Origin of the sequence: Amycolatopsis minnesotensis (assembly GCF_039529815.1) — a bacterium.
Classification (GTDB): Bacteria; Actinomycetota; Actinomycetes; order Mycobacteriales; family Pseudonocardiaceae; genus Amycolatopsis; species Amycolatopsis minnesotensis.
Map to the genome: position 1 here is coordinate 55,047 of NZ_BAAANN010000011.1, position 57,671 is coordinate 112,717.

At 70.9% G+C, this 57,671-nt stretch carries 47 protein-coding genes and 1 pseudogene (2 of these 48 cut by a window edge); 25 read left to right on the forward strand and 23 right to left on the reverse strand.

Annotated features, from left to right (window positions below):
* From ABD256_RS15620 to ABD256_RS15670, 11 genes are all read left to right on the forward strand, one after another.
* Positions 1 to 340, forward strand: the 3' portion of a protein-coding gene (locus tag ABD256_RS15620) for a hypothetical protein (protein ID WP_344418290.1). It extends 215 nt beyond the left edge of the window; 340 of the gene's 555 nt are visible here — the last part of the coding sequence; the start codon falls outside the window, past its left edge; the stop codon is at positions 338 to 340.
* Positions 341 to 391: 51 nt separating this feature from the next.
* Positions 392 to 517, forward strand: coding sequence for a hypothetical protein (locus ABD256_RS15625; protein WP_344418292.1), 126 nt, complete (start codon positions 392 to 394; stop codon positions 515 to 517).
* Between the two features lie 178 nt (positions 518 to 695).
* Positions 696 to 1,172, forward strand: a complete 477-nt coding sequence (locus ABD256_RS15630; RefSeq protein ID WP_344418294.1) for a glycine-rich domain-containing protein — start codon at positions 696 to 698, stop codon at positions 1,170 to 1,172.
* A gap of 25 nt (positions 1,173 to 1,197) precedes the next feature.
* Entirely contained in the window at positions 1,198 to 2,052 is an 855-nt protein-coding gene (locus tag ABD256_RS15635) for a phosphotransferase family protein (RefSeq protein ID WP_344418295.1), read from the forward strand.
* Positions 2,028 to 2,174 carry a hypothetical protein gene (locus tag ABD256_RS15640; RefSeq protein WP_344418296.1) on the forward strand — a complete coding sequence of 49 codons (147 nt, stop codon included), beginning with the start codon at positions 2,028 to 2,030 and terminating at the stop codon, positions 2,172 to 2,174. Before ABD256_RS15635 ends, ABD256_RS15640 begins: the two co-directional genes overlap by 25 nt.
* Positions 2,175 to 2,270: 96 nt before the next feature.
* Positions 2,271 to 3,569 carry an aminotransferase class I/II-fold pyridoxal phosphate-dependent enzyme gene (locus tag ABD256_RS15645; protein ID WP_344418297.1) on the forward strand — a complete coding sequence of 433 codons (1,299 nt, stop codon included), beginning with the start codon at positions 2,271 to 2,273 and terminating at the stop codon, positions 3,567 to 3,569.
* Positions 3,570 to 3,620: 51 nt separating this feature from the next.
* Positions 3,621 to 4,511: a dihydrodipicolinate synthase family protein gene (locus ABD256_RS15650; RefSeq protein WP_344418298.1), complete on the forward strand. Its 891-nt coding sequence runs from the start codon at positions 3,621 to 3,623 to the stop codon at positions 4,509 to 4,511.
* A gap of 34 nt (positions 4,512 to 4,545) precedes the next feature.
* Positions 4,546 to 5,775 (forward strand): MFS transporter, encoded by a 1,230-nt coding sequence (locus tag ABD256_RS15655; protein ID WP_344418299.1) that lies wholly within the window; start codon positions 4,546 to 4,548, stop codon positions 5,773 to 5,775.
* Between the two features lie 67 nt (positions 5,776 to 5,842).
* On the forward strand, positions 5,843 to 6,640 hold the full coding sequence (locus ABD256_RS15660; protein WP_344418300.1) for an alpha/beta fold hydrolase: 798 nt from the start codon (positions 5,843 to 5,845) through the stop codon (positions 6,638 to 6,640).
* Between the two features lie 23 nt (positions 6,641 to 6,663).
* Positions 6,664 to 7,431, forward strand: a complete 768-nt coding sequence (locus ABD256_RS15665) for a MerR family transcriptional regulator (RefSeq protein WP_344418544.1) — start codon at positions 6,664 to 6,666, stop codon at positions 7,429 to 7,431.
* Positions 7,432 to 7,702: 271 nt separating this feature from the next.
* On the forward strand, positions 7,703 to 8,632 hold the full coding sequence (locus ABD256_RS15670; RefSeq protein WP_344418301.1) for a hypothetical protein: 930 nt from the start codon (positions 7,703 to 7,705) through the stop codon (positions 8,630 to 8,632).
* A gap of 19 nt (positions 8,633 to 8,651) precedes the next feature.
* On the opposite strand, the gene ABD256_RS15675 is transcribed toward ABD256_RS15670, so the two are convergent.
* Positions 8,652 to 9,914 carry a cytochrome P450 gene (locus ABD256_RS15675; protein WP_344418302.1) on the reverse strand — a complete coding sequence of 421 codons (1,263 nt, stop codon included), beginning with the start codon at positions 9,912 to 9,914 and terminating at the stop codon, positions 8,652 to 8,654.
* Between the two features lie 46 nt (positions 9,915 to 9,960).
* Between ABD256_RS15675 and ABD256_RS15680 the strand changes: the two genes are divergently transcribed.
* The 4 genes from ABD256_RS15680 to ABD256_RS15695 all read left to right on the forward strand — a co-directional run bounded on the left by ABD256_RS15680 (position 9,961) and on the right by ABD256_RS15695 (position 13,028).
* Positions 9,961 to 10,689 carry an alpha/beta fold hydrolase gene (locus tag ABD256_RS15680; RefSeq protein WP_344418304.1) on the forward strand — a complete coding sequence of 243 codons (729 nt, stop codon included), beginning with the start codon at positions 9,961 to 9,963 and terminating at the stop codon, positions 10,687 to 10,689.
* Between the two features lie 188 nt (positions 10,690 to 10,877).
* Complete coding sequence (gene cmtR / locus ABD256_RS15685) at positions 10,878 to 11,240, forward strand: Cd(II)/Pb(II)-sensing metalloregulatory transcriptional regulator CmtR (protein ID WP_344418306.1); 363 nt, start codon at positions 10,878 to 10,880, stop codon at positions 11,238 to 11,240.
* Positions 11,237 to 11,947: a cation efflux transmembrane domain-containing protein gene (locus ABD256_RS15690; RefSeq protein WP_344418308.1), complete on the forward strand. Its 711-nt coding sequence runs from the start codon at positions 11,237 to 11,239 to the stop codon at positions 11,945 to 11,947. Before cmtR ends, ABD256_RS15690 begins: the two co-directional genes overlap by 4 nt.
* A gap of 94 nt (positions 11,948 to 12,041) precedes the next feature.
* A complete protein-coding gene (locus tag ABD256_RS15695) occupies positions 12,042 to 13,028 on the forward strand; it encodes an RNA polymerase subunit sigma-70 (protein ID WP_344418310.1) in 987 nt (328 codons plus the stop codon).
* A gap of 54 nt (positions 13,029 to 13,082) precedes the next feature.
* Here the strand turns inward: ABD256_RS15695 and ABD256_RS15700 are convergent, their stop codons facing one another.
* The 3 genes from ABD256_RS15700 to ABD256_RS15710 form a co-directional block, all read right to left on the reverse strand.
* On the reverse strand, positions 13,083 to 13,649 hold the full coding sequence (locus ABD256_RS15700; RefSeq protein WP_344418312.1) for a dihydrofolate reductase family protein: 567 nt from the start codon (positions 13,647 to 13,649) through the stop codon (positions 13,083 to 13,085).
* A gap of 827 nt (positions 13,650 to 14,476) precedes the next feature.
* Positions 14,477 to 15,190 carry a 5-formyltetrahydrofolate cyclo-ligase gene (locus tag ABD256_RS15705; RefSeq protein WP_344418314.1) on the reverse strand — a complete coding sequence of 238 codons (714 nt, stop codon included), beginning with the start codon at positions 15,188 to 15,190 and terminating at the stop codon, positions 14,477 to 14,479.
* A gap of 9 nt (positions 15,191 to 15,199) precedes the next feature.
* Positions 15,200 to 16,333: an NsdA family TPR-like regulatory protein gene (locus ABD256_RS15710; RefSeq protein ID WP_344418316.1), complete on the reverse strand. Its 1,134-nt coding sequence runs from the start codon at positions 16,331 to 16,333 to the stop codon at positions 15,200 to 15,202.
* Between the two features lie 577 nt (positions 16,334 to 16,910).
* On the opposite strand from ABD256_RS15710, the gene ABD256_RS15715 reads away from it, so the two are divergent.
* The 3 genes and pseudogenes from ABD256_RS15715 (at position 16,911) to ABD256_RS15725 (ending at position 18,257) form a co-directional block, all read left to right on the forward strand.
* Complete coding sequence (locus tag ABD256_RS15715; protein ID WP_344418318.1) at positions 16,911 to 17,126, forward strand: hypothetical protein; 216 nt, start codon at positions 16,911 to 16,913, stop codon at positions 17,124 to 17,126.
* Between the two features lie 479 nt (positions 17,127 to 17,605).
* A pseudogene (locus ABD256_RS15720) lies at positions 17,606 to 17,773 on the forward strand (helix-turn-helix domain-containing protein); the annotation flags it as partial.
* Between the two features lie 346 nt (positions 17,774 to 18,119).
* Positions 18,120 to 18,257 (forward strand): hypothetical protein, encoded by a 138-nt coding sequence (locus ABD256_RS15725; protein ID WP_344418320.1) that lies wholly within the window; start codon positions 18,120 to 18,122, stop codon positions 18,255 to 18,257.
* 38 nt (positions 18,258 to 18,295) lie between these two features.
* Here ABD256_RS15725 and ABD256_RS15730 read toward each other — a convergent pair whose 3' ends face one another.
* The 9 genes from ABD256_RS15730 to ABD256_RS15770 all read right to left on the reverse strand — a co-directional run bounded on the left by ABD256_RS15730 (position 18,296) and on the right by ABD256_RS15770 (position 27,937).
* Complete coding sequence (locus tag ABD256_RS15730) at positions 18,296 to 20,041, reverse strand: CocE/NonD family hydrolase (protein WP_344418322.1); 1,746 nt, start codon at positions 20,039 to 20,041, stop codon at positions 18,296 to 18,298.
* Between the two features lie 56 nt (positions 20,042 to 20,097).
* On the reverse strand, positions 20,098 to 21,327 hold the full coding sequence (locus tag ABD256_RS15735; RefSeq protein ID WP_344418324.1) for an MFS transporter: 1,230 nt from the start codon (positions 21,325 to 21,327) through the stop codon (positions 20,098 to 20,100).
* 103 nt (positions 21,328 to 21,430) lie between these two features.
* On the reverse strand, positions 21,431 to 22,420 hold the full coding sequence (locus ABD256_RS15740) for a 5-oxoprolinase subunit C family protein (RefSeq protein ID WP_344418326.1): 990 nt from the start codon (positions 22,418 to 22,420) through the stop codon (positions 21,431 to 21,433).
* Positions 22,417 to 23,313, reverse strand: coding sequence for a 5-oxoprolinase subunit B family protein (locus ABD256_RS15745; protein WP_344418328.1), 897 nt, complete (start codon positions 23,311 to 23,313; stop codon positions 22,417 to 22,419). The genes ABD256_RS15740 and ABD256_RS15745 overlap by 4 nt, the downstream gene beginning before the upstream one ends.
* 76 nt (positions 23,314 to 23,389) lie before the next feature.
* Positions 23,390 to 24,151, reverse strand: coding sequence for a 5-oxoprolinase subunit PxpA (locus ABD256_RS15750; protein WP_344418330.1), 762 nt, complete (start codon positions 24,149 to 24,151; stop codon positions 23,390 to 23,392).
* A gap of 13 nt (positions 24,152 to 24,164) precedes the next feature.
* Entirely contained in the window at positions 24,165 to 25,493 is a 1,329-nt protein-coding gene (locus ABD256_RS15755) for an aspartate aminotransferase family protein (RefSeq protein WP_344418332.1), read from the reverse strand.
* Positions 25,490 to 26,512, reverse strand: coding sequence for a phosphotransferase (locus ABD256_RS15760; protein WP_344418334.1), 1,023 nt, complete (start codon positions 26,510 to 26,512; stop codon positions 25,490 to 25,492). The genes ABD256_RS15755 and ABD256_RS15760 overlap by 4 nt, the downstream gene beginning before the upstream one ends.
* The gene (locus ABD256_RS15765) at positions 26,509 to 27,267 is read right to left on the reverse strand and encodes an SDR family NAD(P)-dependent oxidoreductase (RefSeq protein WP_344418335.1); all 759 of its coding nucleotides are present in this window, start codon (positions 27,265 to 27,267) and stop codon (positions 26,509 to 26,511) included. The genes ABD256_RS15760 and ABD256_RS15765 overlap by 4 nt, the downstream gene beginning before the upstream one ends.
* A gap of 97 nt (positions 27,268 to 27,364) precedes the next feature.
* Positions 27,365 to 27,937: a TetR-like C-terminal domain-containing protein gene (locus tag ABD256_RS15770; protein ID WP_344418337.1), complete on the reverse strand. Its 573-nt coding sequence runs from the start codon at positions 27,935 to 27,937 to the stop codon at positions 27,365 to 27,367.
* A gap of 85 nt (positions 27,938 to 28,022) precedes the next feature.
* Between ABD256_RS15770 and ABD256_RS15775 the strand changes: the two genes are divergently transcribed.
* Positions 28,023 to 28,796, forward strand: a complete 774-nt coding sequence (locus ABD256_RS15775; RefSeq protein WP_344418339.1) for a TetR/AcrR family transcriptional regulator — start codon at positions 28,023 to 28,025, stop codon at positions 28,794 to 28,796.
* 90 nt (positions 28,797 to 28,886) lie between these two features.
* Positions 28,887 to 30,095, forward strand: coding sequence for a helix-turn-helix transcriptional regulator (locus ABD256_RS15780; protein WP_344418341.1), 1,209 nt, complete (start codon positions 28,887 to 28,889; stop codon positions 30,093 to 30,095).
* Here ABD256_RS15780 and ABD256_RS15785 read toward each other — a convergent pair.
* The 4 genes from ABD256_RS15785 to ABD256_RS15800 are packed head-to-tail and all read right to left on the reverse strand — an operon-like array spanning position 30,004 to position 34,383.
* Positions 30,004 to 31,542 (reverse strand): amidohydrolase family protein, encoded by a 1,539-nt coding sequence (locus ABD256_RS15785; protein WP_344418343.1) that lies wholly within the window; start codon positions 31,540 to 31,542, stop codon positions 30,004 to 30,006. The genes ABD256_RS15780 and ABD256_RS15785 overlap by 92 nt on opposite strands.
* The gene (locus ABD256_RS15790) at positions 31,515 to 31,739 is read right to left on the reverse strand and encodes a phosphopantetheine-binding protein (protein WP_344418346.1); all 225 of its coding nucleotides are present in this window, start codon (positions 31,737 to 31,739) and stop codon (positions 31,515 to 31,517) included. The genes ABD256_RS15785 and ABD256_RS15790 overlap by 28 nt, the downstream gene beginning before the upstream one ends.
* A complete protein-coding gene (locus ABD256_RS15795) occupies positions 31,736 to 33,349 on the reverse strand; it encodes a (2,3-dihydroxybenzoyl)adenylate synthase (RefSeq protein WP_344418348.1) in 1,614 nt (537 codons plus the stop codon). The genes ABD256_RS15790 and ABD256_RS15795 overlap by 4 nt, the downstream gene beginning before the upstream one ends.
* On the reverse strand, positions 33,349 to 34,383 hold the full coding sequence (locus ABD256_RS15800; RefSeq protein WP_344418350.1) for a ketoacyl-ACP synthase III family protein: 1,035 nt from the start codon (positions 34,381 to 34,383) through the stop codon (positions 33,349 to 33,351). The genes ABD256_RS15795 and ABD256_RS15800 overlap by 1 nt, the downstream gene beginning before the upstream one ends.
* A gap of 145 nt (positions 34,384 to 34,528) precedes the next feature.
* On the opposite strand from ABD256_RS15800, the gene ABD256_RS15805 reads away from it, so the two are divergent.
* Complete coding sequence (locus tag ABD256_RS15805) at positions 34,529 to 39,427, forward strand: type I polyketide synthase (RefSeq protein ID WP_344418352.1); 4,899 nt, start codon at positions 34,529 to 34,531, stop codon at positions 39,425 to 39,427.
* Between the two features lie 56 nt (positions 39,428 to 39,483).
* On the opposite strand, the gene asnB is transcribed toward ABD256_RS15805, so the two are convergent.
* Genes asnB through ABD256_RS15835 form a run of 6 tightly spaced genes read right to left on the reverse strand, consistent with a single transcriptional unit; the run spans position 39,484 to position 47,269 of the window.
* Positions 39,484 to 41,301, reverse strand: a complete 1,818-nt coding sequence (asnB, locus tag ABD256_RS15810) for an asparagine synthase (glutamine-hydrolyzing) (RefSeq protein ID WP_344418354.1) — start codon at positions 41,299 to 41,301, stop codon at positions 39,484 to 39,486.
* A 29-nt stretch (positions 41,302 to 41,330) separates the two neighbouring features.
* Positions 41,331 to 42,542: a cytochrome P450 family protein gene (locus tag ABD256_RS15815; RefSeq protein ID WP_344418356.1), complete on the reverse strand. Its 1,212-nt coding sequence runs from the start codon at positions 42,540 to 42,542 to the stop codon at positions 41,331 to 41,333.
* A complete protein-coding gene (locus ABD256_RS15820; protein WP_344418358.1) occupies positions 42,530 to 43,996 on the reverse strand; it encodes an ABC transporter ATP-binding protein in 1,467 nt (488 codons plus the stop codon). The genes ABD256_RS15815 and ABD256_RS15820 overlap by 13 nt, the downstream gene beginning before the upstream one ends.
* A complete protein-coding gene (locus ABD256_RS15825) occupies positions 43,993 to 44,781 on the reverse strand; it encodes an ABC transporter permease (protein WP_344418360.1) in 789 nt (262 codons plus the stop codon). The genes ABD256_RS15820 and ABD256_RS15825 overlap by 4 nt, the downstream gene beginning before the upstream one ends.
* Entirely contained in the window at positions 44,778 to 45,719 is a 942-nt protein-coding gene (locus ABD256_RS15830; protein ID WP_344418362.1) for an ABC transporter permease, read from the reverse strand. Before ABD256_RS15830 ends, ABD256_RS15825 begins: the two co-directional genes overlap by 4 nt.
* On the reverse strand, positions 45,716 to 47,269 hold the full coding sequence (locus ABD256_RS15835; RefSeq protein ID WP_344418364.1) for an ABC transporter substrate-binding protein: 1,554 nt from the start codon (positions 47,267 to 47,269) through the stop codon (positions 45,716 to 45,718). Before ABD256_RS15835 ends, ABD256_RS15830 begins: the two co-directional genes overlap by 4 nt.
* Positions 47,270 to 47,666: 397 nt before the next feature.
* Between ABD256_RS15835 and ABD256_RS15840 the strand changes: the two genes are divergently transcribed.
* The 4 genes in view from ABD256_RS15840 to ABD256_RS15855 are tightly spaced (each overlapping or abutting the next) and all read left to right on the forward strand, a layout consistent with a single transcriptional unit that may run on beyond the window.
* Positions 47,667 to 48,431 (forward strand): thioesterase II family protein, encoded by a 765-nt coding sequence (locus ABD256_RS15840; RefSeq protein ID WP_344418366.1) that lies wholly within the window; start codon positions 47,667 to 47,669, stop codon positions 48,429 to 48,431.
* Positions 48,428 to 55,825, forward strand: coding sequence for an amino acid adenylation domain-containing protein (locus ABD256_RS15845; protein WP_344418368.1), 7,398 nt, complete (start codon positions 48,428 to 48,430; stop codon positions 55,823 to 55,825). The genes ABD256_RS15840 and ABD256_RS15845 overlap by 4 nt, the downstream gene beginning before the upstream one ends.
* Positions 55,822 to 56,823 carry a hypothetical protein gene (locus ABD256_RS15850; protein ID WP_344418370.1) on the forward strand — a complete coding sequence of 334 codons (1,002 nt, stop codon included), beginning with the start codon at positions 55,822 to 55,824 and terminating at the stop codon, positions 56,821 to 56,823. The genes ABD256_RS15845 and ABD256_RS15850 overlap by 4 nt, the downstream gene beginning before the upstream one ends.
* Positions 56,820 to 57,671, forward strand: the 5' portion of a protein-coding gene (locus ABD256_RS15855) for a Gfo/Idh/MocA family oxidoreductase (protein ID WP_344418372.1). 207 nt of this gene lie beyond the right edge of the window; only the first 852 of its 1,059 coding nucleotides appear in the window; it begins with the start codon at positions 56,820 to 56,822; its stop codon lies beyond the right edge, outside the window. The genes ABD256_RS15850 and ABD256_RS15855 overlap by 4 nt, the downstream gene beginning before the upstream one ends.

Consider the following 57,671-nt stretch of genomic DNA (forward strand, 5'->3'; position numbering starts at 1 on the left):
GGTCATCCTTCCTCAGATCTCCGAACCCATCCCCGACGGGCCTGCGACCGAGGCGGTACCTGAGCCCTCACCGCTGCCGGTTCGCCGGGCACCTGTCGAACCGGCCTTTCTCATGGCCGGCGGGGCTGGCGTCGAGATCCCCGCCCGATTTGAGGACACGCGCCGTTCGTTCACCTTGGCCGAACTGCTCATGAGGGACGAGCCCCCGCAAGAGCAGGGCGAGCCCCCTGAAGAGGATGCCTTACCCGGACGAATCCCCCTGCGATCTCACTCCCTGATCGAGAGACCGGAGGCGCCGTGCACAACGGCGGCGCGATCCTCCTCGGTCTCGGCAGTCTGATTCTGGGCAGTTTGGTATCAAGCTTTCTTTCATGGACTTAAGGAATCAAAGATGTCAAATCAGGACGGTCTCGAATACGTCTCAGGTGGTAAGCCGATCGATCTTGTCGACGCACTCAAGCCATTGTCGGGGCCGGAATGGGAACAATTGCTTTTCGGCGATGAGGGCGAGATGTGAGGACTCGCCTGTGTGCGGTACTGATTTCCGAAATCAAGAGAGTTGACGTTAAATGATTTGAAATTCCACTGCAATGCAGCCACTAGTAAGGCATCTGGGTGACCACGATTCCGTGTGGCATCCCCGCGCGGTTCCATGAAGAGGTTGCCAAACGCGGTAACCGGGAAAAGGAGAAACTGTGACCATTGCACTCGAAGAACGCGCTGGCCAGGAACTGGTCTCTGCGGAACTATTTGATCGACTGGCAAGCCGGATCGCCAAAGAGCGCGACATGTCGCGAGAGTTCGCCGCGCGGATCATGGACCAGGCTCTAGCTTTCTTGTTTGCCTGCGGGCAGTCCCGAAGCATAGAACTCTGCCCGTCGCAGCTTGTCGACCTCGGCTGGCATACCTTCATCCTGCACACCCGCGAGTACGCGGACTTCTGCCAGGCAGTCGCCGGTCGGTTCCTGCACCACGTGCCGAACGACGACGGAGCAGGGCTGACGGACGCCGAGGAGGAGGCCGATCGCACTACGAGGGTCATTTCGTCGTCTGGGTTCGCTGTCGACCCGGAGCTGTGGTTGACTTTCAACCTCTCATGTAATGGCGGCGACGACGGATGTCGAGCATCTGGCAAAGACGGCAATGAGAACACCGACACTAACGGCAAGTAGAACCCGACCGAATTAAGGTAATTCTGTGGACAAGTACGGCTGGAGCGATCTTCCGCAATCCATTCGCAACGAAGTGCAAAGTCAAATCGGAATCGTTGCCGAGGTGGACGCGGCCACGGTCGGCCAGAGCTGCCATATTGCTACCACGTTAATTCGCGATGGAGCCGAACCTGTATTTTTCAAGGGCGTCAAGGGTATCTCTCCGGAAATGCGCTGGCTTCGCAATGAGGCAGAAATCGGCCAGTTGGCCCGTAGGATCGCTCCGGCCGTGCTTTTCTCCGCGGATGTTGAGGACTGGTTTGTCGTTGGATTCGAGCATGTGACTGGCCGACCGGCGAACCTTGCACCGGGCTCTGCGGATCTCTCCGCGGTAGCGACCACTTTGGCTCGCATCAGCTCTATCGAGGCGCCTGAAGTACGTGAACTTGGATTGCGCTGGAAGCCCCAGTGGTGGAGCAAGCTTGCAGGCGAGCGGCCGGACGTAGTCGGCGACTGGGACCTTGATGAACTGATGAGCTGGGAGGAGAAGGCGCCACCCCTGGTGCAGGGCAACAGGCTCATTCATACGGACCTGCATGAGGACCAGTTCATCATCAGCGAGGACGGCGAGACACACGTCATCGACTGGGGGTGGCCAGCCTCTGGTGCAGCATGGGTAGATGCCGCATTCATTGTCGTACGGATGATCGGTGCGGGGCACCGACCGCCTGACGCGGAGCGGTGGGCCAGTCGGAACACGAACTGGTCGGCTGCGTCGGAGGAGGCGGTGACCGCGTTTGCTGTCTTCATCGCGGGCCTATGGAACTACAAGGCCACTACGCCGAGGCTGGCGAAACTAGCCCGATCCTATGCGGGATGGCGTCTGCGCTGGCTCGACTGAACTACCTGCTAGAGCGCAAGAAGGCCCCTCCCGCGAATGGCCTGGACCCGCACGACCTGCTCGCCAGTGACCACATCCGCACGGTGACCGTAGGCGACCTGAAGATCGAAACCCGCCGCTGATACCCGAGGGAGGTCGGCGAGGATCGTCCGCCCGGTGCGGGGCTGGCTCTTTTGTCCTAGGACATTTACTGTGGCCGGGTGCGAGGACGAAGTGGCGTGACGATCAGGGGTGCGAGCGCGGCGGAGATCGTCGGCTCGGTCAGGGGCCTGATCGGTTCCGGGCGCCTTGGTGCGGGCGGTCTGCTGCCGTCGATCCGGGAGCTGGCGGCCGAGCTCGGGCTCAACCGGAACACGGTGGCCGCCGCGTACGCGCAGTTGGCGGCCGCGGGCCTGGTGGAAACGCGTCGGCGCGGCGGGACCGTGGTGCTGGGGCTGCCCGCGCTCGAAGGGGAGGGGCGCGCCGCCGGGGCCGGGCTGGTCAACCTGGCCAGCGGGAATCCGGCGGTGGAGTTCATGCCGGACGCGTCCGCGGCCTTCACCACGGGATACGTCCCGCCGTTGTACGGGCAGTCGCCGGTCAGCGCGCGGCTGGCGGCGTGGGCGGCGGAGGTGGTGAGCCCCGACGTCGAGGGCGCCGTGCACGGCATGGTGCTGGCGCACGGTGCGGTCGACGCGGTGGAGCGGCTGCTCAACGCGCATCTGACCCGGGGCGATGTCGTTGCCGTCGAGGACCCGTGCTTCCTGTCCGGCATCGGCACGATCCGGCTCAACGGTTATCGCAGCGCACCGGTCACCGTGGACGCCGAGGGCATGACGCCGGAAGGGCTGGCGGATGCGCTGGCCGCGGGCGCGCGGGCGGTGGTGTGCACGCCGCGGGCGCACAACCCCACGGGCGCCAGCCTCACCGAAGACCGGGCGGCCCGCTTGCGCCAGGTGCTGACGCGCCACCCCGAGGTTCTCGTGCTCGAGGACGACCACTTCTCCGCCGTTTCGGCGGTCCCGTATCACCGGATCACCCCGGCCGGCGCGCCGCACTGGGCACTGGTTCGTTCGGTTTCGAAGTTCCTCGGCCCGGATCTGCGGCTCGCTTTCGTGCTGGCCGATCCCGGCAGCGCCGCGCGGCTGCGGACCCGGCTGTCCCCGGCGGCGAGCTGGGTCAGCCATGTGCTGCAGCACCTCGTCGCGAACCTGCTCGACGATCCCGCCACCGCGCGGCTGTTGCGGCGCGCCCGCGATTCGTACGCCGCCCGGATCCGGTCGCTGACCGGCGCGCTGGCCGAGCAGGGCGTCGCGGTGCCCCCGCGCGGCGACGGCCTGAACGTGTGGATTCCCGTCGACCGCGAGGAAACCGGCCTCGTCGACGCGCTCGCCCGCCGCGGCTGGGCGGTGCGCCCAGGCGCCGATTTCGCGGTCGGCGGCCGTGGCGCGGGGGCGTTGCGGGTGACCACGTCGACGATCACGCCGCGGCAGGCGAAGGCGTTCGCCGCCGATCTCGCCGCGGTTCTGGAGCAGTGACGACCGAGGCGGCGCGCCCGCCGTCCCCGACCATCTCGAAGGAGAGCTGAAATGTTCACCGGTCTCAGTGCGTTCCCGTTGACCCCGATCACCGGCGAACGCGTCGACGAGCGGGCGTTCGCCGGGCTGATCGAGCGGCTGGCCGACGCGGGCGTGGACTCGATCACCGCGCTCGGATCCACCGGGTCCTACGCCTATCTCAGCCGCGAGGAGCGTGCCGCGGTCGCGCGCCTCGCCGTCCGCGGTGCCGGGGCCGTTCCGGTCATGGCCGGAATCGGGGCGCTGCGCACGCGACATGTGCTCGAAGCTGCCGAGGACGCCCAGAACGCCGGTGTCGCCGCGGTTCTGCTCGCCCCGCTGTCGTACCAGGCGTTGACCGAGGAGGACGTGGTGGGCTTGTACGAAACCGTCACCGCGAACCTGTCCGTGCCGCTGGTCGTCTACGACAACCCCGGCACGACGCACTTCACCTTCACCGACGAGCTCTACGCCCGGATCGCCGGACTGCCGCGGGTGGCGTCGATCAAGATCCCCGGCGTGCCCGCGAAGCGGGACGAGGCCGCTGCCCGCATCGCCCGCCTCCGCGCGTCGCTGCCCGCCGGGGTCACCGTCGGCGTCAGCGGCGACGCGCTCGCCTCGACCGGGCTCAACGCCGGGTGCCAGGCCTGGTACTCGGTCATCGGCGGCACCCTGCCGCAGGTGGCGCTGGAGATCACCCGCGCCGCCGAACGGGGCGAACCCGGTGCGGCCACGGAAGCCTCCCAGCGGCTGCAACCGCTGTGGGACCTGTTCGCACGCCACGGCAGCCTGCGGGTGATCTCCGCGATCGCCGAGCTGCTCGGACTGGTCGGGCGGCCGAACCTGCCACTGCCCATCCGCGGGCTGGGCGATGCCGCCCGGTCCGAGGTCGCCGGGGTGGTCGACCGGCTCCGGTTGCGGTGAACCGCATCCGCCCGACGTCGAGGGCCTGGCCGCGATGACCGAACCGCGCACCGGTGTCGTCGCGCGCGGCCGCGGTGCGGGCGGGAGCCGGTCGGCGCTGCCGCGCTACGTGATCGCCGCGACGCTCGCCCGTACCGCGGACGGCGGCGCGGTGGTGGCCATCGTGCTGCTGGTGACCGCGAGCGGCGGGCCGGGATGGCTGGCCGGTGCGCTCGGCGCGTGCATCACGGCGCCGCATCTGCTCGGCCCGTTCGTCGCGAGACGACTCGACACCGCGAACGACGGCCGCCGCGTGATCGCGGTCGCCTGCCTCGTCCACGGCGCCACCCTGGCCGCCGCGGTCCTGCTCTTCCCGATCGCGCACCCACTCGTCACGGCCGTTCTGCTGGTGGCCTCCGGCTTGTTCGGGCCGCTGCTCACCGGGGGCGTCAGCAGCCGCCTGCCCGCGATCGCCGGTGGTGACCGGGCCAGCCAGCGGCGAGCACAGGGATGGGACGTCGCCACGTACGGCATCGGCGGCACCGTCGGCCCCACCGTGGTCGCGGCGGTCGCGGCATGGGCCACCCCGGCCGCGGCCGCGCTCGTCCTCGCCGCCGGTACCTTCGTCGCCGCGGCGTTCGTGCTCCTGCTGCCGTATGCCCCGCCCGCCGCCCAGCCCGAGGACGTCCCGCGCCCCGGACGGACGCTCCTGGTGATGATGTCGACCGGGCCGCTGCGCCGCACGCTGTACCTGACCATGATCGTCGCGTTCGGCGTCGCCGCGCTCCCCATCACCGCGGTGGCGGGCACGGACCTGCTCGGGGTGGACCACGCGGCGGCGGGCGTGCTCACCGCCGCGTACGGGCTGGGCAACCTCGCCGGGTCGGCAGGCGTGCTGATCCGCCCGCTCACCGGAGACGCCGACGGGCTCATGACCCGGCTCGCCACCGTCGTCGCGGTCACCCTGCTGGGAGTCACCGCCGCCCCGGTGTTCGGCGTGGCGGTGGCGGCCTACGCGGTGGCGGGGATCGCCAACGGCTACTTCTTCGCCGCGACGCTCGCCGCCCGCAACGAGTACGCGCCACGCGAGGCCCGCGGCCAGGTGTTCGTCTGGGTCGGCGCCCTCAAGATCACCACGGGATCGGCGGGCACCGCACTCGCCGGGGCGATCGTCGGCGTCACGATCTACCTCCCGCTGGCGCTGGCGATCGCACTGACGGCGGTCGCGGCCGTCATCGCGGCCTGGGAACGCCGAACGCGCCCGTTCTCCCGCCGAGCGTCCTAAGTAGACACCGGTGCCCGCCGAGGAGCGATCTTGACGTTGACCCGAGGTCAGGGTGGACGCTGACCACATGACCACCACCACCGCACATTGGACGGGCATGGTGCCCGTCGACGACACGGCCCTCGCGGTCACCGATACCCGCGGCCCCGGTTCCCCCGTCGTCTATCTCAACGGCGCCTACGCCAGTCAGCGGTCCTGGCGGCGCGTGATCGCCGAGCTAGGCACCGGCTGGCGGCACATCACGTACGACGAGCGGGCCCGCGGCCGGTCGAAGAGGTCGGCGGACTACTCCTTCGCGGGGGCACTGCACGACCTCGACGCGGTTGTCGAGGCGACCGGTGTGGACCGGCCGCTGCTGGTCGGCTGGTCCTACGGTGCGGCGCTCGCGGTGCACTGGGCCGCTGGCAACCCGGACCGCGCCGGGGGCGTGGTCGTGGTCGACGGCGGGGTTCCGTGGGGGCTGACCGGCGAGGAAAACCGGGAACGGATCCGGCACGCGTTCCGCCGGATGCGGCTCGTCCTGCCGCTCGGGCGCCCGCTCGGCTTGACCGCCAGGATGTCCGCCGACGAGCACGCCGAGGTCGGCATCGAGATCAACGAGATCTGCGCTGCCATCGAACCCGTACTGGACCAGGTGACCTGCCCGGTGCGCTACGTTTTCGCCACGGGTGCGAACCTCGGCGGAGGACGGGAGGAGATGGAGGAGATGCGCGCTTCGCTCGATCCGGTCCTCCGCCGGAAACCGAACCTGCGGATCAGCGCGAAGGTCGCGAGCAATCACACGCAGATCGTGCGCAAGGATTTCCGGGCCATCGCCACCGCGCTACGGGAGACCGAGGCCGCGCACGATCAGGAGGCCCGCTGAGCCGCCCGGCCGCCGGACTGACCATCGGGCAGGCGGCCGCGTTCGCCGGTATCACGATCAAAACGGTGCGGCACTACCACAAGCTCGGCCTGGTCGACGAACCAGCGCGCGACGGTTCGGGGTACCGGCGGTACGGATCGGACGACCTGTCGCGGCTGGTTCAGGTCAGGACGCTGGCCGCCGCCGGTGTGCCGCTGGCCGAAATCGGCCCGCTGCTCGATTCCGACGCCGCGTCGTTCGCCACGTCGCTGGCCGACGTCGAGCGGCACCTCACCGAACGGATCGACGAGCTGACCGCGCGGCGCGACATGCTGCGCCGGCTCGCTTCCGGCGACCGGGCCCTGTTACCCGACCGCGCCGTGGTGCTGCTGGAGGGCATGCCCAGCCTCGGCTTCACCCCGGACGACGTGACGATCGCCCGTGAATCCTTCGTACTGGCCAAAGCCCTGGTGCCCGAAGGCTTCGACGACTACCTCACCGATATCGAGCACGCCCTGCGAGACCCCCGGTTCGTCGCACTGACCAAGCGCACCACGGAAGTGGCGGGCTGGGCGCCCGACGACCCCCGTGTCGCCGAGCTGGCCGCCGACCTCGCCGCGCACTACCTCGCCAACCCCGCGCAGCTGAAGATCGTGACCGGCCTGCAAGCCCGCACCGAAGCCGCGACCAAGTACCGGCTGATCGCCCACCACGGCGAACAGCGGGAGTCGGCCGCGGCGCGGCTGGCCGCGCTCGTCGAAACGAAACTCCGCTCCGCCGGTGTCCACATCTCCGGACCGGACGCGCACTGAACGCTCGCATTACCGGCGGCGTCCCGGACCTCACGAAGGAACCGCTGCCGGGACGCTCCCGCGACGCGAAAACGAAGTTCTGGTCATCTCACAGCCGAGGGCGAACGCCGCGGCCACTAGGCCATCCGGCAGATTTCTCGATACGGCACGCCGGGCAAGGGGATCACGGGAGGTTATACCGAAATGGGATTAGTGCCCGGTAATATCCGTCAATACGATTCATCGGAACGCTGAAAGAGCGGCGCCCGTCCGCTCGGAAACCGAGGTTCCGGTGAGTCGCACACGCGTCCTGTCCCTGGTGGCCGCGCTCCTCGTACTTTCGCCAGTGGCGGGAACCGCCACCGCCACCACGGTCACCAGGCGGGCCGCGCCGTACTGCTACGAGGAACCGTCGCAGCCCACCGCGGACGTGAGCGATCTCAAGGCGAGGTTCACCTCCTCGAACTGGATGCCGACGCTCCAAGCCATGTACCAGCGGCGCTGGCCCAGCGGGCAGGCGCTGGCCGTCGTGCAGGCCAAGGACAAGTACTGGGACCAGTTCGTGCAGAAGAACAGCTTCGAGGCCTTCGCCGAGTCGATGATGGTGGCGATCCACGAAGAAACCCACATGTGGGATCTCGACCCGGCGCGGACCAGGTGGAACGTGCACACCGCGGCCTGGATCAACGCCGCACGGCAGGATATGACGGTGCCGCTGTACGACGGCTTCCCCCGCAAGGAGATCCTGCCGTTGATCAAGGATCGGCTCAGCGATTCCATGGACGGCATCTACCTGCGCGACCGGACCCAGGGCGACTACCACCTGCAGGGCGTGACCGCGGAGCTGAACGCCGGGCTGACCGGCCTGCCCGCGGTGACGGTGGTCCAGGAGTACATCAAGGGCATCGGGGCCAGCAACGCGCGCGACATCGCCGCCACCAACCTGCGGTACCTGCTGCTCTACCTGCGGGTGGCCAAGGACCGGCACCCCGACTACTGGGCGAAGATCAGGAACGAGCCGAAGCTGCGCGAGCTGGTGCTGACCCAGTTCCTCCGCACGGCCTACTGGCTGGAGAAGTCGGCGCCCTTCACCGGCAAGCTGGGCAGCCCCGACGCCGACAAGATCACCGCGAGCAACTACGCGCCGGAGAACCTGGCCGTCCTGCAGGAGTTCACCGGCAGGACGGTCCGCACCGACGCCCAGAAGAACTGCACCACCTGAACCCGATCCGGGACTTTCCTCAGCGGGCCCACCGGATCGGCAGGGACTTGAGGCCGTTCTGGAAGTTCGACCGCAGCCGCACCGGAGCGCCCGCGAGCGAAACTTCGCCGAGCAGGTCGAGCACGGCGCCGAACATCGCCCGAAGCTGCACCCTGGCCAGGTGCGCGCCGAGGCAGAAGTGCGGGCCGTGGCCGAAGGTCAGGTGATCGTTCGGGGTACGGGCGATGTCGAAGGTGTCCGGGTCGGCGAAGGCCGCCGGGTCGCGGTTCGCCGCGGAGAACCAGACCACCACCTTGTCACCGGCCCGGATGTCCACATCGGACAGCCGGACGCCCGCGGTCGCCGTGCGGCGGAAGTGCGTCACCGGCGTCCACCAGCGCAGCATCTCCTCGACCGCCGACGGCAGCAGCGACCGGTCGGCCAGCAGCCGCCGGTACTGCGCGGGGTGCGAGAGCAGCGCCAGCATCCCGCCGGGCAGGCCGTTGCGCAGGGTTTCGTTGCCTGCCACCGAAAACAGCCAGAACAGGTTCTCGAACTCGGCGAGCGAGACGCGGCCGCCGTCATCGCCGACGTGCCGCATCAGGTTGCTCATCACGTCGTCACCCGGGTGCGAGCGCTTGTGTTCGCCGAGGGCGTTCGCGTACGCGTAGAGATCGGGCATCCCGGCGCGCGTTCGCGGATCCGGCATCGAGCCGTCCTGGCCGGGGGACGGGCGGACGGCGAGCGCGGTCCGCGCCAGTTCGGTCACCGAAGAAGCGTCTACGGTGGCGCTGACCGCGTACTCGGCGTCCTGGTAGCCGATCACGCGGTTGCTCCAGTCGTACATCAGCCGCCGGTCCTGCTCCGGCACCCCGAACACCGCGGCGAGGGTGCGCAGCGGCAGATCGGCGGCGACCTTCGCGAAGTCGCACTCACCCCGTCCGGCGACTGCGATGACGAGCTCCCGCGCCCGCGTCTCGATCTGCTCGGTCAGCTTCGCGAGGGCGCGCGGCGTGAACGCCTTCGCGAGCAGCCCGCGCAGCCTGCCGTGCTCCGGCGGGTCCATGTTGAGCATCATCCGGCGCACGTACGCCAGGTCGCCGTCGGTGGCGGGGTCCCGGATCTGCGTTCCGCCGAGCTGCGAGGAGAACACGTCCGGATCGCGGAGCACCCGCCGCACGTCGGCGTGCCGCAGCACGGCCCAGAAGTCGTCGACGCGCACCACCGGCGACGCGTGCCGCAACCGCGCCAGCTCGTCGTACGGGACGCCCCGCAGATAGGTGTTCGGATCGGTGATCCCCACGAACCGACCCTAGCCGCGCCGGGCCGCCTCGGGCAGGCTTCCCCGGATGGACACGCTGAACACGCGCACCGGCGGCGAGGGCGAACCGGCCGTCCTTCTCCTGCACGGTCTTGGCGCGACCGGCGCCGTGTGGGCCCGCTTCTCCGAGCTGCTCGACCGGCGCGCACTGGCGCCGGACCTGCCCGGCCACGGCCCGTCCTCGCCTCTGCCGCACTACAGCTTCGCCACGTTCACCGCGGCGGTCGCGCGGGCGCTGCCCGGCAAGGGCCCGCTGGTCGTCGCCGGGCATTCGCTCGGCGGCGTGCTCGCGCTGGAACTCGCGTCCGGCAAGTACGACATCGAGGTCGCGGGCGTGCTGGCCCTCGGTGTGAAGGTGGAGTGGAGCCAGGACGACCTCGGCCGCGCGGCGACGTTCGCGGCCCGGCAGGCGCGCGTTTTCGAGATGAGGGAACGCGCCGAGCAGGCCTACCTCAAGGTCTCCGGGCTGCTCGGGATCGCGCCCGCCGACCCGGCCGGGCTTCGCGAGACCGAAGGAGGGTGGCGCCTCGCGATGGACCCGGCCGCGTTCGGTGTCGGCGCACCGGACATGCCGGCACTGCTCGCCGCGGCGCGCTGCCCGGTCGTGCTGGCGGCGGGCGAGACCGACGGGATGAGCCGTCCCGAGCACCTGCGCGCACTCGACCCGGACGCGGTCACCCTGGCCGGTCTCGGGCACAACGCCCATGTCGAGGACCCGGCCGCGGTCCGCGCCCTGCTGGCGCGCCTCGGCGTCTGAAGGCTGCCGTACCCACCCGGCGGCTGCTCCTCGAACCGCTCCGGGCTTTCGCGGCTCTTCGCCGCTTGCACCCCCACCGGCCGGTCGCGGGCGGCCACGGATTCTCGCTGCGGTTCGAAGGAGACGCGGTCGCGAAGCACCAGTCCTGAGATTGCTGTTATGTCAGCATCCACTGTACTGTTCGAGCTGTGCTGACGTGTGAAACCAGGGGTGCCGCTCTCGCCCGGCTCGGCCGTGCGCTGGCCGATCCGACCCGCTGCAAGATCTTGGTTGCCTTGCTCGATGGCGTGAGTTACCCCGGCCGGCTGGCTGAGCAGCTCGGTCTGAGCCGCTCTAACGTGTCCAACCACCTGGCCTGCTTGCGTGGCTGTGGCCTGGTCGTGGCCACCTACGAGGGGCGGCAGGTCCGTTACGAGCTGGCTGACGCCCACCTCGCCCGCGCCCTGCGCGAGCTGGTCCAGGTCGTGCTCGCCGTCGACACCGACGAGCCCTGTCTCGATGACGAACCCGCTGCGGCCACCGCCACGATCGGCACCAGGAAGATCCGATGAGCGAGCACGCCGACCGTCGTGAACTTCCCTTGACCACGGTGGACGCACCTGCTGATGGCTGCGTCGGCGGGTGCTGTGCGGCCGATGCGGCGGTCACCACGGCGGCCGTGAGTCCCGAGCGGCGCGCGATCCTGTCGCGCCGGGTCCGGTGGTTCGTCGCCGCGACGATCACCTACAACGTCATCGAAGCGATCATCGCGATCTCCGCCGGCACGATCGCCTCGTCCACCTCGCTGATCGGCTTCGGGCTCGATTCGGTCATCGAAGTCGCCTCTGCCGCGGCGGTGGCCTGGCAGTTCTCGGGTAAGGACCCCAAATCTCGCGAACGCACCGCGCTCAAGGTCATCGCGGTGTCCTTCTTCGCTCTCGCCGCCTACGTCGGCGTCGAAGCGGTGCGCACCCTGTTCGGCGCCGCTCCCGCCGAGCATTCCACAGCCGGTATCGTGCTCGCGGCGGTCTCGTTGCTGGTGATGCCGTTCCTGTCCTACGCCCAGCGGCGCGCCGGGCGGGAACTCGGCTCCGCCAGCGCGGTCGCCGACTCCAAGCAGACGCTGCTGTGCACGTACCTGTCCGGTGTCCTGCTGGTCGGCCTGCTGCTCAACAGCCTCCTCGGCTGGTACTGGGCCGATCCGCTCGTCGCGCTGGCCATCGCCGCCGTCGCGGTCAAGGAAGGCCGCGAAGCCTGGCGTGGCGAACACTGCTGCTGACGAACACGCCCACCGCGGCGCGATAGCCGCTGTTCGGGGCTGGCTACGGCTTTCGGCGAGTTGCCCTCTCGTACAGGTGGAAGGATTGACGACCATGACCGACGCCAGACCGCTGGGCGCCGACGAGGCCACGTTCATCGCGGTGGCCCGCTCAGGCGATGCGGCGCGGTTCGCGCTCATCACCGAGCGCCACCGGCGTGAGCTGCAGGTGCACTGCTACCGGATGCTCGCGAACTACGAGGACGCCCAGGACATGACGCAGGAGACGTTCCTGCGGGCGTGGCACAAGCGGGGGTCGTTCAAGGGCCACGCCGCGCTGCGGACCTGGCTGTACCGGATCGCGACGAACGCCTGCCTCGACTTCCTGGAGAAGCGCGACGACCGCACACCCGTGCCGGCCGAGCTGCCCTACCTGCAGCCGTACCCCGACCGGATGCTCCCCGAGGACCCGCAGGAATCGGTGGTGGCGCGGGAGACGATCGAGCTGGCGTTCATCGTCGCCGTCCAGCACCTGCCGCCGCGGCAGCGGGCGGTGTTCATCCTGCGCGACGTCCTCGGCTGGCCGGCGTCGAAGGCCGCCGACGCCCTCGAGCTGACCGCCGCATCGGTGACCAGCGCACTGCAGCGGGCGCGCGTGACGATGCGCGAACAGCTGCCCGACCGCCGCCTGGACTGGCGGAGCCCGGCACCCCACGAGCTGTCGCATGACGAGCGCGGCGTGGTGAAGGCCTACATCGACGCCCATGAGCGCAACGACCTCGACCGGCTGACGTCCCTGCTGCGCGACGACCTGCGCTTCGCGATGCTGCCCGGGTCGGGCGCCGTGATCACGACGGCCAAGGACGCGGTGGACGGCTGGGTCGCCGGCGGGCTCTTCCAGCGCGGCCACGACGACTGGCGCGGTGTCACCACGACGGTCAACCGCATGCCCGCCGCCGTGCTGTACCTCCGCACCCCCGACGACCCGGAGTACCGGTTGTTCGCCATCGCGGTCCTGCGCATCGTCGACGGGAAGATCGCCGAGCTCACCGGATTCGACACCACCGGCAAACCATGGCTGGACCTGCCCCCGGCACTGTGATCACCCCGGTCCCCACCGTCGGCGAGTCCAGCGAGCCGAACAGGTGGCCCGTGCTCATCGCCTCGTCTCGTACCGGGTCAGCACCACGCCGCCGGGAAACGTCCGCGTCTCCACGAGGTTCAGGTTCACCCAGCCGTCCAGCGCGGTGAAGAACGGCGTGCCGCCACCGGCCAGGACTGGATAGGTGGCCAGCATGTACTCGTCGATCAGCCCGGCCCGCATGGCGGCACCGGCGAGCGTCGCACCCCCGATCTCCATCGGGCCGCCGCCCTCGGCCTTGAGCCGGGTGATCTCGGCGACCGCGTCGCCGGTGACCAGGCGGGTGTTCCAGCCGACCTCGCCGATCGTCGAGGAGAACACCACCTTCGGCGTCTCCCGCCAGTTCCGCGCGAATTCGATCTCCGCCGGGGTGGCGCCCGGCTGCTGGTCGCCGGTCGGCCAGTAGGAACTCATCGTCTCCCACAGCTTGCGCCCGTACAGCGACATGCTGTTGCCCAGCTCCTGGTCGAGCCACCACTGGAACAGCTCGTCGCTCGGCGGTCCGCCCCAGCCGATGTCGTCGCCGGTCGCGGCGATGTAGCCGTCCAGGGTCACGTTCATGCCGAAGATCAGTTTCCGCATCATGCCAGCCTCTCGTGAGTCGATCTCCCCGTACAGACGGGCGCGGCGCGAAAACCTAGTCGGTGCGCGATCTGCGTCCGGCGGACATCCGCGGTTCTCGGCCAGCGCGCCGGGGCTCGGACCTTGGGTGTGGTTTGCCGGTGAAGGTGCCGATCCGTTCGATCCGGCTTCCTCGCCGAGCGCCGCCTCGCCGGTGGTGCCGCATGCGTTTCCCCGGGGGCGAGGTCGCGCACCGTCCCGGGCGAGCTGACGAGGGTCGCGCCGCCGGTCGATAGATCACCCGGCCACAGCTTCGTCGCACTGCGGGCGGCAGCCGCCCCGAGCGCCGCTCCCTCGATGTCCCGCCCCCGGATTCGCCGGACAGCACCACCGTCGACTCGGCCCGGATCGCGTCGACCCTGCCTACGTCGACAAGGTTCGGGCCGTGCGTTCGTGGCAGCGGCCAAGGCCTACACGAGCGCCTCGGTGAGGGTGAATACCCACTTGACACCGCCCGCCGGGAAGTTAGGGAAGAACTCGGACTTGATTGGAGCTGGGGTGGCTGCTGGTCATTGATTGAGTTCCGCCACAACAGGACGGAAGGTCCGCCCGCACTAATTGCCTTCTCGACGGCGGCAACCTCGCTCAGTCCGGGGTGGCTTCTTTGCGTTTACCCGATGGGGGGACTCAAGCGATGGAAGTTCGCCACGCCTGCTCAGTGCGCCGATCTACTCCCGTCGCACACGGGTTGCCGTGTCGACGTTGTGTCTGGATATCGTCGGGACTGAAAATCGTCCATCTTCAGCAGGGTTTCAACCCGATCGACGACTGGAGTGAATCGTTGAAGATCAAGTTTCTTGGGATTTTCGGGCTGCGAGCGCTGGTATGGACTGGATCTTCTCGGCGGCGAGGTGTTCCCAAATGATTCCTGCGGGTCGGGGTGATGGCCCGCATCGGATCACCTCATCTGGTGTGATGATCAGGTCGACGCGGAAGTCGTGCTCGGTCTCGGGTAGGTCGTGGTCGACGACTTGGAGTTCGTGCACGGTGGTCACAATCGTCGTGGAAGGCCCGAGCAGGCTGGCCTCGGCGAGCAGGCCCATCTCGATGTCCGAGTATCCAGCGCCTTTCCCGATCCGTACCCCGCGGTGGTCGACGGCGACCGTGCCGCAGACGACGATGTCGACCGGGCGCATCTCGGCTGGGCCAACGGTCCTTGCGACTTCGGCGGCGCGCTTGCTGGCCGCGGCGTCGATGCCATGCCGTGCAGGGTCGAGCAAGTAGAACGGGTTCGTGGCCGCGATGGCCGGTACGGCCATGTAGAGCAGCTTCTGGTCGCGCAGAGCTTGCGTGCGTACGGGGAGTTGTGCCTTGTCCGGGTTGGCTTTGATGACGAGGGCGTCCTGCCAGACTTCGAGCGCGGCGAGCCGGTTCGCCGCGGTATCGGCGCCGACGAAGCTGGGAATGTGTCCGGAAGCACCAGGTGGATTGACAGCGCCAGCGCGGTCCAGGGTTTCCCAAATCTGCTCGCGAACTGCTCGCTTGCTTGCCTCGACGTCCATACCTCAGTTCTACCCGGTCATCAGGGTGAACAGGCGGTCGTACAGCTCCTGGACCGCGTGCTCGTGGCGCCAGGGCGAGAGCTTCCGACCGGCCTCGAACGCCAGGGTCAGTCCGCCACCGCCGCGCGAGGTCTCGAGCGTGTCGATCGATCGGTGGAGCGTGTCGGTTGCACCGTGGATCTCACTTTGCTGGATGTAGGCGAGTGACAGGTTGCCGAGCACGATCGTTTGGGACTTTTTCTTGTGCTGCAAGGCCGAAACCGCTAGCTGCAGCGTCCTTTCAGCCGCGTTGGCGAGGCCGAGGAACAGGTAGCAGGAGCCAGCCATGCGGTCGATCTCCGCTGGTGTCAGGTACTCGGCGGCGAGGTCGACGTCGTGAACCAGCGAGAGCTGGGTGCGAGCGTCGTCGAGGGCCTGGTCGCAGGCTGCGCGGTGACCGAGCATGGCGTTTGCTTCGGCGGTGTGCAGTAACGCCAGGCCGGTCAGAGCTGGACTCGCTCCACGTGCGGTTGATGCGGCTTGTTGCGCCGTGCGCAGTCCGTCTTCGGCGATCTTCTCGCCGTAGAGCGACAGGTAACTGGTCCGGAGCGTGGCATACGCCTCGGCGACCTTGTCACCGCTCTGCCGCGCAGCCTGAACGGCTTGATCGAAATACCTGCGCGGTGAACGATGATCTTGGCGTTGCGATGCATCCCAGACCAACTGACCCATGAACGTGGCGCTCTCGGCCTCCAGGGCCACCGCGTCCCGTCGCTGCCGCGTCGTTCGCGTCTGGTGGCGAAGCGCAGTAATCTGGCCATGGGTGCGCGACGCCGTCGCGAGCAGCGTGGTGGAAGGCTCGATGTCGTACTGAGCCTGCACGTGTTCCAATCGACGGCGCAGCTCGTTGACTGTTGCCTCGCTCGCTTCGCCGACGGAAGCCTCGAGTGCTGCGCGAGGTGCTTGTCCATCGAGTAGTTCTTCCAGTGATTCGCGGCTGATGCCGAGAAGCCGTGCGAGCTTGGGTCGTTTGTAGGGCACGGGCTCGGTGCGTCCGCGCTCCCAGTTGCTGATCGAACTGGAGTCGACCCCGAGAACTTCGGCCAAGGACTCTTGGCTGTAGCCAGCGCTCTTGCGCGTCCGGATGAGCGCCTCGCGTCGCATGACGATCCGTCTCCCCGTCGATACCGAATGTGATGGCAGCCACATTACCGCAGGTCATGGCTTGAGGTTCCGTCTGGTGTCAGTGAGTTTCCGTATGACATCCCTGGTCTGGCCGCGGTCTGCGGCTCACAGTCGTGTCCAAGTACCCCGGCACCAGGTCGATGTCCGCCCACTGCCCCCGGGTGAGGGACTGGCTCCCGAGAAGCCCGTCCCAGATGCCGGGGTACCGCAAACGAATGTCGGGATGGGACGAGGGGGAGTCAGTATGACGATCCGAATAGCACAGAAGCGACTGCTCGCGAACCGATGCGGGAGTCAGGGACGGGGACACAGGCAGCCAGCTTCGCCTGAACCAGCGCAGCTTTATCACCTCACGCTCATCATGCTGCTGTTGCACGCGCCGCGATCTCGGCAGCCTTTGTGCTTGAACTGCGGGGCCGCTTGGCCGTGTGCCATCGCCCGCCAGGCATACCGGCTGCGAGAGGGGTTCTGATCATGGCGGATTTCGCCCGTCTCCCAAGAGGACCGTGCGGCGGCGAGCCAGCCCACGGTCGATCTGCTGCGTGCGCTGGGGGCGGTGAACCAGCGCATTCCCGAGGTGATCCGTGTTCTTGCTGCCGGAGGTATGTCTTCGCCCAAGCAGCACCAGTTCGCGTCGTTGCTGATCGATCTCGGCGAACTGCTGCATCACCATGCTGACAGCCATACTCATCCGGCTGCGGAGAGCAGGCGTGCCACGCTTGCGGTGGAGCTTCCGGTGCCGAACCGAGAAGACACGCCCGATGACTCGTGAATCATCTCGTGCTGGGGGCGATGGTCACGCTCGGGCCACCTGTCGCGTATGGACTGCTGCTCGGTTTCCTTGCGTCGCGGGGGAAGTACCGGCAACGGCGAGAATTCCGACGCCGCATCGCCCGCCAGCGGACAGGACGGATCACGTCGGCGAACTGCGTGCCCGGCTCGAAGCCGAGGAGGTCGAGGTGCACGCGAACTCCGACGATACGACGGCGCGGTGCTCGCCTTTCCACGACAGCGACAGGGACCTTCGGCAGCGGAGCGGTTGAGACGTGTGACGACCCGGTGACCTCGATGGCGGTGGAATCGAGATCCGGCAAGGAGTCGCGTGAGACGGGTTTTATGGGCACCGTGCCGGTCTGTCGGTGTGCGGACTGGGTGCCGCGGCTCGACGACCGACTCGTGCCGAAAGGGCTAAAAGGTGACTGGGCGTTTCAGGAGCGAAGGCAGCTCGCAGGTGACCGCGATGTGCTGGCGATGGTCACGGTGGGGGACAGGCTCCGGGCCCGCCGGGCCGAGCGCGGGTTGTCGATGCGTGCGCTGGCCGCGCGGGCAGGGGTGTCGATCACCGCGGTGAGAAACGCGGAGCGAGGGGATGAGGGGCGGCTGCCAACGCTGCGAGTGCTGATGCGATTGGCGGGGCCGCTGGGCGCGGCGCAACTCCAACTCGTTCTCCTCGTAGTGGACGACTACGTCGCCCGGGACCGGCGATGGATCGGGCTGGACCGGTGCATGATCGACGGAGCCTGTGCCCCTGCGCGCTCGGGGCGTCGCCTTTCTCGCCCATCGCGATCGAACGCGATGCCATCGTGCGGGACCGTGGGTGGGACTCGGTATCCGGATCAACCGAATTCGTCGGCACCGGCGGATCACGGCCAGAGAGTGGGCCCGGGCCGCTGGGCGGTGCCACACCCTGCTGTCTCGGATCGAATCAGGCAAGCACCCCCGGTGTCGACCACGCACAACACGAATTCAGGGCGGAGGAGAACCGATGAACGAACGACAGGACGCGCTCGTGCCAGCCGATGTGGTGCTCACGTACCCAGGACGCTGGTGGCAGGAGGCGGCAGGGCATTGGCGGTCGAGTACGGCGGACAGCAGGCTGTGCTCGTCCGGGAAGTGCCGGTAGCTGCCGGGTGGTTTCGGCAGCTACCGGGCGGTGGGTGCTCAGGGGCGCGGGATCCTGGGCAGGAGCAGGTGTGGTCGCCGCTCGTGGTCGCTGTGCAGGGTGGTCCGGCCGCGGTAGGCGGCGCGGTCCCGGTCTCCGGGGAGTTCGTGCCAGTAAGCGCCGCTGCCGCGGACTTCGCGGCCGTAGGTGATCTCGTGCGGGCCCGGCAGGTGGTGTTCGTAGTCCTGGCCGCGCACGGACACGCCGATGGCGTGGCCTGCCGGGACCACAATGGACAGTGGCCAGATTTCCACGTCCGCCGCGTACACCTGCCCGGGAACCAGTGGCGAGATCGCGGTGTGCCGCTGCCAGGGGCGGTATGGCCGCGACAGGTCAGGGTCGAGTTCGCGGTGCGAGACGCGCAGCCAGCCTTGGCCGACCGGGCCGTGCGGCTCGAAGGCGGTCGGGAACAGTACTTCGGTGCCCTCGGGGTCGAACAGGTGCACCGTGACGAACAGGTCCGCGTCCTCGGTCGTGGAGGAGACGAACAGCTTCAGCGCCGCGGGGCCGGTGTATTCCACCTCCTGGTCGGCGGGCGGGAGGGTGAACATCAGTCCTTCCGACCGCGCGACGAACTCCGCGCGCTGTGCGCCGGAAGGGGCGTGGCCGGTCAGGGCGCGGGTGTCGAGATCGAGGTGCAGTTCGGTCCATTCCGTGCGGGCGAGCGGCCATTCCCGCTCGTGGCGCGGGAAGAAGCCGTCGGGCGTGCGCACCTGGAGCTGTACCGGCGGGTGGGCGTCCCAGCCGTTGGCCTCGCCTTTGAGGAAGTGATCGAAGAAGCGTCGCTGCACGTCGAGTCCGTAGTCGGTGTAGAACTCCGTCCAGTGTTCGAGCCCGTGCACCTCCAGCCACTTCTGCTCGGACGAAACCCGGTCGAAGCCTTCGAAGTTGCCCCGCGAGTGCAGGCCCATGCCACCCCAGTTGGAGGAGGACAGCACGGGCACGGTGATCTTCTCCAGCACCGCGGTGCGGTCCCGGTAGTAGTCGTCGACGACGGGCCGCGCGAGCAGGACCTCGGAGATGTCGATCGCGGCCGCCCGCAGTTCCTCGTCCGTGCGGACCGGTTTGCCCGACACCCTGCGGCCGGTGTTCGGGTTGACCGGCGCGTCGGCGCGGCCGTGCTGGATGCGCAGCACCTGGTGCGGTGCCCAGCCCGGCATGAACTCCGACGGGATCCCGCCGTGATGGGTGTACTCGCGGAAGTAGTCGGACGCGCCCTCCCACGGGCAGATGGCCTTGAGGTGCGGCGGGGAAAGGGCGGCAGCCAGCCACTGGTTGGTCGCGAGGTAGGAGATGCCGAGCATGCCGACGTTGCCGTTGCTCCAGTCCTGGACGCCTGCCCATTCGATCGCCTCGTAGAGGTCCTGCCCCTCGCGCGGCGAGAAGAAGTCGATCGATCCCTCGCTGCCACCGGTGCCGCGCACGTCGATCCGCACGCACACGTAGCCTTCCGGGACCCACCGCTCCGGGTCCGGGTATTCCCAGACCTGGTACGCGCCGGTCGACTTCGCCGTCACTTCGGGGTGGTCGCGCACGAGGGCGGAGTACTGGTGCGCGAACCCCTCCGCGAACGCGAGGCCCTTGCCGTACGGGCTGGACGCCAGCAGCACCGGGTGCGGCTTGTCGTCGTCGGGGCGGAAGATGTCCGCGGCGAGCGTGACCCCGTCGCTCATCGTGATCCGCACGTCCCAGTCGACCCGCATGCCGTCGCGCACTTCGCTGTAGGGCTCGTAATGCTGTGTCATGGATTCCCTTCCTTTCCGTCCTTGGCGGATAGTCCTGTGTGGATGGTCCGATGTGGTCAGTCGCGCGGTCTGCCCATCGCGGCCGTCGCGAGGACGCCGACGATCGGGATGGCGCACAGCTGGATGACCCCGGCGGTCTGCCAGCCGAGGCCGGCCTTGGTGGCCGCGAAGAAGTAGCCGGACACACTCGCCGGGATGTACATGGCGGCAACGAACAGGCCGCTCGCCCTGCCGACCATCGCGGCGGGCACCGACCGCTGGATGAGCGCGCTGGTGTTGGTGTAGACGACCCCGGTGAAGGCGATCCCCAGCACCAGGGAGAGCACGAGCTGCGCGGGGTAGGCGTCACCGGAGAGGAAGATCCCCGCCCCGCACCCGGCGATCGCGGCGAACCCGGCGACGTTGACCAGCCGCTGGTCGAACCGGTCGGCGAAGATGCCGCAGAAGACCGACGTGAGCGCGCCGAGCCCGAACATGCCGGCGGCGACCGCGGTCTGGTCGGCGGTGTAGCCGTGTGCGTCGCGAAGGTAGGTGGGATACAGCCCGAGGTAGCCGTAGATGGTGAAGCCCGCGGCGACGGTGGCGATGGTGCAGCAGACGACGCGCCGGTTGAAGAACCGGACATCGCCCTCCGGTACCGGGGCGGTGCGAAGTTCCTCGTGGCGGCCGACCTCCGTCACCGACTGCGGTACCGCGAACACGAGGACGGCGAGGACGACCAGGCCGATCGCGCCGAACACGAAGAGCGGGACGCGCCAGTTGCCCGTCGAAGACAGGAGCGTCCCGCCCAGGAGCGGACCGGCGAACGCGCCGAGCCCGAACGCGGCGTTGATCGACCCGATCGCCACCGCGCGGTTGCGGTGGAAGTACGCGCCGACGGCGGCGTACAGCGCCGCGTTCTGGGCTCCTTCGCCGACACCGGACAGGATCCGCCACGCGGTCAGGTCGGCGAGCCCGGCCGCGGTCGCCTGGAGCGCGCAGGTGATCGAGAACAGCAGCAGGCTCGCGATGATGACCCGTTTGCGGCCGATCCGGTCGGCCAGGTAGCCCGCCGGGATACCGGCCAGCCCCATGCCGAGGGTGAAGATCGTCGACAGCGTCCCTGCCTGGTTTCCGGTGAGCAGGTAGGTCTGCTTGATGTCGGGCAGCAGGATGGCGAACACCTGCCGGTCCATCGCGTTGACGAGGTAGGTCAGATCGAGGACGAGCAGGATGAGCAGGGTCCGGAAGGTCCACGACGAGGCGCCGGTTCGCGGGGCGGGGCCGGTGAGTTCGGGGGTGGTCATGGTGGTGCTCCTCGGAGCAGGGAGGGGCAGGGGCGCGTGCGGGATGGCGAACGGGAGCCGTTCGCGCCGTCCTCCTGGACGGCCGGGTGCTGCCGGAACGGGGTCAGTACAGGGAAAGCAACCGCAGCCCGCGCCGCACGTGTTTGAGCCGGTCGCGGCGCTCGCGCCGGGCGGTGACCGCCTGGTCGAGCGACACCGGCACGAAGCGGACCGTGTCCGGTGCCTTGAGCTGTGCGAGCACGTCGAGGTCGCTGCTCACGACGGTGCCGATGGTGGCGTAGCCGCCTCCGGTCACGGCATCGCGCAGCAGGCAGATGGCTTCCTCGCCGTTGGGCACCTGCACCGACCCCACCGGGTAGCCGAGGTCGACCACGTTGCTGGGGTTGTCGCCCGCGCCGAACGGGGCTTCGCGGTCGACGAACCGCAGTGCCGGCCCGATCAGCCTGCGGCCGGTGCGGTCGGATTCGGGCGAGACGGCGAACGTCGAGGAGAAGAACTCGTGGACGCTCTCGTCGGTGAACCGGTGCCGGCACAGTCCTTCGACGAACCGGAGGGGCTGGTGCCCGCCGAGTGCGGGACGCAACCGGGGATCGACGGAACTGCCTTGGCCGGGACGGATCTCGTCGGGCTCGTCGCCGACCGGCAAGGTGTCGCCTGCCGCGAGCGCACGGCCGTCGTGCCCGCCGATCGCCGAACTCTGGTAGGTGGACCGGCTACCGAGGAACGGCTCGGTCGCGATCCCGCCGCGCACCGCGAGGTAGGCGTGGCAGCCGGTGCGCAGGGCGCCGATCCGCAGTACCCGGCCGGCGTCCACGAACACGGTCTGCCAGCACGGCACCGGCATTCCGTCGATGCGGACGTCGGCTTCGCCACCGGTGACCGCCACGGTCGCCGGTTCGGCGAAATGCAACTCCGGGCCGGTCATGGTGATTTCCAGCGTCGCCGCGGTCTCGTGGTTGCCGACGAGCAGGTTGGCGCAGCGGTGCGAGTACTGGTCGAGTGCGCCGGACGGGGGCAGGCCGATGGCGTACTGCCCGTCACGGCCGAGGTCCTGGACCAGCGTGCGGGCGCCAGGGGCGAGGACGGTGATCACGACAGCGCCGCTTCCAGGGTGCGGGGGTAGCCCGCCGGGTCGGCGAGGAATTCGGCGAGCGCGAACCGTACCGGCGCGCGCCGGTACCGGTACCGGCCTTCGCGCGAGTCGGTGCGCAACTGCGCGTACTCCTCGCCGGGAACGGGCCGGAAGCGCAGCAGCGTGGAGATCGTGGCGAGCACCTTCGACTTCTCGAACCCGGGGGTCCGCTGGGCGAGGTCGGCGACCGGGACGGGGGACCGGCCGAGCAACTGGTAGCCGCCGACGCCCGCGGTCGGGTAGACGACGGTGAACGCGCCGCCGTGCGCGACCGCCCTGGCCGGGGTCTCCGTTCTCGGCCGCAGGTACTTGGGTACCTGGATCTGCCGCTCGCGCGGCACGAGCTGGACGCATTCGGTGTTGCCGGGTTTGAAGCACGGGAAGGTGACGATGAACGGCGCCGACGAGTGCGCGGCGACCAGGTCGGCCACCGAGGCCAGCCCGTTGACCCGCGCGGTGTAGGCGATGTCGGTCTCCTCCGGTGATTGGTGCCGGTCCCGGAACTTCAGGCAGGTCCGTTCGGTCGCCGGATCCGCGTACCACACGGGGATTTCGACGATTTCCGTGTCCAGCGCCACCGATCCCGCCTCCCCGAACCGTGCGTGCAACCGGGCCAGCGTTCGCACGAGCTCACGCGGATGCAGCACGTCCGGATCGGCGCGCACGAGGTAGCTCGCGTTGGCCGGGGCGACGTCGATGACGCCGGGCAGCTCGCGCCGGGCCAGTTCCCCGGTGATCGCCTGGATCCGCAGCGCCTGCGCGAGATCCATGCCAACGCCGACTTCGACGAACACGAACTCGTCACCGCCGAAGCTCGCCCGCGCGCCATCGCCGAAGAACTCGTAGCCGCTCATGCGATTGTCTCGTTCTGCGAGACAGTGCCCGATTTCTTGTGGCGCATGATGTCTTCGATTCGCTCGCAAGCGTCGCTCATGCCGTCCGCCGGTGTGCGCTGAGGACGAACCCGGCCGATTCGAGGCGTCGTCGCACGGCCGCCGCGATCGCGACCGCGTTCGGCCGGTCGCCGTGCACGCACACCGAGCGCACCGGCATCGGGATCACCGTCCCGTCTGCCGTGCGGACGGTGCCGCGCGCCATCTCCAGCGCGCGATCGGCGACCGCGCCCGGATCCTTGGCCAGCGGGACCGGTTCGACGATGTTGATTCCGTCCTGGTCGAAGTCGAGGTCGGCCGCGTTCTCCGGTACGGCAGGCAATCCCGCCGCGGTGACCGCGCGCATCGCCTCGGTGGGCGCGAACATGAGCGGCACCCCGGGGAGAACCGGCTGGAGCGCTCCCGCGACCGTGACCGCCAGCTCGGGCGAGCGGCAGATCCGGCCCATGAGCGCGCCGTGCGGCTTGACGTGCGTGAGCGGGACGTCCTCCGCCGCGGCGAGCCCGGCGAGCGCACCGACCTGGTACAGGATGTAGTCGACCACGTCGGAATCGGTCGCGGGCAGCGCCCGGCGGCCGAAGCCGAGCAGGTCCGGGTACCCGGGGTGGGCGCCGGCGGCGATCCCGGCCTCCCGCGCGCGGACCAGGGACGACCGCATGGTCGCCGGATCACCGGCGTGGTAACCGCAGGCGATGTTGGCGGTCGTGACGTACCGGAACAGGGCGTCGTCGTCGCCGAGCGTCCAGCGGCCGAAGCTTTCCCCGGCGTCCGCGTTCAGGTCGATCGTCGGTGCGGTCATGCTCGCCTCCGGATCAGGTGGGAAGGACGCGGGCGGCCGCGTCGGCGAAGCGTTCGAGCAGCAGCGCCGCGTCGGCGTCGTTGAACACCAGCGGCGGCCGGATCTTGATGACGTTGCCGTCCGGCCCGGACGCCGACACGAGCACGAAGTGTTCGCGCAGATCGTCCACAAGGGACTGGGCGAGCGCCCGGTCCGGATCGGTGCCGTCCGGGACGGTCACCTCGATGCCGAGGAACAGCCCGGCGCCGCGCACGTCGGCGAGGCGAGGGTGGCCGGACGCGATTTCGGCGAACCCGCGCGCCAGGTGCGCGCCGATCTCGCGGGCGTTGTCGATGAGGCCTTCGCGGTCGATGGTGCCGAGCACCGCCGCGGCCGCGGCGATCGGCACGTCGCTGCCGCCGAAGGTGTTGAAGTAGCGCACGTTCCGGCCGAACTCCCGGCCGATCTCGTGCCGCAGCACCGTCGCGGCCACCGGAATCCCGTTGCCCATCGGCTTTCCCAGCGTCACCAGGTCGGGCACGACCTCGTGCCTGCCGAAACCCCACCACCCGGCCCCTGTGCGGCCGAAACCCGCCTGGACCTCGTCCGCGAGGTAGACGCCGCCCGCCGCGCGGACCTCGGCGGCGAGCACGCCGAGCAGGTCCGTGGGAAACGGCTGCACGCCGTCGGAGGAGAAGATGCTGTCCACCACGAGCGCGCACACGCCGAACCCGTGCCGCTGGAGATCGTCGACGGCCGCCCGGATCTCGGCACGCAGCATGGTCACCACCTCGGCACCGTGCCGCAGGGGATCCGGCGCGCTGATCGTGCGCACGTGCGGCCCCAGTGGCGAGGTCGGGCCGAGCGACGGGGAGAACGCCGCCACCTCGGCGGTCACGCCGTGGTAGGCGTTGCGCGTGACGATGACGCCGGTGTTGCCGGTGTGCGCCCGCGCGATGCGCAAGGCGAGGTCGTTCGCCTCCGAACCGGTGCAGGTGTAGGTGACCCGGTCGAGTTCCGCGGGGAACGTCGCGAGCAGCCGTTCGGAGAAGTCGAGCAGATCGGCTCGCAGATAGCGGGTGTTCGTGGTGAGGATCGACAGTTGCCGGGTCACCGCCTCGACGACGGCGGGGTGGCAGTGCCCGAGCGAAACGACGTTGTTGTAGGCGTCGAGGTACTCGTTGCCCGCGGAATCGTAGAGGTGCACACCTGACCCCCGGCGCACCTCGACCGGGTTCGTGTAGAACAGCTGGTACCCCGGCCCGAGCACCTTCGCGCGCCGGTCCAGGAGTTCCCGGATGTGCGGCGGTTGCCCGGCCAGGTGCTCGCCGGTGAAGCCGTTGACCATCTCCGGCCCGGTCATCGCCGCACCGCCAGTACCCGTTCGGTCGCGGCCTCCCGGCCCGCGTACGCGGCCCGCGCGGTCGCCCAATCACGGGACGCGTGCGAGAGCACATACGCGGCGCGTGCCGGATCCCGCCGGGCTCGCCAGGACGCGATGAGCGCCCGCTGCACCAATCGCGCCGTCGCCAGCAGCGGAAGAAGCGCGAGTTCCCCATCGGCGACCGGCCTGATTTCGAGATAGCCGCGCAGCCACGCGAGCGGGGCCGCCCATGGGTCCGCCGCGTCCACATCGAGGAGGTTGGACAGCGCGATGGCGAGGTCGAAGACCACCGCCGTGCGCAGCACATCGCCGAAGTCGAGGATCCCGGTCAGCGCTCCGCGAGCGTCGACGAGGATGTTGTGCGGGCTCAAGTCGTTGTGCACAAGCTGGGTGTCGAGGTCGTTCGGCCGGACGCGGCGCGCGAACTCCTCGAGCGCCTCGTGCGCGAGCACGAGATCCGGACCGTCCACTGTGTCCAGTAATGGGTCGAGTGCACCGAGGTGGCGCAGATCCCAGATCAGGGCTCGATCCTGGTCCACGCCGCGGAAACCGGCGAGTGCGCGGGTGAGCTGTGCGTGGCAGCGGCCGAAGGGGGTCGGATCGGCCGCACGTCCGGTCAGCGGTTCTCCTGGCAGGTAGGACAAAACTCGCAGCAGTCGCGGGCCAGGCGCGATTTCGTGCAGCTCCGCACCGTCCACACCGGACCGGATCACCGGGATCGGCAGCTCGGGCGCGGTGTGCGCGAGGTGGTGCAGCACCGCCGTCTGCAGGGTGAGGTCCTCGTTCTCGCCGCTCACCTTGACCAGGTGGCGCGTGCCGGCCGCGTGCAGGACGAAGGTCTCGTCCTTCTCCGACGGAATGCGCTGGAGCCTGCCGGACAAGCCGTGCACCTCCCGCAACGCGTCGAGCACCAGTGCTTCGCCGAGTTGCTTCGTGACGGCGTCGAGGCCACTCGCGGTCACGAGTTCGCGGAACCCCGGCATGGTCGGATTCCTCACGAGGCCACCCAGCCGCCGTCGATCAGCAGGCTGGAACCGTGGATGTAGGAGGCGGCGGGGGAGGCGAGGAACACGACCGCGGGCGCGATGTCCCCGACTTCGCCGACGCGTCCCGCGGGAGTGCTGTCGAGCATCTGGCGCTCGTAGCCGGAATCCGCGAGCAGGTGCGCGTTGATGCTCGTGCGCACGTTGCCGGGGGCGACGGCGTTCACCCGGATGCCCTGGGGGGCGAACTCGGCGGTCAGCGACTTGACCAGCAACTCCACCGCGCCCTTGGTCGCGCAGTAGGCGCTGGAGTTCGGGAAGCCGACGTGCCCGCAGATGGAGGAGACGAAGATGACGCTGCTGCCGTCACCGAGGTGCTCGGCGGCCGCCCTGGTCAGTCGGAACGGCGCACGGACGTTGGTCGCCCACTGGGTGTCGAGCTGCTCGTCGGTGGTGTCGGGGAACGGCGTCGGCAGGAAGACCCCGGCGGCGTGCACGAGCACGTCGATGCCGCCGAAGCGCGCGAGCGTGCGGTCCACGACTTCACCGGGGCCGGAAGCGGCGGTGAGGTCGGCGACGATCGGCTCGGCCACCGCGTCCGCCGCCGTCAGCTCCGCGGCGACCGTCGCGAGGCGCTGTGCGTCCCGCCCCACCAGTGCGACCCGGGCACCCGCGGCGCCGAGTTCGCGCGCGATCTGCGCGCCGATCCCCGAGCTCGCGCCCGTGACGACGGCGGTCCGATCGCGAAGCGGTTGTGAGTTGCCGGCCATGGAGACTCCCTCGCGACTCTTAATGTTAGAAAACTTGCACTAACGAAGAGTATGCGAGGGCGAGGCCGTTAATGCAAGAGTTCCTGCAGTAAGAGTTTCAGGCCGGGTTCAGGGCTCGGTCCACCAACGCGTCCAGGTCGGTGTCGGGGCGCTCGTAGCCGAAGATCGCGCGCAGGTAGATGGGTGCGAGCACGACGTCGAAGACGTGCGCGACCGTCGGTGGCTTGCCGCCCGCCTCGGCGACCCTGTCCAGTGCCCGCTGCAACTGGGTGGTGCGCTGGCGCAGATACCCGGCGGCGTCGGCGGCGAGCGGGCCGCTCTGCTCGCCGCCGAGTGGGGAGGTGGCCGCGGCGAGCGCGCGGAACAGGGCGAACCCTTCCCTGGTCTTCACCTGCCCGGCGACCGCGCGCGCCCAGTCGAGCAGGTCGCGGCGCAGGTCTCCGGTGTCCGGGAACGGCGCCTCCTCGTTGAGCTGGGTGACCGCGACGTCGAGGACCAGCGACTCGATCCGTCCCCAGCGCCGGTAGATCGTCACCTCGTGCACACCGGAGCGCTCGGACACTTCCCGCACCGATGGCTGGTCCTGACCCGCGGCGAACAACTCGCGCACGGCGTTGTGCACCGCCGCGCGCGTGCGGGCCGTACGACCTCCAGGGCGAGTTTCTGCCATGGGGCCAGGCTAGCGTTCGCCTCGCCGGCAACCGCGACGGCGGACTTCCGCCGGGCGGGGCGAGCCGCCGAAATATACTGCCGCCGTGACGTCTCATCCCCCGAAGTCCAGGGTGTCCGAGGGGCTGCCGCCGATCACCCCGGCCCAGGTGGTCGACGCCGCGGTGCGGCTCACGGTGCGGCACGGCATCGACGGGTGGACCGTTCGCGCGCTGGCTCAGGACTTGGGGGTGGCTCAGGCCGTCGTCTACCACCACGTGGGTGACCGCCAGCAGGTCGTGTACGCCGTCGCGAGCCAGGTCGTCGACCAGATCCCGGTGCCTGCGGCTGACCGGCCGTGGCGGGAGTGGTTCGGCGCGCTGCTCGCCGACGTGCGGAAGGTGACGTTGCACCACCCCGGTGTGGCGCGGCATTTGGTCGTGCTCGGGCCGCTGGCCGGCGCGGGCCGGATCGTCCGGCCCGGCATGGACGTGCTGACCGCGGCGGGGTTCGCCGAGGACGCCATGATGATCTACAACTACCTGTCCAACACGGCGCTGAGCCTGATCGCCGTCGAGGACGAGCGCAACAAGGACCCGGACGAGCGGATGCGGCGGGCCCGCGAGCTGGCGGACCTGGCGCAGGATCCGGACGAAGGGCTGTCCGAGATGGGTGAGTGGCTGGCGTCGCGTGCGGTGAGCATCGACCAGCTTCGGGCGGCGGACGCGCACAACTACCGGTTCAGCGTCGAGCGAGCGCTCGACGGGGCGGAGGCGCGGCTGAAGGTGGTGCGCAAGCGCACCGCCCGGCGAGCCGTGCGCCTTGAACGACGTTCTACGAGGGCGACGGGCTCGAAGCTGAGTACAAAAGGACAAGAGTAGGGATCGCTGGGGCAAGTTCACTTTGTCGGGTGACTTCTCCGTAGTTAGGCTTCCCTAATTGTGAGTGAGGTTGCTGGGATCTTCAATGCGGTGCGCAGTCCTGCGCGTGGCCTGCCCTGTCATGACGGGTTGTGGCCGCTCGCCGGTCGTGCCGAGGAAGTCGGCCGCATCAGTGCCGCACTGGCTGGTGGGTCCGGTGTGGTCCTCACCGGCGCCAGGGGCGTGGGGCGCAGCAGGTTGCTGACCGCCGCGCTGGAGCGGGCCGCCGGATCGGCGGCGCTGATTTCGCCGCTCGAACTCGACCGGGTGCCGGACGGGCACGCGGTGGTGGGCATCGACGATGCCGAGACGCTGGACCCCGTCGTCGCCGCGCGACTGCACCACCTCGCTCGCGAAGGACGGATCTCGGTGGTGGCCGTCGTGTGCGATGGCGAGTGGGTGCCCGAGGGGATCGGGCGGCTGTGGCTCGACGGATTGGCCGAGCGAGTGGAGATCCGCCCGTTCGAAGACCACCAGATCGCCGAGGTGCTGGCGGTCCGGCTCCGTTCCGAGATCGCGCCGGAGGCCGTGCGCGGCATGGGCATGCTCACCGCGGGCAACGCGATGCTGCTGCGGGAACTGACCGAGCACGCCGTCGCGGAGGGCAGCCTGCGCCGCGAACGGGGCGTGTGGCGCTGGTCGGGGTTGTCCTGCGCGGACGGCAGGCTCGCCGATGTGGTGCGGATGCGGCTCGGCAAGCTCACCCCGGCCGAGACCGAGCTGATCGACCTGGTCGCACTGACGGGGACGCTGAGCCTGGACTCGCTGCCCGGCTTCGAAGAGGCGGCGGAGTCGTTGAACCGCCGGGGCGTGCTCACCGTCCACACCGAAGGCGGCGCGCCACGGGTGCGGATGACGTTCCCGCTGTGCGGCGATGTCGTCGCGGCCGCCATGTCGGAGTTGACCGCCAGGCGGCTGCGCGCCAAGCTCGGCGTCGCCGAGGAGATCGTGCCCCCGGTTCCGATACCGGTACAGGCCGTCAAGGAGCGCACCCGCGAGACACCGCCGCCGGTCTGCGTACTCGGACTGCGCACCCTCACCACGCGCGAGCGAGAGGTCGCCGGGTACGCGGCCACCGAGCTGACCAGCCGGGAGATCGCCGAGCTGCTGGTGGTGTCGGTCCGCACGGTCGAGAACCACCTGCAGCGGGTCTACAGCAAGCTCGGCATCACCCGGCGCGCCGATCTCGCCGCGGCGCTGGCCGCCGCCGGGCTTGGCGCAGCAACGGACCGGTGTCGACCGCGAGACACCGCGAGCTGAACGACTCCAGCGCGTCCAGGTAATCCGACCGCACTGCCTCCTCGTCGACGTTCGTGGCGCGCCCGTCCCGCAACACCACCTTGCCGCCGACCAAGACGGTGTCGACGTCGGGAGATCCGCCGAGCATCAGCAGGCTTTCCAGCGGGCGGGGCTGCAGCAGGTAGCGCCAGTCATCGGTGCGCACCAGCACCAGGTCGGCGAGGTTGCCCGGCTCGATCGAGCCGATGCCGTGCCAGCGCAGGCCGTGTGCCGGGATCCGGGTGGCCATCGCCAGTGCGTCGGACGGCCGCACTTCGGCGGGGTCGCCGGTGCGCTCGGCGAAGCCGTGCCACGCGGCGCGCATCGCTTCCACCATGCCGGGGTGCGGCAGGGGGGAGCCGTCGGTGGACACCGACACCGCCACCCCCGCGCGGCGCAGATCGGTGATCGCGGTCGTCTCGGTCAGCACGGTTTCGCCGGTGCAGCCGTACTTCGCGGGCGAGACGGTGATCGAGGCGCCCGAGGCGAGCAGCAGTTCGCGCTCGGCGTCGTCGAGGAAACCGCAGTGCACCGCCATCAGCCGCTCAGTGAGCAGGCCGAGATCGGCCAGCCGTCGCAGGCCGGTCCGTCCGAAGTGGTGGCGCATCACCTCCGCCTCCGCTCGCAGCGCGGCCACGTGCGTCACGAACGGCAGGTCGTGCCGTTCGGTGAGCGCGGCGAGACCGGCGCCCAGTTCGTCGGTCAGATTCGTGACGTACACGGCGGACGGGCGGGCGCGCACCAGTCCCGTCGTGTCCGCGGCGGCCATCCGCACGATCTCCTCGGTACGGGCCAGCACCGCGTCGGTGTCCCTCGTGCGCAGCGGCACCGGCGATCCCGGCTCGCACACCGCGTCACCCGTCCAAAGGCTGACCGCGCACCGCGTGCCGAGCGCGCGTGCCGCCGCGGCCAGTGCCTCCGGCCGGTTCACCGAGCCGGTGTCGCCGAGCGTGGTCACCCCGCATCGGAGCTGCGTCCACATCGAGTAGCGGGCCACGGCTTCCGCCTCGCCGGGAGTCAGCAGCCCGGCGAGATCGGCCGACGCGTCGAACGCCGCCGACACGTCGTGCGGGTGGCCGCCGTGGCTGAGCATCCCGCCGGTGTCCGCGCGGTCCGACCGTGCGCGAAGCCCGTTCTCCCCGGTCAGGCGCAGCGCGAAGGTTTCGTGCCAATGCGCGTTGACGAAGCCGGGCAGGACGGCCGTGCGGCTCGCGTCCAGTACCGTCAGCTCGGCCGCGCGGTCCGGGGGCAGTGCCGCCACCGCGGTGCCGACCTCGGCGGCCGTGCCCACGGCGGCGATCCGATCGTCCACGACGAGCACGCAGCCGCGGGGGACCACCCGTTCCCGCGCGTCGGCGGTGTGCACGCAGCCGTCCTGGATCAGCAGCACCGGCATCGGGGTCATCGCCCGTTGAGGTGTGCGAGCCACTGGTTCAGCGTCGGCGCGCCGGCCAGTGCGGTGAACGAGACCGGGCGCTTCTCCCGGCGCCATCGGCTCGTCATCCGCATGACCTCCAACGAGCTGAGCCCGAGCAGTACGAGGTTCGCGTCGCCGTCGATCTCGTCCGGCCGCGTGCCGAGCGCGGTCGCGATGATGGTGCGCAGTTCGGTTTCCGTGACGCTCATTCCGCCCTTTCCTCGCCGATGTCTTCCTTGGCCCGCAACGCTTTTTTGTCGACCTTCCCGAGCGGGGTCAACGGCAGCGCCTCGACCAGTGCCAGCCGGTCGGGCAGTTTGTAGTCCGCGACGCCGCGGCCGTGCATCAGTTCGCGCAGCTGCGCGAGCGTGGGTGGCCGGGTTCCTCGCGCCACGACGTAGGCGCAGGTGCGCTCGCCGAGGAACTCGTCGGGCACGCCGATCACGGCCGCCGCCGCGACCGCCGGGTGCTCGGTGAGGTGCGCCTCCACCTCACCAGCGGAGATCTTGTCCCCACCACGGATGATCATGTCCTTGAGCCTGCCCTCGATGACCAGTTCACCGTGTTCGGTGAGCCGGGCGAGATCGCCGGTGCGGAAGAAACCGTCCTCGGTGAACACCCTGGCGTTGTGGTCGTCGGCCCGGTAATAGCCGCGCGGCGTGTACGGGCCGCGGGTGATCAGCTCCCCGATGCCGCCGGGGGACAGCTCGGCGCCACCTTCGCCGACGATGCGCAGTTCGTCCTCATCGGACACGGGCAGGCCCTGCGTGCCGAGGACGTGCCCGGCCGGGCCGTGCTCGCGGGTGAACGTCAGCAAACCTTCGGCCATCCCGAACACCTGCTGGAGCGCGCAGCCCAGCGCGGGGCCGATCGAGCGCACGAACTCCGGTTTCATCCGCGCGCCGCCGACCTGGACCAGCCGCAGCGAACCGAGGTTCGATCCGGTCCACCCCGCCTCCTCGACCCAGAGCTGGGCCAACGACGGCACGAGGGCCGTCACCGTCGCGTTTTCTTTTTCCACCAGGGGAAAGCAGGTCTCCGGCGTGGGATCGTCCGCGAGTACCGCGGTGCCGCCGGTCAGCAGCGTGCCGAGCAACCCCGGCGAGCCCCACGCGAAATTGAACCCGATCGGCAGCGCGGCAAGGTAGACGTCGTCGCGGGTCAGTTCGCACGCCGAAGCGGCGGCGCGTGACTGGTACAGGTAATCGTCGTGGGTGCGGGGGATGAGCTTGGGCAGCGCGGTCGTCCCGCCGGACAGGAGGAAGAACGCGACGTCGGACGGGTCTGGCGCGGGGAAGTCGGCAGGCTCCGCCTCGGGCAGGGCTTTGACGTTCCCGCTCGGCTCGCCGACGACGAACAGCGAGCGCAGCGACGGCAGTTCCGCGTGCAGCTTCTCGGCCAGCGCGCGGTGGTCGAAGTCGCGGTGCGTGTCTGGTCCGATGTAGACGGTCGCCCCGGTCAGCTCGCACAGGTGGCGCAGCTCGCTGTGCCGGTGCGCGGGGAGCGCGAAAACCGGAATGGCGCCCAGCCGGAACAGCGCGAAGCAGAGGGCCGCGAACTCGGGCACGTTCGGCAGTTGCACGACGACTCGTTCGCGCGGCGCGATGCCGTGGCCGGCGAACCCGGCGGCCAGCCGGTCGGCCCAGGCATCCAGTTCCGCGTAGGTGATCCGCCGGTTTCCGCGCACCAGCGCGGTGTGCGGGCCGAATCGCCTCGCCGCCTTTCGCAACGCCTCACCGATCGGCTCACCGCGCCAGACACCCAGCGCGCGGTACCGCTTCGCCAGGTCTTCGGGCCATGGCGTACATCCGTCGAGCATCAGTTCCCTTCCCGGTCCGCGATGATCTCCACGATCGCGCACCCCGCTTCCATGCCGGTGGTCGAGCCGATCAGGAGCACGTGGTCCCCGCGGTTCACCGCTCCGCCGCGCCAAAGGTGTTCCAGTGCGAGGAAAAGGTCCGCGGCGCCGGTGTGGCCGACCGTGCTGGTGTAGTCCCACGCGCTGTCCTCCGGTCCCGCGCCCACCGGGTCGAGGAAGATCGCGTCGAGCGCGTCGATGGTGTAGCCGGGGTGGCACACGCGCCGGATGTCGGCCATCGTCAGGCCCGCTTCGCCCAGCGTGCGTTCGGCGATCGCGGCGACCTGCTCGCCGAAACCGAGGATCGGTGGCGCGTCTCCCGCCGCCCATTGCTCGCGGACGCGTTCGCCGCGCTCCTGGAAGTTCAGCCCCCTGCCCACCGTCGAACCCGGCGGGAACAACGCTTCGCCTGCCCGGTGCAGCCCCTCCATCGCCGGGTCGGACCGCGATCCGATCGCGCGCACGCGGGCGAAGCCGTGGCTGCGCGATACGACGACGGACGACGCGCCGTCCGCGAGCAGGAACAGATCGGAGGCCCGCCAACGATCCGCCAGCGCGGTGGAAAAGTTGTCGGCCGTGGTGACGAGTGCCGCGCCACACCCGGAATCGGCGCGAAGCCGGTGCCACGCGGCCTCCACGCCGGCCAGCATGCTGAGGCAGCCCTGCCGCAGTTCCAGCGCCGGGATCGGCCGGTTCAGCGTGTTCAGCAGCACGTAGTGCGGCGCGGACCAGCCTTCGGGGCCCTGCGGATGGGTGGCGCTGTGCAGCAGCACGGCGAAATCGTCCGGGGTGTGCCCGCAGCCCTCGAGCGCGTTCCGCCCGGCCCTGATCGCCATGTCCGGCGCGGGTTCGCCGGGACTGACGGTCACCGCGCGCATACCGGACACCGCGGCGGCGGCTTCGTCGTACCAGCCGTTGGCGACGGCCTCCTCCACGGTCACCCTGGGCGGGAGATGACTGCCGATGCCGGCCAGGAAAAGATCGTCGGTGCGCACCCGGCGAGTGGAGCACGCGGAGGGACGCGAGCACATGAGTAACCGGCTACTCAACTGCGCGCGGCTGAGTATGTGTGCGCTCTCACGGCGACTTGAGTAGCCACTACTCAGGCTTCACCCCGCGCGAGCCTGTTGTGCTGACGTCGTGGTCGAAACAGCGCACGAGGATTTGTCCGGTCGGGTCGCCATCATCGGCATGGGGTGCCGGTTCGCGGGCGGGGCCGACTCCGCCGAACGGTTCTTTTCCTTCCTGCTCACCGGCTCCCGGTCGGCCGGTCCCGTTCCGAGCGGCCGGTGGGACGCCGCACGCGGCCGTTCACGGGAGAACGCCGCCGCGCTGTCGAGGGTGACCGCGCGCGGCTCGTTCCTCGACGACGTCGCCGGTTTCGACAACGCGTTCTTCGGCATCTCGGGCGTCGAAGCGGCTCAGCTCGACCCGCAACAGCGCATCACCCTGGAGGTGGCGTGGGAGGCGCTGGAGCACGCCGGCGCCGACCCGCGCGCGCTCGCGGGCACCGACACCGGCGTCTACCTCGGCGTCGGCACCGACGACTACGGCAGGCGGCTGCTGGAGGACCTGCCGGGAGTGCGGGCGTGGACCGGGATCGGCGCGTCGCTGTGCGCCGTCGCGAACCGCGTGTCCTACACACTCGACCTGCGCGGCCCCAGTTTCGCCGTGGACACCGCGTGCTCCTCCTCACTGGTGGCGCTGCACCAGGCCTGCCGTGCGGTCGCCGGGGGAGAGGTGCCGCTCGCGCTCGCCGGTGGCGTGATGATCATGTCCGGGCCGGGGCTGACCGCGGTGCTCGACGAGGCGGGCGCCCTCGCTCCGGACGGTGTCTCGAAAACGTTCACCGCCGGTGCCGACGGTTACGGCCGCGGTGAGGGCTGCGGGGTCGTCGTGCTCAAGCGGCTCGCCGACGCGATCGCCGATGGCGACCACGTGTGGGCCGTGGTGCGCGGCGGCGCGGTGCGCCAGGACGGCCGCACCGACGGCATCATGGCTCCCTCCGGCAGCGCGCAGGAGCACCTGATGCGTGCCGCGTACGCCGACGCCGGGGTCGACCCGCGCGAGGTCGGCTACGTGGAGGCGCACGGAACCGGAACCCGTGTCGGTGACCCGATCGAGCTGGGCGCCATCGCCACCGTGCTCGGTGAAGGCGGCTGCCTGGTCGGTGCGGTGAAGCCGGCCATCGGCCACACCGAAGCGGCGGCGGGCATCGCCGGAGTGATCAAGACCGCGTTGGCGCTCGACGCCGGGCTCATCCCGCCCACGCCGATGGACGGGCCGCCGCGCCCCGATTTCGACTGGGCGGGAGCGGGACTGGAAGTGGTCACCGAGGCGCGGCCGCTGGTGTCGCGCTACGCCGGGGTGGCCGGCTACGGGTACGGCGGCACCATCGCGCACATCGTGCTCGAACGCGGGCCCGCGCCGGGCGAAGCGGCCTCGGATTCCACCGGGTTCCGGCTCTACCCGATTTCCGGGGCCACGCCCGAGGCCGTTCGCGCCCAGGCTTCGCGGCTGGCGGAGGCGGTCACCGACGTCCCGCTGGCCGATCTCGGCCACACCCTGGCGCACGGCCGCGCGCACCTGCCGGTCCGTGCCGCCGTGGTGGCCGCCGATCGCGATGCGCTGGCAGCCGGCCTGCGCGCGATCGAGCCCGTCGAGGCGGCGGCGCAACCCGGTGTGGTGTGGGTGTTTTCAGGGCACGGTGCGCAATGGGCAGGCATGGGACGGGGGCTGCTGGCCGACGAACCCGTGTTCGCCGGGGTAGTCGACCGGCTCGCCCCGATCTTCGACGCCGAGCTGGGCGTGGTTCCCCGCGTCGTGCTGGAGTCCGGCGAGCTCGGCGGCGTCGACCTCGTGCAGGCGATGCTGTTCGTGATCCAGGTTGGCTTGGCCGCGGTGTGGCGGGACCGGGGGATCGAACCCGCCGCGGTGCTCGGGCACTCGGTGGGCGAGATCGCCGCGGCGGTCACCGCCGGCGTGCTCACCGAGGAGCAGGGCGCGACGCTGGTGTGCCGGCGATCGCGGCTGCTCCCGGAGGTCGCGGGTGACGGTGCGATGGCGATGGTGGATCTGCCGTTCGCCGCCGCCGTCGCCTGGCTCGGCGACCGCTCGGACGTCGTCGCCGCGATCGACGCCGCGCCCGCGTCCACCGTGCTGGCCGGTTCCCCGGCAGCGGTCGCCGAGGTGAGCGCCGCGCTGACGGCAGCGGGACGTGTGGTGCGACGGGTCGACTCGGACGTCGCGTTCCATTCGCCGCAGATGGTGCCGCTGGCCGACCGCCTCGCCGATGCGGTCGCGGCACTGGATCCCGCGCCAGCGCGAGTGCCGCTCTACGTGACCGCGGCCGACGATCCACGCGGCGCGCCAAGGCAGAACGCCGCGTACTGGGCGGCCAACCTGCGCGACCCCGTGCGGTTCGCCACGGCGGTCGAGGCGGCGGTGGACGACGGGTACCGGTTGTTCCTGGAGGTGTCCGCGCATCCCGTGGTCGGGCATTCCGTCAACGAGGTGTTGCGCGCCCGCGGCGTGCACGGCGCCGCGATCGCGAGCCTGCGCCGGAACCGGGACGAGCACGAATGCCTGGCCGCGGCGCTCGCCACGCTCTACGGCCACGGCGTCGATCCTGATTGGACGGTGCTCCAGCCTGCCGGGCGCCACCTACCGCTGCCCGGCGTGGTGTGGCAGCGCATCTCGCACTGGATCGACGGCCCGGCCACCGAGTTCCCGCCGGACACGCTGCTCGGCGCGCCGGTCGACGTGCACGGGTCGGTCACCCGCGTCTGGTCGACGACGCTCGCCGCGCGCACCCGGCCCTATCCCGGCCGCCACCCCGTGCTCGGCACCGAGATCGTGCCCGCCGCCGTGCTGCTGAACACCCTCCGCGTGGCGGGTGCCCGCACGGGCCTGCGGGATGTGCGGCTCCGGACACCGGTGGCCGTGCCCGAGGACGAGGCAGGCGAACTGCAGATCGTCCGTGACGGTCCGGCGCTGCGGATCGCGTCGCGTTCCGGCGACGGCTGGGTCGTGCACACCACCGCCGTGGCGGACGCGTCCGAGGACGTGTCGTTCGCCGTGGAGACCGGAACCGCGCTGCCACTCGACCACGTGGTCACCGGGCTCGCGCGGCTGGGGGTGGCCGGGATGGGCTACGACTGGGAGTTCACCGCGCTGGCACAAGGTCCGGACGGGCTGCGGGGCACCGTCTCCGCGCGCGGCTGGGCCGCGTTGCTGGACGCCGCGCTGTCACTCGCCTCGGTCGTCTTCGACGGTCCGCCCGTGCTGCGGATGCCCGCCAGGATCGACGGGTTCGGCTTGCGTGGTGACGCTCCGGAAACCGCCGAAATCATGGTGCGGGTCGACCGGGATCGATCGTCCACTGTGGACGTTCGGGTGGTGGCGGCAGGTGGCTGCGCGTGGCTGCGCGGGGTGCGGTACGGCGAATTGGACGGCGATCGCGGCGATTCGCTGGCCGAGCTGGCCTACGACGTGTGCTGGGAACCGCTGCCGGCACCCGCGGCACCGATCTCGTCCGCACCGGCGATCGTGGTCGGCGACGGCAAGCTGGCGGCCGCACTCGGCCTGCGTCCGGTCGACACCGTTCGCGAGGCCGTCGGCCTGGGCGCCGCGCACCTGGTGGTCGCCCCGGCGGTCGCGGACCCCGTGGCTGCCGTCGCCACCTTGCTCGCCACCGCACGCGAACTCGGCGCGTTGCCGGGACCCAAGCCGAGGCTGTGGTGCGCCACCAGCGGAGTCCGCGCCGCCGAGTCCGCCGACGGGCTCGCGGCGGCTCCGCTGCACGGGGTCAGCCGGGTCGGCGCGAGCGAGCATCCCGATTTCTGGGGCGGGGCCGTGGATCTGCCCGCTGAGCCCACCGCCCTCGACGCGGAAGCGTTCGGCCGCGCGCTCGCCACTCGCGCCGAACCGGTGCTCGCGGTAGCGGGAGGCGAGGTGCGAGTCCCCCGTCTCAGGCCGGCCGCCGGCGGCGCACCCGTGCTCTGCCGTCCCGACGCGACGTACCTGGTCACCGGCGGTCTCGGCGCGCTGGGCCGGAAGGTGGCCGGTCTGCTGGCCCAGCGCGGGGCGCGCCGGATCGTGTTGCTTGGCCGCACCCCACTGCCGCCGCGCGAGAGCTGGGACGCCGATTCGCGCGGCCGCGCCGTCCGGGAACTCGAACACGCCGGTGTCGCGGTGTTCCCGCTCGCCGTGGACGTCGCCGACGCCACGCGAACCCGAGCGGCACTGGCGGCGTTGCCGGTACCGCCGATCGCCGGCGTCGTGCACGCCGCCGGAACTGTCCGAAGTGGATTGACCACTGATGTCGGCCCGGCCGACCTCGCCGAGGTGATGCGCCCGAAAGTGGACGGTGCGCGGGTGCTGCACGAGTTGTTCCCGGTGGGATCGCTCGACTTCATGGTGCTGTTCTCGTCCGCGGGCCCGCTGCTCGGCCTGCCGGGTCAGGCCGCGTACGCGGCTGCCAACGCCTACCTCGACGCGCTCGCCGCGCACCGCGGACCCGGCACGGTCAGCGTCGCGTGGACGAGCTGGCGAGGGCTCGGCATGTCGACGGCGGCGTCCGCGACCGATCTCGAACTGGCGGCCCGTGGTGTCGGGGACATCAGCGCCGACGAGGCGTTGCGCGCGTTCGACCGGGTGCTCGGTGCGCCGGGCGGCGGCACCACCGCCGTGCTGCGCGTGCGCCGCGACCACACCGGTCCCCGCCCATCGGTCCTCGGGGGTCTTCTTGCCGAGGCAGAGCAACCGGGCGATGCGATCGGATGGGACCGGCTGAGCGGCGAGGAACGGGCGGCCAGGCTCGGCGAGATCGTGATCACCGCGATCGGTGCGACGCTGGGCGTGCCCGCCGGCGCGGTGAGCCCGCACCGGGCGCTCACCGAGTCGGGCGTGGATTCGTTGCTGGCGTCGGCTTTGCGGGCGCGGCTGGAACGGGAGACCGGGGTGGCGCTGCCCGCGACCCTGCTGTGGAGCCACCCCACACCCGCCAGGATAACGGCCTACCTCGCCGAGCTGGTGTGAACCGCTCCGCCACGAGTTGTCAGCCCGGCGGGCCGACAACTCGTGGCGGGGATCGGTCAGAAGGTGAACACCGGGCGGTACTCCCGTGCCCAGTGGTGCAGGTCGAGCACCCGCTCCAGGCCCTGCCGCAGCGGTCCGGTGATCTCCGCGGCCTCCAGCGCGACCGCGGACCGGACCCAGTCACGATCCACCAGCGCGAACGCGGGGGAGTCCTCGGCGAGCACGTCGGCGGCCTGCGCCTGCAACGCGGCCGCGTACGCGGTGTCCTGCACCGTCGGGTACGGGCTCTTCACGCGGTCGGCCACCGAGTCCGGCAGCACGTGCCTTGCCGCCGCGCGCAGCAGGCTCTTTTCCCTGCCGTCGAAGGTTTTCAGCGACCACGGCGTGTTGTAGACGTACTCGACCAGGCGGTGATCGCAGAACGGCACCCGCACCTCCAGCCCGGCCGCCATGGACATGCGGTCCTTGCGGTCGAGCAGTGCCCGCACAAGCCGGGTCAGGTGCAGCTGGCAGATCACCCGCATCCGGCGCTCCAGCTCGTCCTCGCCGTCGAGGTGGTCGACCCGTGCCACCGCGGTGGCGTACTGATCGGCCACATAGGACTCGATGTCGAGCCGGTCGCGGAGGTCCTTGCGCAGCACGGCCGCGCGGTCGGTGTTGACCGCGTGCGCGAACGCGAGCCAGGGGAACGTGTTCGCGGTGCGCGCCGCCTCGTGGTGGAACCACGGGTAGCCGCCGAAGACCTCGTCGGCGGATTCGCCGGACAGCACCACCGTCGACTCGGCCCGGATCGCCCGGAACAGCAGGTGCAATGAGCTGTTGATGTCACCGAGGCCGAGCGGGAGGTCCCAGGCCCGCACGACCGTGCGGCGCAGTTCCGGGGTGCTCAGCTCCCGGGTGTCGACCAGCACCGTGCGATGGGCGGAGCCGACGTGATCCGCGACCTCGCGGACGAACGCGGAGTCGGCGGTGGCGCGCAGCTCGTCCGGCCGGAACTCCCCCTCCTGCCCGGCGAAGTCGACCGAGAACGTGCGCAGGCCCGGCAGTGTTTCGGCGGCGAGACCGGTGATGGCACTGGAATCGAGCCCACCGGACAGGAGCACGCCCTGCGGCACATCCGCGACGAGCTGGCGGCGCACCGCGTCGGACAGCAGCTCCCGCACCGTGGCGATGGTCGTTTCCCGGTCGTCTTCGTGCTCGGCCGCGGCCAGCCGCCAGTAGGTGTGCTCGCGCACGCCCGACGGGGACACGGTGAGCACGGTGCCCGGCTCGACCTCGCGCATCCCCTCCCACAGCGCCCACCCCGGTGCCTTCGTCTGGCCCACCAGCTCGTGCAGGCAGTCCAGGCCGATCTCGCGCTCGGCCAGCGGGTTGGCGAGGATGGCCTTCGGCTCGGAGCCGAACAGCACACCGTCACGGGTTTCCTGGTAGTACAACGGTTTCACGCCGAGACGGTCGCGCACCATGGTCAGCTCGCCCACTCGCTCGTCCCACACGGCGAACGCGAACATCCCGTTGAGGCGCCCGGCGACGGCCGCGCCCCACTCCAGAAAACCGGCGAGCACGACCTCGGTATCGCTCGCCGTGCGGAACCGGTGCCCCCGCCCGGAAAGCTCGGCGCGCAGCTCGGTGAAGTTGTAGACCTCGCCGCTGTAGACCATCGCGACCTCGTCGCCGAGCGCCGTCATCGGCTGCTTGCCGCCGGGCAGGTCGAGCACCGCGAGCCTGCGGTGCCCGAGCCCCGCGCGGGGACGCACCCAGACCTCGCCCGCGTCCGGGCCGCGGGCGGCCAGGGTGTCGGTCATGGTGGCCAGCACGTCCCGGCGCTGGACGAGATCGGTGTCGTAGGCCACCCATCCGGTGATGCCGCACATGGTTGTCCGCCTCTCGGTTCGTCGTGTGGTCAGCGGCGCAGGCGCAGCGGCAGCGCCTCGAGCCCGTGCATCTGCGTACTGCCGCGCCAGCGCAGCGACGCCGGGTCTACGGCGAGGTCGATGCGGGAGAACCGTGCCAGCAGCCCGCCGATCGCGATCTCGCCTTCCAGCCTGCCCAGCGGCGCGCCGACGCAGTAGTGGATGCCGTGCCCGAAGCCGAGGTGCGCACCGGTCGGCCTGGTGATGTCGAGGCGGTCCGGATCGGGGAACCGCTCGGCGTCGCGGTTGCCGGCGAGCAGCGACACCATCACCAGCTCGCCCTCGGGGATTTCCACGTCGCCTGCCACGACCGGTTCGGTGGTGAAGCGGGGCGACGCGAGGTTGTTCGGCGTCTCGAACCGCAGGAACTCCTCGACGGCGTTGGGCAGCAGGCCGGGGTCGGCGCGCAGCGCGGCGAGCTGCTCCGGTTCGCGGAGCAGGCTCAGCACGCCACTGCTGATCAGGTTGACCGTGGTCTCGTAGCCGCCGATCAGCAGGACGAACGTCATGGCGATCAGTTCCGGCACGGCCAGCCGGTCGCCGTCCTCGGAGGCGTGCACGAGCGCGGACAGCAGGTCGTCGGCGGGGGCGGTGCGCTTCCGCTCGACCAGCCCGGCCAGGTAGCCCGCCATCTCGGCGGACGCGGCGCCGATCTCCTCCGGCGCGGCCGTCGACACCATCCGCCCCGACCAGCCTGCGAAGCGCCGCCGGTCTTCGGCGGGAATGCCCATCAGCTCGCAGATCACCTTGATGGGCAACGGAAGCGCGAACGCGGCGATCAGGTCGACCGGCTCGTCCTCCGCGATGGCGTCGAGCAGTTCGGCGGTGATCTCCTCGATGCGCGGGCGCAGCCTGGCGATCGTGCGGCTGGTGAACGCCTTGGCCACCAGCTTGCGGAGCCGGGTGTGATCCGGTGGGTCGACGTTGAGCAGGTGCGCGGCCAGCGAGCGGGAGAACTCGATCTTCCTGCCCTCGGCGAGCTGCCGGGCGTGTTCGAGCCGGTCGTAGACCCCGTCGCTGCTCAGCCGGGGATCGGTGAGCAACGCCCGCGCTTGTTCGTGCGAGGTGACCAGCCAGACGCGCACGCCGTCGGGCATGACCACCGGTCTGGCCGGGCCTTCGGCGCGCAGCCGGGCCGCCAGCTCGTGCGGGTTCTGCAGGTACTCGTCGTCGAGCCGGGGGAGTTGTTTCAGGTCGGGCACGGGTCCTCCGCGGTTGGCCGTCCGAGCGCGAGCAGGGACGGGAGGTCGTCGGGCCGGGCGAGCAGTTCGCCGGTCGGGCCGCGCGCGGCGACCCGTCCGCCGGCGAGCACGAGCACCCGGTCGGAGATCGCGGCCGCGACGGCCGCGTCATGGGTGATGAACACGACGGCCAGGCCGTGCCGCGTGCGCAGTTCGTCGAGCAGCGTCAGCACCCCGGTCCGCGCCGCCGGGTCCAGTGCCGAGGTGATTTCGTCGCACACCAGCACCTTCGGCCCTGCCGCCAGCGCGCGGGCGAGCGCGACGCGTTGTCGCTGCCCGCCGGACAGCTCGCTGGGCAGCCTGCGGGCCAGCGCATCGGACAGGCCGACCGCGTGCAGCAGCCGCCGCACCTCGGCGTCGTGTTCGGGGCCGGGCAGGCGGCGCAGCACGCGCAGCGGCCGGGTGAGCGCGGTGCGGACGTCTTGGCGCGGGTGCAGGGATTCCGCCGGGTTCTGCGGCACGAGCTGCACCGCCGCCCGCTGGTCCCGCGTGCGTTCGCGGACATCGGGGGCCAGCGCGTCGGCTCCCAGCGCCACGTGGCCGGAGGCGGGCCGATGCAGCCCGGTGAGGCAGCGGGCGAGCGTCGACTTTCCCGCGCCGGACACACCGAGCACGGCCACGCACTCGCCGGGCGAGACCGCGAGGTCCACCTCTCGCAGTACCGGGGTGCGGCCGTGCCCGGCGGTGACGCCGGTCGCGGTCAGCGCCGGCCGCGTGTCTGATGTGGACTCTCGATGGGGAACGGCAGGCCCGGCGATCCGTGGTGGCACGGTGGAGATCCGACCGTCTTCGAGCGCCACCGCGCGGTCTGCGAGCTGGTCCAGCGCATCCGGGTCGTGGGTGATCCACAGCAGCGCCACCCCGCTCTCGCGCAGCCGGCTCAGTTCGGCGAGCACCTCCGCGCTGGCCACGACGTCGAGCGCCGCGGTGGGCTCGTCCAGCACGAGCAGCCGCGGCGAACGGGCCAGCGCGAACGCGAGCGCCACCCGTTGCTGCTGGCCGCCGGAGAGCTGGTGGGGGTAGCGCCGGGCGAACGTGGCGGGCAGTCCGACGCGGTCGAGCAGCGCGGGCACGTCGGCGCGGCGGTCGCCGGCGGCGAGCCGCAGCGCGGCGTCCACCCGCGCGTACGGGGTGAGGACCAGTCCGGGATCCTGGCCGAGGTAGCCGACGGTCGCGCCGCGCACCCCTGGCGGCGGGACCGGCAGCATCGGCCGTCCGTCCACATAGGCCTGGCCGCCGGTGTGCCGCGCGCCCTCGCGCAGGTGGCCGAGCATGGCGAGTGCGAGGGTGGTCTTGCCACAGCCGGACGGGCCGAGCAGGCCGACCGCCTCACCCGCGTCGATCTCCAGGTTCACCCCGGCGAGCACGGTCCTGCCGCCGGCTTCGATGGACAGCGAGCTCGTCTTCGCGATCATCCGGCCAGCCCCCGTGACCGGCGGACCACACGATCCGAACAGAGGTTGGCGCCGATCGCGAGCGCCGCGACCCCGGCGACCGGCACGGCGAGCGCCCACGGTTGCAGCGCGGCGCCCGGCAGCGCGTCCACGATCATCAGCCCCCAGTCCGCATCGGACACCCCGAGGCCGAGGAAACCCGCGGCCGCGACCAGGTGCACGGCCGTGACGAAGCGCATGCCCGCGTCGGCCAGCACGGTCGAGGAGATCAGCGGCAGCACTTCACGGCATACCAGCCACGTCCAGCCCTCGCCGCGCGCCACCGCGGCCTCGACGTGCGCGCGACCGGCGACCTGAGTGGCGGCGGCCATCGTCACGCGGGCGGTGAGCGGGGCGGCGGCGAGCGCCACGGCCAGCACCAGGCCGGTCCGGTCCGGCAACGCGGTCAAGACCAGCAACAGCAGCAGGATCGGTGGCACGGCGGCGATCGCGTCGAGCGGGCGCAGCACCACGTTCGCCAGCAAGCGCCGTCCCCGCCCGGCCAGTGCCGCCACCAGCCCGGCGGTGGCCCCGAGCACCGCCCCGGCGAACGCGGCGGCGAGACTGGTCAACACGAGCGGCCTGCCGCCGTGCAGCAACCGGGACAGCACATCGCGGCCGAGTTGATCGGTGCCGAACGGGGTCGCGGCGGTCGGGGGGCCGTAGGGCAAGCCGACCGGGGTGGTCGCGGCGTGCGGGGCCAGTTCCGGCCCGGCGAACACCAGCACAGCGGTCAAAAGGCCCAACACGGCCAGGAAATTCCTCACGCGGGTACCTCCTCGGTACGCAGCCGGGGTGTGAGCGGGACGATGGCGAGATCCGCCAGCGCGAGCGCGGCGAGCATCGCCCCGCCCAGCACGAGCACCAGCGCCTGCACCACCGGCAGATCGCCGGTCTGCACGGAGGTCACCAGCAGCTCGCCGATACCCGGATAGCCGAAGACCTTCTCCACCAGCACCCCGCCACCGACCAGGCCGACGCCGGTCACCAGCCACACCTGCACGGCCACCGGCAGCACCGCGGGGAGCACGGCCGTGCGCAGCACCGCGCGCGGTGGGATTCCGTTGAGGCGCAAGAACTCCACGTGTGGCGACGCGGCCGCGGTGACCGCCGCCGCCCGGATCGCGCGGATCGCGTAGGACAGGCCGACCGCGAGCAGGCTCAGCACGGGCAGCACCAGCGCCTCGGGATGCGCGATCGGGCTGTCCCCTGGCGGGATGAGGGACACGGCGGGCAGCCAGCGCAACGTGACCGCGAACAGCAGCGCCAGCGCGCCCGCGATGGCGAACTCCGGCACGGACACCAGCAGCAGCGCCCCCGCCGAGACGTGCCTGCCGCGCCGGGTCGCCGCCAGCAGCCCGGCACCCAGCGACACCGGAACGAGCAGCAGCAGGGTAATCCCGGACAGCAGCGCCGAGTTCCCGATCCGGTCGGAGAGCATCTCGGTGACCGGCTTACCGGTGGCCGAGGTGCCGAGGTCACCGCGCACCAGCCCGGTGAGCCAGCCGAAGTAGCGGGCGAGCACCGGCTGGTCGAGACCGAGCCGGTGCCGCAGTTCCGCCACCCGCTCCGGTGTCGCGCTCACGCCGAGCCGCGCCGTCGCGGCGTCGCCCGGCAACAGATCGAGGCCGACGTAGACCAGCAGGGAGAGCATCAGGAGCAGCAAGGCTCCGGTGCCCAGCCGCGCCACCGACCGCCTGATCACGCGAGCCCGGCGTGGCCGAGGTACGGGTACTTGGCGAGCCCGCGCACCTCGATGCCCGCGACGGCCTTGCGTTCCAGGCTGAGCGTGTCGGCGAGGCCCCACACCACGGTGTTGCCGCGGTCGGCCAGCACGTCCTGCACCCGTGCCCACGCGGCGCCGCGGGCGGTTTCGTCGAGCGCGCCCAGCCCGGTCGCCAGCGCCGCGGACAGTTCGGGGTCGGCGAGCGCGAACGCGGGGTTCGACGCCAGCCGGGCGTAGAGCACCGGCAGCGGCAGCGCGCCGATGGAGAACGTCATCGCGTTGGCCGTGGTGATCGCCGCCGGGTCGTAGAACTCGGCCACGCCGACGATATCGGGCCGCACGTCGAGGCCCACCGCCTTGAGCTGCTCGGCGACCAGCTGGGTGGAGGCGTTGAACCCGATCTCGTATTCGGCCGAGCGGATCGTGATCGGTACGCGGCCAGCGCCCGCTTCGGTGACGAGCCTTCGGGCCGCGTCGACATCCTGGCGCGGGGCTTCACGCTCGCTGAAATGGGCCGCGCCGTAGCCGAACAGATCGTTGCCCGGCACGCCAAAGCCGAGGAAAACGCCGTCCACCAACGCCTTCCGGTCCAGTGCCAGCCGAACCGCGCGACGCACCCGCGGATCGTTGAACGGGGCGATGGTGGTGTTGAGCACGAAACCGAAGCCGACGCGGTTGCGCGCGCCGGCGGTGCGCACCTCGAGATCCGCGCCGGATGCACCGGTTTTCGCGGTGGTGAACGGGATGTCGGCCGCGTAATCGGCCTGGCCGGTGAGCACCGCGTTCGCCTTGGCCTGCGGATCGGTCAGGCTGAGCAGGACCAGTTCGTCGGCCGTGCCCTTGATGTCCCAGTGGCCGTCGAACCGGGTGAGCCGCGCCTCGCGACCGGCCTCGAACGCCGCGACCCGGTACGGGCCGGTGCCGATCGCGGTCGCCGGGGTGAACGAGGTCGTGCCGTCCTTGATGACCTTGACCAGGAAGGCGGCGAGTACCAGCGCGGGATCGCCCAGCGGCCGCACCGTCGGTACGCGCAGGGTCGTCGCGTCGCGCACTTCGATGCCCGCGAGGTCGAGGTAACCGGTGAGTTCGCTCGGGAACGCCCGCTCCGGCGCACCGAGGTACCGGAAGGTGTGTGCGACGTCCCGCGCGGTGAGCGGTGATCCGTCGTGCCAGTGAACGCCTTCGCGCAGGCGCAGGACGAACGACCGGCCGTCGGCGGCGGGCTCGGCGGTGAGCGCGAGTCGTGGCGTGGCCTTGCCGTTGTCCAAGGAGAACAGCGCGTCGAAGATCACGTCGTTGCGCACGATGTCGATCGGCGCCTGCCCGGTGAACGGATCGAGGGATTCGGCGGCGCCGCCGCCGGTGAACGCGGCGCGCAGCCGTCCACCCGGCTTGGGCGTGCGGCGTGCCGTGTTCTCGACCGGGGTGGCGGCCGTGCCCGCACCGCACGCGCTCAGCAGCGAGGCGGTGCCGGCCGCGCCGAGCGTCAGCCCGGCGGCACGGAGCAGGTCACGACGGCTGAGCCCCACGGTTAGACCTCCAGAAGATGCGGCATTCGCGCCGCGCGAAATGACTTAGGTGACCCTAAACGCGTGCAACCTAGCAAGACGCCATTCGGGTGCACAACCCTTGTGATGAACAGCGTCCCATGTGTTTCCGGAAAAGTGGCTGAGAGGTCGGCCACTGAGTCGATCATGCTGATTCAAGCATGGGACGGAGGCGGCAGCTTCGGCTATTCTTGGCCGATGAGCTGCTAATACATGGCCGATCGCGCATCTCTCGGTGTGTTCTCGCTCGCATACCCGCGAGTAACCGGGGTGCTCGGCCGCCGCGTAGTCCATGGTGATTTCCAGGCAGTTAGGGTTGCCTTGCTCGCCTTGAACGTCGCTCTACGACGCCAGGCTCATTGATGGGATGTGATCGTTCGTGCCGCTCCGAACCGCCGCGCGGTGGCTGCGCTGCTGGGAACCGCGCTCCGCACCGCGTCTGCGCCTCGTGTGCTTCCCGCACGCGGGAGGCGCGGCGAGCTTCTACGGCTCCTGGGGCGGTCTCGCCCCCGCCGACGTCGAGGTGCACGCCGTGCAGTACCCGGGAAGGGAGGACCGCATCGGCGAGGCGGTGCCCACTGGCATGGAAGAACTGGTGCGCGGCGTGACCGAAGAGGTGCACGCGTTGTCCGACCGCTCGTTGGTCCTTTTCGGACACAGCATGGGCGCGATCGCGGCGTACGAGACGGCGCGAGCGCTCAGCGCGGTGCACGGGGTGCGGCCGCGACGACTCGTCGTCTCCGGCAGGCACGTGCCCGGCGAGGCGGCGGGCGGTGATGTGCACCGGCGCGATGACGCCGGTCTGGTCGCCGAGGTGCGCCGGGTCGGCGGTGCGGGGGCCGAGGTGCTGGCGGCGACACCCGAGCTGTGGCCGGTGTTCCTGCCCGCCATCCGCGGCGACTACCGGATCGAGGAGACCTACCGGCACCGGCCGGGAACCCCGCTCGACATCGGCGTCACCGCGATCGTCGGTGCCGAAGACGCCGAGGCCACGCCTGATGAAGCCGACCGCTGGTGCGAATACACCTCCGGTCCCTTCACCCGCCACGTCGTGCAGGGCGACCACTTCTTCCCCGCCCGCCACGCCGAACAGGTGCTCGGCCTCGTGCTGGGCGGGCTCGAATCCGCCGAGGAGATCAGGTGACCGAACTGGACCTGCGCGCGGTGGTCGCGTCCGTGCTGCGCGTGCCGGCGGACTCCGTCGACGAAGAGGCCGACCTCATCGCCGGTGGCATCAGCTCGATCGCGATGATGCGGATCGTCGGCAAGCTCCGGACTGCCGGTGTCTCGACGAGCTTCGCCGAACTCGCCGAACGTCCCACCGTGGCCGGGTGGCGGGAACTGGCGGCAGGCCGCACCGGAGCGCCGGCCACATCGTCCACTGTGGATGAAAGTGCGCGGTTCGAACTCGACCCGTTGCAGCACGCGCTGTGGATCGGCCGTCAGCACGGCCAGCGGCTCGGTGGCGTGGCCGCGCACTTCTACACCGAGTTCGACGGCGGCGCGCTGGATCCCGCGAAGCTGGACCGTGCCGTGCGCGGCGTCTTCGCCCGCCACGGCATGACGCGGCTCGTGGTCGACGGCACCGGACGCCAGCGCATCGCCGCCGAGTCCCCGTGGCCAGGACTGCGCACCCACGATCTTCGCGCTATGCCCGCCGTCGAACGCGAGACGCGGCTCGCCGTGCTGCGCGCCCGGCTTTCCGAGCGCGTCATGGACGTGGCCGCCGGTGAGGTGTTCGACGTCCAGCTCAGCCTCCTCCAGGACAACGCCGCCAGGGTGCACGTGAACGTCGACATGATCGCCGCCGACGCGATGAGCCTGCGCATCCTGGTCGCCGACCTCGCCCGGTTGCTGCGTGCGCCGGAAGACCCCTTGCCTCCCCTCGGTTACAGCTATCCGCGCTATCTGGCCGACCGTGCGCACACGAGTGCCGGTGCCGTCGAGCGCGACCGCGAATGGTGGCTGGACCGTCTCGCGGACTTGCCCGGTTCGCCCGCGCTGCCGGTCGAAAACACCCCCGGCGAGGGCGGCGTGCCGGTGGCCCGCCGCCGCGAGCACTGGCTCGACCCCGCTGCCACCGGTGCGGTGCGCGACCGCGCGCGTGCCGAAGGACTGACCCCCGCGGTCGTGTTCGCCACCGCGTTCGCCGAGGTGATCGGTGCGTGGAGCGCCGAGCGCGACTTCCTGCTCAACGTCCCGGTATTCGGCAGAGAACCGTCGCACGTCGATGTCGACAAGCTCGTCGGCGCGTTCTCCAGCTCGGTGTTGCTCGGGATGCGGACCGGGATGGCCGAGTCGTTCACCGCCGCCGCGCTCCGAGCCCAGTCGGAGCTGCGAGAGGCGGCAGGGCACGCCGCGTTCACCGGTGTCGACGTCCTGCGCGAGCTGACCAGGGCCAACCACGGCGAGCAGGTGCTCGCCCCGGTCGTGTTCTCCAGCACGCTCGACTTCGGCGAGCTGTTCGACGCCGAGGTGCGGGCGCAGCTCGGCCGTCCGGTGTGGATGATCTCGCAGGGGCCGCAGGTGTGGCTGGACGCGCAGGTCACCGAACACGACGGCGGGATCCTGCTCACCTGGGACGCCCGTGAGACAGCGTTCGCGCCCGGCGTGCTCGACGCGATGTTCGAGACGTTCACCGAACTCGTCGACGGCCTCGTCGCGGGCGGCGGGTGGGGCACCCCGGTCGGCGGGCTGGTGCCCGGCGAGCAGCGCGCGGTACGCGATCGCGTCAACATGACCGCGGGTGCGGCACCGGGAAAGCCGTTGCACGAGCGGTTCTTCGCGCTCGCCGAGGCCGAACCCGACGGCGTGGCTCTCGTCTGGGGCGCGGACTCCGTGATGACCTATGGCGAACTGTCCGACCGTGCGCGGCGGCTCACCACGATGCTGCGCGCCGAGGGCGTGCGCCGGGGCGACGCTGTCGGGATCACCCTGCGCAAGGGGCCGGACCAGGTGGTCGCCGTGCTCGGCGTGCTCGGCGCCGGTGCGTGCTACGTGCCGTCCGGTGTGGACGTTCCCGTCGCGCGTCGTGCGGCGGTGCACGAGTCGGCTGGTGCGCGCGTCGTGCTGGCGGGTGACGCCGTCGCCAAGTCGGCACACCATTCCCCGGCCACCGAACTCACCACAGTGGACAGTGAAGACGTGATGTACGTGATCTTCACCTCCGGCTCGACCGGCACGCCCAAGGGGGTCGAGGTGCCGCATCGAGCGGTGGCGAACACGGTGGAGGCGGTCAACGACCACTTCGGCGTCACCCCCGACGACCGCACGATCGCACTGTCCGCTTTGGACTTCGACCTGTCCGCATACGACCTGTTCGCGTTCCTCGGCTTCGGCGGCAGCCTCGTGCTGCCGCGCGAGGACCAACGCCGTGACGCGCATGCCTTGGCCGAGCTGGTGCGCCGCTGGGAAGTGAGCGTCGTGAGCTGCGTGCCCGCGCTGCTCGACATGCTGATCGTCGCGGGGCAGCGCGGCGGCCTCGGTGGCGCGCTGTGGCTGGTGATGCTCGGCGGCGACCGGGTGGGCACCGATCTTCCCGCCAGGCTGCGGGAACTGCGACCGGGCTGCCGGTTCGCCGGGCTCGGCGGCATGACCGAGGCCGCCATCCACGCGACCGTGTGCGAAGTCGGCGACGTGGACCCGAGCTGGCGGGCGGTTCCTTACGGCAGGCCGCTGCGCAACACCCGCTGCCGGGTGGTCGACGCCCGTGGCCACGACTGCCCGGACTGGGTGCCAGGTGAGCTGTGGGTGTCCGGCGCGGGTGTCGCGCTCGGCTACCGGGGAGATCCGGCGCGCACGGCGGAGAAATTCGTCGAGCGCGACGGTTCCCGCTGGTACCGCACCGGTGACCTGGTCCGGTACCGGCCGGACGGGACGGTCGAATTCCTCGGCCGCACCGATCACCAGGTGAAGATCCGCGGCCACCGCGTCGAACTCGGCGAGATCGAAGCGGCGCTCACCGCGTTCCCCGGTGTCTCCCAAGGCGTCGCGCTGGTGACTTCCGGACGGCGCATCGCGGCCGTCGTGACCGTCGCCGTCCCGGCCGTACCGGACGAGATCGCCGACTCGTTCCTCGCGCACCTGCTCGACCAGGTTCCGGACGCGCACGTGCCGTGGCGGGACCGCGTGGCGGACGCCGAATCGTGGACGACGCTGCGGTGGCGGCTCGCGGCCACCGGCCACGGCCCGCTCGTACACGGGCTGGCCGAGCGCGTCGACGAGTTGGTGGCAGTGCTGGAGGCCGGCGACGACCCGGAACCCGATCTTCTTCCCGCGGACGTCGACGAGACCGCGCTCCTGGATTCGCTGGCCGAGCGGCTGCCCGCGGTGATGGTGCCCCACCGGGTACTGACACTGCCCGAGTTTCCGCTGACCCGCAACGGAAAGATCGACCGCGACGCACTCGCGCGCACTTTTTCCAAAATGTCCACAATGGATTCCGGGGCGGGTGACCCGCCGGACGGAGCGGTGGAGGAGGTGGTCGCCGGGGTGTGGGCCGAGCTGCTCGGCGTTCCGGTCACCGGCCGCGAGCAGAACTTCTTCGCGCTCGGCGGTGATTCGCTGCTCGCGACCAGGCTGATCGGCAGGCTCACCGCGGCCGGGCTGACCGGGGTCGCGCTGGCGAAACTGTTCGCCAATCCGGTGCTCGCCGACTTCGCCGCCACCCTGTCGACGGGCCACGAGGAACCGCCGGTGCCGGTCGTGGCCGAGCCCGAGCGCCGCTTCGAGCCGTTCCCGCTGACCGACGTCCAGCGCGCCTACTGGATCGGCCGCGGTGCGGACCTCACCCTTGGCGGCGTCGGCAGCCATTTCTACCGCGAGTACGAGGTCGCCGAGCTCGACGTGCCACGGCTGGAAGCGGCGGTGAACGCACTCGTCGCGCGGCACGACATGCTGCGCGCGGTCGTCGGCCCCGACGGTGACCAGCGCGTGCTGCGCGAAGTGCCACCGTTCCGGCTGGAATTCGCGGACGATCCGCGCGAACGGTTCTCGCACCACGTGTTCGACCCGGCCACCTGGCCGTTGTTCTCGATCACCGCGTCCAGGCGAGGCGACCGGACCGTGCTGGCCATCGGCACCGACAACCTGGTTTTCGACGCGCTGAGCGTGCTCACCTTCTACGCGGAACTGGGCGCGCTCTACGCCGATCCTGACGCCGAGTTGCCGCCCGTCGGCGTGACGTTCCGCGACTACCTGCTGAGCCCGGCGCCGGACACCGAGCGCGCCGAGCGGTATTGGGCCGAAGTCGCGCCGACGCTCCCGCCCGGTCCGTGCCTTCCGCTGGCGGCCGACCCGGCGGAGATCACCGCGCCCCGGTTCAGCAGGCGTTCGGCCACGGTCCCGCGCGAGCGCTGGCAGGTGATCGCCGCTCGTGCCCGTGAGCACGGCCTCACCCCGTCCGCGGTGCTGCTGACGGCCTTCGCCGAGGTGCTCGGCCGGTGGAGCGCCCGGCCGGACCTCACCTTGAACGTGACCCTGTTCGACCGGCGGGAATCGCACCCGGACATCCACCACGTCATCGGCGACTTCACCTCGCTGGTGCTGGTGGACCACCACCCGGAGGCAGGGGACTCCTGGCTGGCGGGCACGCGCGGGCTCCAGCGCCGCATGTGGGACGCGCTGGACCACCGCCAGGTCTCCGCGGTGCGGGTGCTGCGCGAACTGGCCCGTGCCACCGGCGCGGCCGAGGTCACCATGCCGGTGGTGTTCACCAGCGCGCTCGGCCTTCCCGCGCTCGCCGGCGCGCTGCTGACCGAGCCGGTGTACGGGATCTCCCAGACCCCGCAGGTGTGGCTCGATCACCAGGTGTCCGATGTGGACGGCGGGGTGGAACTCGTGTGGGACGCGGTCGACGGGCTTTTCCCCGCCGGGCTGCTCGACGCGATGTTCGACGCCTACCAGCGGCTAGTGGACTGGCTGGCCACCGGGGACTGGACAGCGGCGCCGCCCGATCTGGTGCCCGCCGCCCAGCGCGAAGTCCGCGCCCTGGTCAACGCGACCACCGACCTGCTGCCGGAGTGCTCGTTGCACGACGGCTTCTTCCGGCAGGCCGGTGAAAACCCCGGCCGCGTGGCACTGCTGACCGGTGACCGCACGATCAGCTACGGCGAGCTGGCCGGCCGGGCGCTGCGGATCGCCGCCGCGCTCGACGTGGCACCGGGTGAGCCGGTCGCGGTCACCCTGCCCAAGGGACCGGACCAGATCGCGGCCGTGCTCGGCGTCCTCGCGGCGGGCGGCGCGTACGTGCCGATCGGCGTCGACCAGCCGGATGCCCGCCGGGAGCGCATCCACCGCCTCGCCGGGGTGCGGACGGTCGTGACCGGGGAATTCGTCCGCGCCGCAAGGGATTTCCGGCAGGCGACACCGATCGCCTGCGAGCCGGATCGGCTCGCGTACGTGATCTTCACGTCCGGGTCCACCGGCGAACCGAAAGGGGTGGAGATCACCCATCGCGCCGCGATGAACACCGTCACCGACGTCTCCGAACGGTTCGGCGTCGGCAAGGACGACCGCGTGCTCGCCGTGTCCGCATTGGACTTCGACCTCTCCGTGTACGACGTGTTCGGCCTGCTCTCCGCGGGCGGCTCCCTCGTGCTGGTGGAGGAAGACGAGCGTCGGGACGCCCGCCGCTGGCTGGAGCTCGTCGAGCGGCACGGGGTCACGGTGTGGAACTCGGTGCCCGCGCTGCTCGACCTGCTCCTGCTCGTCGCGGACGGGCCGCTGCCGCTGCGCGTCGCGCTGGTCTCCGGTGACTGGGTGGGCCTCGACCTGCCTGGCAGGCTCGCCGCGCACGCCCCCGGCTGCCGGTTCACCGCGCTCGGCGGGGCGACCGAGGCGTCGATCTGGTCCAACTTCTTCGAGGTCGGCGCGGTCGACCCCGCCTGGCGGTCGATCCCGTACGGCTTCCCGTTGCGCAACCAGCGGTTCCGGGTCGTCGACGCGGCGGGACGCGACCGCCCCGACTGGGCCGAGGGCGAACTGTGGATCGGCGGAACCGGGGTCGCCCGCGGCTACCGGGGCGACCCTGCCCTGACCGCCGCGCGGTTCACCGGCGGCTGGTACCGGACCGGCGATCTCGGCCGGTACTGGCCAGACGGCACGCTGGAGTTCCTCGGCAGGCGCGACCGGCAGGTGAAGATCCGCGGGCACCGCGTCGAGTTCGGTGAGGTCGAGGCGGCACTGTCCACCGCGCCGGGCGTCGGTTCCGCGGTGGCCGCGCTCGTCGAGGGCACGCTGGTGGCCGCCGTGGTCCCCGCCGCCTTGCCGGCGACGACGGTGACGGCGGGCAGCGGGCGGAACGCGCGCGACACCGCGGCGTACGACCGGATGGTGCGCGAGCAGACCGCCGCCGTGGCGCCGCTGCTCCGGGAACTGCTGGACGGCCCGATTTCCGCCGAACACGAGCCGACGGCGCGGTTGTGGCGGAACTGGCTCGAAACCGCCGGGAACCAGCCGTCGGCCACACCCGCGGACGAGCCCACGCTGAGCCGTGCCCGTGAGCTGACCGGGCTCTACCAGGATGTGCTCGCCGGCCGCGCGCACGCGACCGCGCTGCTGGACGAGCCGCTGTTCGCGCCGTCGTCGATCATTTCCGGCTATGCGGGCGAAGCGTTCGCACTCGTCGTCGCGGAGATCGCTGACCTCGCAGGGCAGCTGGCCCGGCCGGTCGAGGCACTGGAATGGGGCGCTCCGGCGGGACTCGCCACCGCGCTCGGCGACCGGGTGCGGGTCACGTCGCTGGACGCCCCGGTCGAATCCGTGCCCGCGACCCTGCTCGGGCGGTTCGACGTGGTGCTCGCGACCGCCGTGGTGCACCGCTACGCGGAACCGGGCCAAGGGGTGACCGTGTCGGCGTTGCTGGCCGCTCCCGGCGGGACGGTGTTCGCGATCGAACCGGAAGCGCTGGCGCCGATCGGGCTGGTGACGGCGGCGGTGCTGGAGCACGGGTTCGGCGCGCTGGACCCCGTGCGCCTTGCCGCGGGCTCGCCGATGCTGCCCGCCAGGCGGTGGGCCGCCGAGTTCGCCGCGGCCGGGCTGACCGGCGTGACCCACCGCGCGGCAGGGGCCGGCGGGCTCGCCGTCGTGTCCGGCACGGTGCCGTCGACGGCACCGGCACTCGACGGTGCGGGCCTGCGGGCGCACGCGGGCACCATGGTGCCCGCGCACATGGTGCCCGAGCGCGTCGAGGTGCTGCCACGGCTTCCGTTGACCACCAACGGAAAAGTCGACCGGGCCGCGGTGGAGCGCCTGCTTCGCGGCAGGTCACCGGGAGAGGCGGGCGAGGCGCCACGGAGCGATGGGGAGCGGATGATCGCGGCGTTGTGGTCGGAACTGCTGGAGGCGCCGGTCACCGGGCGGAACCAGAGCTTCTTCGCGCTCGGCGGTGATTCGTTGCTGGCGACCAGGTTCATCCGGCTCGTCGAGCAGCGGCACGGGGTGGTGCTGCCCCTGCGGCGGATGTTCGCCGGGCCGACCGTGGCGGAGGTCGCGGAGTTGGTCGACGAGTTGGCGGACAACGACGAGGGAGAGCTGTGATCGCGGTTCTCGGTGCGTCCGGGGCCGTCGGCAGGGGTGTGCTCGCCGCGCTTCGTTCGCGTGGCATCCCGGTCCGAGGCGGCAGCCGTTCGTCCGGTGTGGACCTGTTCGACGACCACTCGCTGGCGACCTTTGTGGACGGAGCCCGCTTGGTTGTCAACTGCGCGGGACCTTCGCACGGTGTGGCGCGGCGGGTCGCGCTCGCCGCGATGCGGGCGGGCGCGGACCACGTGGACGCGGGCGGGGACGGCGTGCGCGTCACCCCGGCACCGGGCCGGGCCGCCGTGTTCGCCGCGGGCGCGGCCCCCGGTCTGTCCGGCGTGCTGCCCCGCGCGCTCGCACGGCGGTTCGACGAGGTGCGGTCGCTCGTGTCGTACTCCGGGGTGCGCGACCGGTTCACGACGGCGGGCGCGGAGGATTTCCTCCACGGCGGATCGGAGGCGGGCGCCGGGTGGCGCCGAGGGCAGCGGGTCTCGTCCGCGGTGAGCCGCGTGGACGATCTCACGCTGCCGCGGCTACCCCTCCCGGTCGTAGCGTTGCCGTTCTTCGACGAGGAGAGCGCTTCCGTCGCACGCGCATTGTCTCTTGTGGACGCGACCCGGTATGCGTTCTTCGAGGACGGCAGGCTCTTGGCCGCACTCGGCAGGGTGCGCGGTCAGCGAGTGGACGACGCGGTGCGGTCGTTGCGCGAGGCCGCGGCACTGGACACGGCCGGCCGCGCCACGCACGCCACCCTGCTCGTCCAGCTCGACGGCACGTCGGATGGCGCCGTGGTCACCAGAACCGCCATCGCACGCGCTGGGTCCACGGCGGTGATGACGGCGGCGGTGACGGTGGCAACGGCGCTGGCCGTGCTCGCCGGGGAAGTCGCCGAGGGGACGTACCAAGCGGCCGAGGTGCTCGATCCCGCCAGTGCGTCCGAACTGGACGGTGTGGAGATCGTCGTCGAGGACCGGCCGATCGCCGATCTCGCGCTCGCCGAGGAAGGAACGCTGTGAACCGGTCGCGCGTCGTCGTCTGCGGCACCACGTTCGGCCAGTCCTATCTCGCCGCGGTGGCCTCGCTCCCCGGCGAGTTCGAACTCGCCGGAGTGCTGGCCAGGGGCAGCGAACGGTCCGCCGAGACCGCTCGCCGTGCCGGAGTTCCCCTGTGGACGGAAGCAGGCCAGGTGCCGGACGACGTGGACATCGCCTGCGTCGTCGTCCGGTCCTCGTCGATGGGAGGACCAGGAAGCGAACTGGCCAGGACGCTGCTCGCGCGTGGTGTGCACGTCCTGCAGGAGCAGCCGATCCACCACGACGATCTCGTGGAGAGCCTCAAAACCGCGCGGGCGCACGGTGTCCGGTACCGCATGGGCGACCTCTACGCCCAGCTCCCTGCCGCGCGGCGGTGGGCGGCCGCCGCGCGAGAGCTCAGCACGCGGCAGCGGCCGGCCTATCTCGACGCGGCCTGCGCGGTGCAGGTTTCGTTCCCGCTGCTGCACGTACTGGCGGAGGCGCTGGGCTCGCCGCGGCCGTGGCGGTTCACCTCGGCCGGCACGAGCGGGCCGTTCACCGTCGTCACCGGCGAGCTCGGCGGGGTGCCACTCGTGTTGCGCGTGCAGAACGAGATCGCGCCCGCCGACCCCGACAACCACCTGCACCTGCTGACCAGGGCCACCATCGGCTTCGACGGCGGCGGGCTCGCCCTGCACGACGCGCACGGCCCGGTGTCGTGGACGCCGCGGCTGCACGTCCCGCCGGGGGTGCGCGCCTCGTTCGACTTCACCGGATCGGACGCGGCACATCTGGGCCAGCCCGGTACGACTTTCCTCGACACGGCGCCACCGTCCTATCGGGACTTCCTG

Excerpts from the sequence above, each read along its gene's own strand:
- ABD256_RS15755 (WP_344418332.1), bottom strand. The coding sequence starts at position 25,493 with ATGACCGGGCCGGAGATGGTCAACGGCTTCACCGGCGAGCACCTGGCC.
- ABD256_RS15690 (WP_344418308.1), top strand. The coding sequence starts at position 11,237 with ATGAGCGAGCACGCCGACCGTCGTGAACTTCCCTTGACCACGGTGGAC.
- ABD256_RS15745 (WP_344418328.1), bottom strand. The coding sequence starts at position 23,313 with ATGAGCGGCTACGAGTTCTTCGGCGATGGCGCGCGGGCGAGCTTCGGC.
- ABD256_RS15750 (WP_344418330.1), bottom strand. The coding sequence starts at position 24,151 with ATGACCGCACCGACGATCGACCTGAACGCGGACGCCGGGGAAAGCTTC.
- ABD256_RS15680 (WP_344418304.1), top strand. The coding sequence starts at position 9,961 with ATGGACACGCTGAACACGCGCACCGGCGGCGAGGGCGAACCGGCCGTC.
- asnB (WP_344418354.1), bottom strand. The coding sequence starts at position 41,301 with ATGTGCGGCATCACCGGATGGGTGGCCTACGACACCGATCTCGTCCAG.
- ABD256_RS15700 (WP_344418312.1), bottom strand. The coding sequence starts at position 13,649 with ATGCGGAAACTGATCTTCGGCATGAACGTGACCCTGGACGGCTACATC.
- ABD256_RS15660 (WP_344418300.1), top strand. The coding sequence starts at position 5,843 with ATGACCACCACCACCGCACATTGGACGGGCATGGTGCCCGTCGACGAC.
- ABD256_RS15655 (WP_344418299.1), top strand. The coding sequence starts at position 4,546 with ATGACCGAACCGCGCACCGGTGTCGTCGCGCGCGGCCGCGGTGCGGGC.
- ABD256_RS15790 (WP_344418346.1), bottom strand. The coding sequence starts at position 31,739 with ATGAGCGTCACGGAAACCGAACTGCGCACCATCATCGCGACCGCGCTC.
- ABD256_RS15820 (WP_344418358.1), bottom strand. The coding sequence starts at position 43,996 with ATGATCGCGAAGACGAGCTCGCTGTCCATCGAAGCCGGCGGCAGGACC.
- ABD256_RS15730 (WP_344418322.1), bottom strand. The coding sequence starts at position 20,041 with ATGACACAGCATTACGAGCCCTACAGCGAAGTGCGCGACGGCATGCGG.
- ABD256_RS15695 (WP_344418310.1), top strand. The coding sequence starts at position 12,042 with ATGACCGACGCCAGACCGCTGGGCGCCGACGAGGCCACGTTCATCGCG.
- ABD256_RS15705 (WP_344418314.1), bottom strand. The coding sequence starts at position 15,190 with ATGGACGTCGAGGCAAGCAAGCGAGCAGTTCGCGAGCAGATTTGGGAA.
- ABD256_RS15765 (WP_344418335.1), bottom strand. The coding sequence starts at position 27,267 with ATGGCCGGCAACTCACAACCGCTTCGCGATCGGACCGCCGTCGTCACG.
- ABD256_RS15710 (WP_344418316.1), bottom strand. The coding sequence starts at position 16,333 with ATGCGACGCGAGGCGCTCATCCGGACGCGCAAGAGCGCTGGCTACAGC.
- ABD256_RS15725 (WP_344418320.1), top strand. The coding sequence starts at position 18,120 with ATGAACGAACGACAGGACGCGCTCGTGCCAGCCGATGTGGTGCTCACG.
- ABD256_RS15735 (WP_344418324.1), bottom strand. The coding sequence starts at position 21,327 with ATGACCACCCCCGAACTCACCGGCCCCGCCCCGCGAACCGGCGCCTCG.
- ABD256_RS15625 (WP_344418292.1), top strand. The coding sequence starts at position 392 with ATGTCAAATCAGGACGGTCTCGAATACGTCTCAGGTGGTAAGCCGATC.
- ABD256_RS15770 (WP_344418337.1), bottom strand. The coding sequence starts at position 27,937 with ATGGCAGAAACTCGCCCTGGAGGTCGTACGGCCCGCACGCGCGCGGCG.
- ABD256_RS15640 (WP_344418296.1), top strand. The coding sequence starts at position 2,028 with ATGGCGTCTGCGCTGGCTCGACTGAACTACCTGCTAGAGCGCAAGAAG.
- ABD256_RS15650 (WP_344418298.1), top strand. The coding sequence starts at position 3,621 with ATGTTCACCGGTCTCAGTGCGTTCCCGTTGACCCCGATCACCGGCGAA.
- ABD256_RS15795 (WP_344418348.1), bottom strand. The coding sequence starts at position 33,349 with ATGCTCGACGGATGTACGCCATGGCCCGAAGACCTGGCGAAGCGGTAC.